Source organism: Candidatus Planktophila vernalis, from assembly GCF_002288185.1.
Taxonomy (GTDB): Bacteria; Actinomycetota; Actinomycetes; order Nanopelagicales; family Nanopelagicaceae; genus Planktophila; species Planktophila vernalis.
Map to the genome: position 1 here is coordinate 1,316,608 of NZ_CP016776.1, position 47,397 is coordinate 1,364,004.

General features: G+C 45.4%; 47 protein-coding genes (1 of these 47 only partly in view). 16 read left to right on the top strand and 31 right to left on the bottom strand.

The annotated features are described in order from the left end of the window. From topA to A7sIIA15_RS06825, 5 genes are all read right to left on the bottom strand, one after another. Positions 1–1,682 carry the 5' portion of a type I DNA topoisomerase gene (gene topA, locus A7sIIA15_RS06805; RefSeq protein WP_095686373.1) on the bottom strand. Its footprint begins 1,087 nt before the window's first position, so 1,682 of the gene's 2,769 nt are visible here — the first part of the coding sequence; its start codon is at positions 1,680–1,682; the stop codon falls past the left edge of the window. Between the two features lie 27 nt (positions 1,683–1,709). Further along, a complete protein-coding gene (locus A7sIIA15_RS06810) occupies positions 1,710–3,992 on the bottom strand; it encodes a sodium-translocating pyrophosphatase (protein ID WP_095686374.1) in 2,283 nt (760 codons plus the stop codon). A gap of 179 nt (positions 3,993–4,171) precedes the next feature. Continuing rightward, entirely contained in the window at positions 4,172–5,095 is a 924-nt protein-coding gene (locus tag A7sIIA15_RS06815; RefSeq protein ID WP_095686375.1) for a carbohydrate ABC transporter permease, read from the bottom strand. Continuing rightward, the gene (locus A7sIIA15_RS06820; RefSeq protein ID WP_095686376.1) at positions 5,092–6,072 is read right to left on the bottom strand and encodes a carbohydrate ABC transporter permease; all 981 of its coding nucleotides are present in this window, start codon (positions 6,070–6,072) and stop codon (positions 5,092–5,094) included. The genes A7sIIA15_RS06815 and A7sIIA15_RS06820 overlap by 4 nt, the downstream gene beginning before the upstream one ends. A gap of 105 nt (positions 6,073–6,177) precedes the next feature. Further along, positions 6,178–7,494: an ABC transporter substrate-binding protein gene (locus tag A7sIIA15_RS06825; protein WP_095686377.1), complete on the bottom strand. Its 1,317-nt coding sequence runs from the start codon at positions 7,492–7,494 to the stop codon at positions 6,178–6,180. A 180-nt stretch (positions 7,495–7,674) separates the two neighbouring features. Here A7sIIA15_RS06825 and A7sIIA15_RS06830 point away from each other — a divergent pair, with 180 nt between their 5' ends. Continuing rightward, on the top strand, positions 7,675–8,313 hold the full coding sequence (locus tag A7sIIA15_RS06830) for a DedA family protein (protein ID WP_095686378.1): 639 nt from the start codon (positions 7,675–7,677) through the stop codon (positions 8,311–8,313). A gap of 3 nt (positions 8,314–8,316) precedes the next feature. Here the strand turns inward: A7sIIA15_RS06830 and pyrE are convergent, their stop codons facing one another. Then, entirely contained in the window at positions 8,317–8,850 is a 534-nt protein-coding gene (gene pyrE / locus A7sIIA15_RS06835) for an orotate phosphoribosyltransferase (RefSeq protein ID WP_018225547.1), read from the bottom strand. A 57-nt stretch (positions 8,851–8,907) separates the two neighbouring features. Here pyrE and A7sIIA15_RS06840 point away from each other — a divergent pair, with 57 nt between their 5' ends. From A7sIIA15_RS06840 to A7sIIA15_RS06850, 3 genes are all read left to right on the top strand, one after another. After that, on the top strand, positions 8,908–9,156 hold the full coding sequence (locus A7sIIA15_RS06840; protein WP_190279138.1) for a hypothetical protein: 249 nt from the start codon (positions 8,908–8,910) through the stop codon (positions 9,154–9,156). A 100-nt stretch (positions 9,157–9,256) separates the two neighbouring features. Continuing rightward, complete coding sequence (locus tag A7sIIA15_RS06845) at positions 9,257–10,555, top strand: DUF1800 domain-containing protein (protein WP_095686380.1); 1,299 nt, start codon at positions 9,257–9,259, stop codon at positions 10,553–10,555. Between the two features lie 8 nt (positions 10,556–10,563). Continuing rightward, entirely contained in the window at positions 10,564–11,802 is a 1,239-nt protein-coding gene (locus A7sIIA15_RS06850) for a DUF1501 domain-containing protein (protein WP_095686381.1), read from the top strand. On the opposite strand, the gene A7sIIA15_RS06855 is transcribed toward A7sIIA15_RS06850, so the two are convergent. From A7sIIA15_RS06855 to dnaK, 4 genes are read right to left on the bottom strand one after another with little or no spacing between them, the layout of a single operon-like run. Beyond that, positions 11,803–12,192, bottom strand: a complete 390-nt coding sequence (locus A7sIIA15_RS06855; RefSeq protein WP_095686382.1) for a heat shock protein transcriptional repressor HspR — start codon at positions 12,190–12,192, stop codon at positions 11,803–11,805. After that, the gene (locus A7sIIA15_RS06860; RefSeq protein WP_095686383.1) at positions 12,189–13,112 is read right to left on the bottom strand and encodes a DnaJ C-terminal domain-containing protein; all 924 of its coding nucleotides are present in this window, start codon (positions 13,110–13,112) and stop codon (positions 12,189–12,191) included. Before A7sIIA15_RS06860 ends, A7sIIA15_RS06855 begins: the two co-directional genes overlap by 4 nt. A gap of 6 nt (positions 13,113–13,118) precedes the next feature. Then, positions 13,119–13,601, bottom strand: coding sequence for a nucleotide exchange factor GrpE (gene grpE / locus A7sIIA15_RS06865; RefSeq protein ID WP_095686384.1), 483 nt, complete (start codon positions 13,599–13,601; stop codon positions 13,119–13,121). Next, positions 13,598–15,421 carry a molecular chaperone DnaK gene (dnaK, locus tag A7sIIA15_RS06870; protein WP_095686385.1) on the bottom strand — a complete coding sequence of 608 codons (1,824 nt, stop codon included), beginning with the start codon at positions 15,419–15,421 and terminating at the stop codon, positions 13,598–13,600. The genes grpE and dnaK overlap by 4 nt, the downstream gene beginning before the upstream one ends. A 159-nt stretch (positions 15,422–15,580) precedes the next feature. On the opposite strand from dnaK, the gene A7sIIA15_RS06875 reads away from it, so the two are divergent. Then, positions 15,581–17,623, top strand: a complete 2,043-nt coding sequence (locus A7sIIA15_RS06875; protein ID WP_095686386.1) for a heterodisulfide reductase-related iron-sulfur binding cluster — start codon at positions 15,581–15,583, stop codon at positions 17,621–17,623. Here the strand turns inward: A7sIIA15_RS06875 and A7sIIA15_RS06880 are convergent. From A7sIIA15_RS06880 to dcd, 3 genes are read right to left on the bottom strand one after another with little or no spacing between them, the layout of a single operon-like run. After that, positions 17,620–18,516 carry a M48 family metalloprotease gene (locus A7sIIA15_RS06880; protein ID WP_095686387.1) on the bottom strand — a complete coding sequence of 299 codons (897 nt, stop codon included), beginning with the start codon at positions 18,514–18,516 and terminating at the stop codon, positions 17,620–17,622. The two genes, A7sIIA15_RS06875 and A7sIIA15_RS06880, sit on opposite strands and share 4 nt — an antisense overlap. Then, positions 18,516–19,067 carry a LemA family protein gene (locus A7sIIA15_RS06885; protein ID WP_095686388.1) on the bottom strand — a complete coding sequence of 184 codons (552 nt, stop codon included), beginning with the start codon at positions 19,065–19,067 and terminating at the stop codon, positions 18,516–18,518. The genes A7sIIA15_RS06880 and A7sIIA15_RS06885 overlap by 1 nt, the downstream gene beginning before the upstream one ends. Positions 19,068–19,110: 43 nt before the next feature. Then, entirely contained in the window at positions 19,111–19,689 is a 579-nt protein-coding gene (gene dcd / locus A7sIIA15_RS06890; RefSeq protein ID WP_095657841.1) for a dCTP deaminase, read from the bottom strand. Positions 19,690–19,782: 93 nt separating this feature from the next. Between dcd and A7sIIA15_RS06895 the strand changes: the two genes are divergently transcribed. After that, complete coding sequence (locus A7sIIA15_RS06895) at positions 19,783–21,609, top strand: acyl-CoA dehydrogenase (protein WP_095686389.1); 1,827 nt, start codon at positions 19,783–19,785, stop codon at positions 21,607–21,609. A 17-nt stretch (positions 21,610–21,626) separates the two neighbouring features. Further along, complete coding sequence (locus A7sIIA15_RS06900) at positions 21,627–22,547, top strand: EamA family transporter (RefSeq protein ID WP_095686390.1); 921 nt, start codon at positions 21,627–21,629, stop codon at positions 22,545–22,547. On the opposite strand, the gene dnaB is transcribed toward A7sIIA15_RS06900, so the two are convergent. Next, the gene (dnaB, locus tag A7sIIA15_RS06905; protein ID WP_095686391.1) at positions 22,548–23,996 is read right to left on the bottom strand and encodes a replicative DNA helicase; all 1,449 of its coding nucleotides are present in this window, start codon (positions 23,994–23,996) and stop codon (positions 22,548–22,550) included. Positions 23,997–24,271: 275 nt separating this feature from the next. After that, on the bottom strand, positions 24,272–26,722 hold the full coding sequence (locus A7sIIA15_RS06910; protein ID WP_095686392.1) for a GcvT family protein: 2,451 nt from the start codon (positions 26,720–26,722) through the stop codon (positions 24,272–24,274). Between the two features lie 22 nt (positions 26,723–26,744). Between A7sIIA15_RS06910 and A7sIIA15_RS06915 the strand changes: the two genes are divergently transcribed. After that, entirely contained in the window at positions 26,745–27,659 is a 915-nt protein-coding gene (locus A7sIIA15_RS06915) for a phosphotransferase (RefSeq protein WP_223298256.1), read from the top strand. A gap of 44 nt (positions 27,660–27,703) precedes the next feature. Here A7sIIA15_RS06915 and rplI read toward each other — a convergent pair whose 3' ends face one another. From rplI to A7sIIA15_RS06950, 7 genes are all read right to left on the bottom strand, one after another. Next, positions 27,704–28,150 (bottom strand): 50S ribosomal protein L9, encoded by a 447-nt coding sequence (gene rplI, locus A7sIIA15_RS06920; RefSeq protein ID WP_018225530.1) that lies wholly within the window; start codon positions 28,148–28,150, stop codon positions 27,704–27,706. A gap of 12 nt (positions 28,151–28,162) precedes the next feature. Next, positions 28,163–28,450 (bottom strand): 30S ribosomal protein S18, encoded by a 288-nt coding sequence (gene rpsR, locus A7sIIA15_RS06925; protein ID WP_017955783.1) that lies wholly within the window; start codon positions 28,448–28,450, stop codon positions 28,163–28,165. A gap of 56 nt (positions 28,451–28,506) precedes the next feature. After that, positions 28,507–29,013 carry a single-stranded DNA-binding protein gene (locus A7sIIA15_RS06930; RefSeq protein ID WP_095686393.1) on the bottom strand — a complete coding sequence of 169 codons (507 nt, stop codon included), beginning with the start codon at positions 29,011–29,013 and terminating at the stop codon, positions 28,507–28,509. A gap of 43 nt (positions 29,014–29,056) precedes the next feature. After that, positions 29,057–29,341, bottom strand: coding sequence for a 30S ribosomal protein S6 (gene rpsF, locus A7sIIA15_RS06935; RefSeq protein ID WP_017955785.1), 285 nt, complete (start codon positions 29,339–29,341; stop codon positions 29,057–29,059). Between the two features lie 101 nt (positions 29,342–29,442). Then, a complete protein-coding gene (locus A7sIIA15_RS06940) occupies positions 29,443–30,636 on the bottom strand; it encodes a mannosyltransferase (RefSeq protein WP_095686394.1) in 1,194 nt (397 codons plus the stop codon). Then, positions 30,636–32,534, bottom strand: coding sequence for a transglycosylase domain-containing protein (locus A7sIIA15_RS06945; protein ID WP_095686395.1), 1,899 nt, complete (start codon positions 32,532–32,534; stop codon positions 30,636–30,638). Before A7sIIA15_RS06945 ends, A7sIIA15_RS06940 begins: the two co-directional genes overlap by 1 nt. 9 nt (positions 32,535–32,543) lie before the next feature. Next, a complete protein-coding gene (locus A7sIIA15_RS06950) occupies positions 32,544–32,957 on the bottom strand; it encodes a DUF5318 family protein (protein WP_095686396.1) in 414 nt (137 codons plus the stop codon). 85 nt (positions 32,958–33,042) lie between these two features. On the opposite strand from A7sIIA15_RS06950, the gene A7sIIA15_RS06955 reads away from it, so the two are divergent. Continuing rightward, positions 33,043–34,272 (top strand): MFS transporter, encoded by a 1,230-nt coding sequence (locus A7sIIA15_RS06955; RefSeq protein WP_095686397.1) that lies wholly within the window; start codon positions 33,043–33,045, stop codon positions 34,270–34,272. Here the strand turns inward: A7sIIA15_RS06955 and A7sIIA15_RS06960 are convergent. Beyond that, positions 34,237–35,676, bottom strand: a complete 1,440-nt coding sequence (locus A7sIIA15_RS06960) for a CCA tRNA nucleotidyltransferase (protein ID WP_095686398.1) — start codon at positions 35,674–35,676, stop codon at positions 34,237–34,239. The genes A7sIIA15_RS06955 and A7sIIA15_RS06960 overlap by 36 nt on opposite strands. 32 nt (positions 35,677–35,708) lie before the next feature. On the opposite strand from A7sIIA15_RS06960, the gene A7sIIA15_RS06965 reads away from it, so the two are divergent. The 7 genes from A7sIIA15_RS06965 to A7sIIA15_RS06995 are packed head-to-tail and all read left to right on the top strand — an operon-like array spanning position 35,709 to position 42,642. Next, on the top strand, positions 35,709–36,278 hold the full coding sequence (locus A7sIIA15_RS06965; RefSeq protein ID WP_095686399.1) for an NUDIX hydrolase: 570 nt from the start codon (positions 35,709–35,711) through the stop codon (positions 36,276–36,278). Then, positions 36,275–37,390: a DUF6049 family protein gene (locus A7sIIA15_RS06970; protein WP_095686400.1), complete on the top strand. Its 1,116-nt coding sequence runs from the start codon at positions 36,275–36,277 to the stop codon at positions 37,388–37,390. The genes A7sIIA15_RS06965 and A7sIIA15_RS06970 overlap by 4 nt, the downstream gene beginning before the upstream one ends. Beyond that, complete coding sequence (murJ, locus tag A7sIIA15_RS06975; RefSeq protein ID WP_095686401.1) at positions 37,380–39,017, top strand: murein biosynthesis integral membrane protein MurJ; 1,638 nt, start codon at positions 37,380–37,382, stop codon at positions 39,015–39,017. Before A7sIIA15_RS06970 ends, murJ begins: the two co-directional genes overlap by 11 nt. Before the next feature lie 32 nt (positions 39,018–39,049). Beyond that, positions 39,050–39,979, top strand: a complete 930-nt coding sequence (trxB, locus tag A7sIIA15_RS06980; RefSeq protein WP_095686402.1) for a thioredoxin-disulfide reductase — start codon at positions 39,050–39,052, stop codon at positions 39,977–39,979. 37 nt (positions 39,980–40,016) lie between these two features. Further along, the gene (gene trxA, locus A7sIIA15_RS06985; protein WP_017955795.1) at positions 40,017–40,340 is read left to right on the top strand and encodes a thioredoxin; all 324 of its coding nucleotides are present in this window, start codon (positions 40,017–40,019) and stop codon (positions 40,338–40,340) included. A gap of 5 nt (positions 40,341–40,345) precedes the next feature. Beyond that, positions 40,346–41,338, top strand: a complete 993-nt coding sequence (locus A7sIIA15_RS06990; protein WP_095686403.1) for an N-acetylmuramoyl-L-alanine amidase — start codon at positions 40,346–40,348, stop codon at positions 41,336–41,338. A 41-nt stretch (positions 41,339–41,379) separates the two neighbouring features. After that, positions 41,380–42,642, top strand: a complete 1,263-nt coding sequence (locus A7sIIA15_RS06995) for an aminotransferase-like domain-containing protein (protein WP_095686404.1) — start codon at positions 41,380–41,382, stop codon at positions 42,640–42,642. Here the strand turns inward: A7sIIA15_RS06995 and A7sIIA15_RS07000 are convergent. From A7sIIA15_RS07000 to rpmH, 8 genes are read right to left on the bottom strand one after another with little or no spacing between them, the layout of a single operon-like run. Beyond that, on the bottom strand, positions 42,639–43,502 hold the full coding sequence (locus A7sIIA15_RS07000; RefSeq protein WP_190279140.1) for a ParB/RepB/Spo0J family partition protein: 864 nt from the start codon (positions 43,500–43,502) through the stop codon (positions 42,639–42,641). The two genes, A7sIIA15_RS06995 and A7sIIA15_RS07000, sit on opposite strands and share 4 nt — an antisense overlap. After that, positions 43,502–44,413: a ParA family protein gene (locus A7sIIA15_RS07005; RefSeq protein WP_095686406.1), complete on the bottom strand. Its 912-nt coding sequence runs from the start codon at positions 44,411–44,413 to the stop codon at positions 43,502–43,504. Before A7sIIA15_RS07005 ends, A7sIIA15_RS07000 begins: the two co-directional genes overlap by 1 nt. A 9-nt stretch (positions 44,414–44,422) precedes the next feature. Further along, a complete protein-coding gene (gene rsmG / locus A7sIIA15_RS07010) occupies positions 44,423–45,001 on the bottom strand; it encodes a 16S rRNA (guanine(527)-N(7))-methyltransferase RsmG (protein WP_018225514.1) in 579 nt (192 codons plus the stop codon). Then, positions 45,002–45,526 carry a Jag family protein gene (locus A7sIIA15_RS07015; RefSeq protein ID WP_095686407.1) on the bottom strand — a complete coding sequence of 175 codons (525 nt, stop codon included), beginning with the start codon at positions 45,524–45,526 and terminating at the stop codon, positions 45,002–45,004. Positions 45,527–45,580: 54 nt separating this feature from the next. Next, positions 45,581–46,480: a membrane protein insertase YidC gene (yidC, locus tag A7sIIA15_RS07020; protein WP_095686408.1), complete on the bottom strand. Its 900-nt coding sequence runs from the start codon at positions 46,478–46,480 to the stop codon at positions 45,581–45,583. Next, the gene (yidD, locus tag A7sIIA15_RS07025) at positions 46,473–46,706 is read right to left on the bottom strand and encodes a membrane protein insertion efficiency factor YidD (protein ID WP_095657827.1); all 234 of its coding nucleotides are present in this window, start codon (positions 46,704–46,706) and stop codon (positions 46,473–46,475) included. The genes yidC and yidD overlap by 8 nt, the downstream gene beginning before the upstream one ends. After that, positions 46,703–47,056, bottom strand: coding sequence for a ribonuclease P protein component (rnpA, locus tag A7sIIA15_RS07030; RefSeq protein WP_095686409.1), 354 nt, complete (start codon positions 47,054–47,056; stop codon positions 46,703–46,705). The genes yidD and rnpA overlap by 4 nt, the downstream gene beginning before the upstream one ends. A 21-nt stretch (positions 47,057–47,077) precedes the next feature. Then, positions 47,078–47,215, bottom strand: a complete 138-nt coding sequence (gene rpmH, locus A7sIIA15_RS07035; protein ID WP_017955805.1) for a 50S ribosomal protein L34 — start codon at positions 47,213–47,215, stop codon at positions 47,078–47,080. Between the last annotated feature and the right edge of the window lie 182 nt (positions 47,216–47,397).

Consider the following 47,397-nt stretch of genomic DNA (forward strand, 5'->3'; position numbering starts at 1 on the left):
TCATAATCAACAAGTTTTGTGAAGTGTGTTTCAAGTAGGCCCGTGACAGAAAAGGCTAAAAACGTTGGAACTAATGCGCGTCCGCGCTTATAGACATAACCGCGATCTTGGATAGTTTGAATAATTGATGCAAAAGTTGAAGGACGACCAATACCTAGCTCTTCTAGCTTTTTAACAAGAGTTGGTTCTGTGTAACGAGCCGGTGGTTTTGTTTCATGGCCCTCACAGGTGTATTCATCTACTTTCACACTTTGGCCAAGTGTCATTGCAGGTAAGCGCTTATCGGCGCTCTCTTCATCTTTGTTCTCATCACTGACTATGTCGTCATAGGCTGCTAGAAAGCCTGGGAAAGTAATAACAGATCCGTTAGCGCGAAAGATTGTTGCTTTGTGATCATTTGTCGTTGCATCAAAATCAACACGCATCTGCATCTTTTTAGCATCAGCCATTTGGGATGCAACCGTGCGCTTCCAGATCAGGTCATAGAGAGCAAATTCATCTCTAGAAAGCTCTGGTGCTAACTCTCCTGGAGTTTTAAATGTCTCACCTGCTGGGCGGATTGCCTCATGTGCCTCTTGTGCATTCTTTGTTTTGCCGGTGTATGCACGTGGTGAATCTGCAACGTGGTCAGCGCCATAGAGCGCTTTAGCTGCCTTGCGCGCAGCATCAATTGCTTGTTGTGAAAGATTAACGCTGTCGGTGCGCATGTAAGTGATGTAGCCGTTTTCATACAGGCGCTGCGCAATACGCATAGTGATCTGTGCGCCCCAGCCCAAACGACTTCCAGCATCTTGTTGCATGGTGGATGTCGTAAAAGGAGGCTTTGGACGCTCAGTACGTGGGCTTTCCTCCATTGATTTAACGGTTAGGGAAGAAGACTTAAGTGATTCAACTAAGCCGCGTGCCCCTGCTTCATCTAATAACAAGATATTTGCAAGAGATTTTTCCTTTACGGCCCCATCTGCGCCAAAGTCAGATGTTGCTGCCACCTTCTTGCCATCTACTTCTAACAAGCGCGCGTTAAAGCCCAGCGCAGTAACTGCAGCTAAGTCCCACCAGGCACTAGAAATAAATGCCATACGCTCACGCTCTTTTTCAACAATCAAACGTGTGGCAACTGATTGCACGCGCCCAGCTGAAATGCGTGGCATAACTTTTTTCCACAGCACTGGTGAGAGTCTGTAACCAAAGAGTCGGTCTAATACTCTGCGTGTTTCTTGAGCATCGATTAAGTGATAATCAAGATCTCTGGTGTTTGAGACTGCTTCTAATATCGCCTCTTTTGTAATCTCATTAAAGACCATGCGCTTAATAGGAATCTTTGGTTGCAAAGTCTCTACTAAGTGCCAGGCGATTGCCTCGCCTTCTCTGTCTTCATCTGTTGCAAGGATTAATTCTTCAGCGTTTTTCATTAACTCTTTTAGCTCTGCCACCTTGGCTTTTTTATCTGGGTTAATGACATAAAGCGGGGCAAAGTCGTTTTCAATATCAACGCCCTCTTTAGCCCAAGCAATCTTCTTGTATTCCTTAGGAATATCAGCTGCGCGCTGGGGCAAGTCACGGATATGGCCGACGGAGGCCTCGACGACATAGTCATCGCCGAGGTATCCGCCAATTTTGCGCGCTTTAGCTGGTGATTCAACAATCACAAGCTTTATAAGCGCAGCCTTTTCTTTAGCCATGTAGTCCTTTGGGGAAAGTGTGTGTGACTAGTTAAGGATTGATGTTGCTTGACGACGGTTACGAATCAACGCAGCAATGATGACAAGGGTTGCACCGATGCCAATTGCTGTGGAGATTGTTTGGCTGCCGCCAAGGGCCAATGAAACGATTGCTGGAGTAATAAGTAGTCCAACAAGGTTCATCACCTTAATCAATGGGTTAATAGCTGGGCCTGCAGTGTCCTTAAATGGATCTCCCACAGTGTCACCAACAATTGTTGCAGCGTGTGCATCAGAGTTCTTTCCACCGTGATGTCCATCTTCAACCATCTTCTTTGCATTATCCCAAGCACCGCCTGAGTTAGAAAGAAATACAGCCATAAGAGTTCCTGTGCCAATAGCACCGGCTAGGTATGCACCAAGAGGTCCAACACCTAAACCAAAACCAACTGCGATTGGTGCCATTACTGCCAGTAATCCTGGTGTGACAAGTTCACGTAGTGAATCGCGAGTACAGATATCAACTACACGACCATAGTCAGGCTTTTCTGTCCCCTTCATGATTCCTGGGTGCTCGATGAACTGCTTGCGCACTTCAACTACAACCGCGCCTGCTGCACGTGATACTGCATTGATTGCAAGACCAGAGAATAAGAACACAACGGCTGCGCCGATGATCAAACCAACCAGGTTACGTGGGTTAGCAACATCGAGGATGCCTTGGTATTGAGTTGCAAGTTCTGCTGCGTTCTTACCAGCATCAACTACTGCCTGCTTGATGGCATCTGTGAAGGCACCAAAGAGAGCAGTTGCAGCAAGAACAGCTGTTGCAATTGCAATTCCCTTAGTGATCGCCTTAGTTGTGTTACCAACAGCATCGAGTGAAGTAAGGATCTTTGCGCCTTCTCCTTCAACGTCCCCTGACATTTCTGCAATGCCTTGAGCGTTATCTGAGATTGGACCAAATGTGTCCATCGCAACGATTACTCCCACAGTTGTGAGAAGTCCTGTGCCAGCAAGTGCGATAGCAAGAAGTGAGAGAACAATGCTTCCACCACCGAGCAAGAAAGCACCAAATACTGCAGCTGCGATAAGCATTGCTGAGTAAACAGCTGATTCAAAACCAACTGAAATACCGGCCAAAAGCACTGTTGCCGCGCCTGTCTCAGATGAAGCTGCAACATCATTAACTGGACGCTTGCCAGTTTCTGTGAAGTAGCCAGTTAATACCTGAATAGCTGCAGCAAGTGAAATACCGATTAATACTGCGCCAATTGCTAGAACGCGTGGGTTTGTATTTCCAGCCTCTGCTACTGCCTCAGGTGATAGACCAGTCATCAGTTTGAAATCAGATGGTAGGTAAGTAAATGTTGCTAGAGCTGTTAGACCTGCAGAGATCAGCGCTGATAAGAAGAATGAGCGGTTAATAGCTGTCATCGCTGACTTATCTGTGCTGCGTAGTTTCGTTAAGAAAATACCAATAACTGCTGTGACTGTTCCGATTGCAGGAACGATCAATGGATAGATAAGGCCTGCATCACCGAAAGCTGCCTTACCAAGAATGAGCGCGGCAACGAGAGTTACAGCGTATGACTCGAATAGGTCTGCAGCCATACCAGCACAGTCACCCACGTTATCGCCGACGTTGTCAGCAATAGTTGCTGCGTTACGTGGGTCATCTTCAGGAATATTCTTTTCAACTTTACCAACTAGGTCAGCACCAACATCTGCTGCCTTTGTAAAGATTCCGCCACCCACGCGCATAAACATCGCGAGCATCGCTGCACCGAAACCAAAGCCTTCAAGTACTGCTGGTGCATCTTGGCGGTAGATAATTACTACAAGTGATGCACCGATGAGTCCAAGACCCACAGTTGTCATACCAACAACGCCGCCTGTGCGGAAAGCAATTTGAACAGCCTTTTCGCCATCCTTATTACGTGCAGCATCTGCAACGCGCACGTTTGCACGAACTGCAAGCCACATACCGTTGTAACCCACGAGAGCAGAAAAGACTGCACCTAGTAAGAAGAAGATTGAACGTCCAACACGGATCTCAGTTGCACCAGGTAGTGCAAAGAGAAGAACAAAGACGATTCCTACGAAGTAGGAAAGGGTGCGGAACTGACGAGAGAGAAATGCCGCTGCGCCTTCTTGAACCGCTTCAGCGATTTCGCGCATCTTGGGAGTTCCATCGCTAGCTGCAAGAATCTGTGCACGTAGTGCATAGGCAATGGCGAGCGCGCCTAGAGAGATTCCTAGAACGATGTAGGCATATGTCAGGTTTGATCCGGTTACTTGGACTAGCGATACGGTGCTTGAAGCACTCATAGGTTCTCCTCCATTGGAGTTACAGGCGCCCTAAAACGAAGGTCAGGCGCGAGACTACGGAAGTGTAGGTCAGAAGACCCTCTTTGGGGCAAATCCATACATATCTATTGCACCACTTTGGGCCTAACTCCCCGGCTCACCGGGTTCAAGGGGTGGTCTTTGGGCAAAAGCCAGATTGGCTATTTAACGCTACCCGCCAGCAGGCCGCGCACGAAGTAGCGCTGTAACGAGAAGAAGACGATGAGTGGAATAGCAATGGTGATGAACGCACCAGCTGATAGCTGTGTGTAACCAGAGCCATACTGACCAACGAGGGATGCCAGCTTGCTGTTAATTGGTGCTACTTCCTCTGTGCCGGAAGCAAATGTGAGTGCAACGAGCAAGTCATTCCACACCCACAAGAACTGGAAAATCGCAATTGCTGCAATGCCAGGAATAGAGAGTGGCAAAACAATCATGCGGAACACCTTGAAGTGGTTTGCGCCATCAACGTGTGCTGCTTCCATCAGATCGCGTGGAAGGGATGCGATGAAGTTGTGGAGTAAGTAGATAGCAAGAGGGAGTGCAAACATTGTGTGAGGCAACCAAATACCTGCAAAGTCACCAGCAAGACCTAGGGCCGGGAAGATTGTGACAGAACCAATGTGAGCGCCGCCTGTGAAAAGAAGAAGGAGTGGAATCAAAGACATCTGTAGTGGAACGATTTGAAGTGCAAAGATAAAGAAGAAAATAAAGTCTGAGCCTCTAAAGCGGATCCAGGCAAGGGCATATGCGGCCATCGTTGCAATAACGATTGGGAAAATCGTGGCTGGCAAAGTAATAACTATGGAGTTAATAAAGTATGGCAAGACACCATTGCTTAGTGACTCTGAGTCACCGCCAAAGAGAACGCCTTTATAACTACTTAGAGTGAAGTTAGGGTTAAAGAGTGAGACCCACCATGGTTCATTGACAATATCTTTATCCTCTTTAAATGAGGTAACAAGTAAGCCAAGAGTTGGAACAGTCCAAATGACTGTTGTTACCCACACAACCACCGTTGCAATCTTGCTGGAGAACAGCTTGCGGCCAGGGTTGTGGTTAGCGATCTTTAGATTACTCATGCGTGAGCACGCTCCATCCGTAGTGAGCGGATGTTATAAACCAAAATTGGTGTCACAAGAAGGAATAAGACAATGGCTAGAGCAGAGCCCTTGCCTGTATCAAATTGAACGAAGACCTGTGAATACATCTCATTTGCAAGCACGTTAGTGCTGAAGTTTCCGCCAGTCATTGTGCGAACAATGTCAAAGACCTTAAGAGCGCCAACAACACCTGTTGCCAGAACCACGATGAAAGTTCCCTTAATCATTGGGAAAGTGATGTTTCTAAACAAGCGCCAGCCATGAGCACCATCTAGAGCTGATGCTTCAACGATATCTGCAGGAACTGCCTTGATAGCTGCAGATAAAATAACCATTCCAAATCCCATTTGGGTCCACACATAAATAATCATCAATAGGAATGTGTTGAGTGGCTTAGAGAGCATCCAGTCACTAGGTGTTGCGCCTAGGAATTTCACGATCGCGCTGAGCAGGCCTATCTGAACATCATCTGGTTCGTTGTATTCATAGACAAATTTAAAGATGATTGAAGCGCCAACAAATGAGATAGCCATCGGCATGAAAAGTAAGGATTTAGGGATTGATTCATGCTTAATGCGATCGAGCATGATTGCTAGCAATAGACCAAGGGCTGCGGTGAAAATAGGGACTACGAGGATCCACAAGATGGTGTTAACCATGATTGTTCTGATGTTGGGATCTTGTGTCATCCAGTAGTAATTCTCAAAACCAATCCACTCATTTGAATCTGGATTCATAAAACTAAAGAGGAACGTGCGAATGGCCGGGATGATTAAGCCGGCAACAAGTAAAACGAGAGCTGGTGCTAAAAAGATAACGAGTGCAATGGGGCGCGCTTTCTTGCCATTAGCGCGGCCGGCGATTGCAAATAAAACTCCCAGCACAATAAAGAAAAAGGCGATTGCAGTAAAGACTGAGGTGAACTTAGGAATAGTTGTTGAGACGAACTCAGACATAATTCTTTTTCACCTTTCTTTAATCGCTTGGGGGAAGTGAATAATAAGTGCGAAGGAGGCCACCCGTAAAGGTGGCCTCCTTCGTTTACTACTTATTGCGCTGTATTAGCTCTTTGGCCAAGAAGCGTCAATTGCCTTTACAACATCAGCGATTGACTTGCCTTCACCGAACCATGCAGTGAACTCACGCCATTCTGATCCTGCACCGACTGCTGCTGGCATTAAGTCAGAAGCATCGAATCCAAATGTTGACTTTGGATTCGCTAGGTATGTAGCTGAAAGCTTGTCTACCTGGTTCTTGTATGCAGCTAGAGGAACACCGCTGTTAGCAGAGATCCAGTTATCTAGCTGTACGCGAGATGTAGCAAATGTTGCTGATGATAGGTAAGCCTGTACAGCAACTACCTCTGCGCGCTTAGCGAAAGCAGCTGTGAACTCGCCTCCACCAACAACAGGAACAGTTACCTTTGAGTTTGTAGCTGGTAGGTAGAACGCAAATGCATCACCTGTTGGTGAGATTGTTGCGCCTGATTCAGCAATGATGTTTCCGTAGAAAGATGCTTGCTGAAGCATCATGCACTTACCATCAGGAATTCCGCGACCTGCATCCTGGAATGAGGTTGTTGCGATTCCCTTAACGTTGCCAACCCACTTTGGATTCTGCATCCAAGCTGCAACCTTTTCCATTGAAGAAACGATGCGTGGATCTGAGAACTTAACTGTGTGGTTAACCCAACCGTTGTATACAGCTGAACCGTGATCGCGTAGAACAATCTGCTCTACCCAGTCAGTTGCTGGCCAACCTGTTGCTCCACCAGAACCTAGACCACCGCAGAATGCTGTCTTTCCATCTGCTGCCATCTTGTCTGCAAGTGCTGTCATTGCAGCCCAAGTTGTTGGAACTGAGTAACCAGCTGCCTTAAATTGCTTTGGTGAGTACCAAACAAGTGACTTCATGTTTGATCCAAATGGAGCTGCATAGAACTTACCCTTAACAGTTCCGTATGCCTTCCATGACTTTGACCAGTACTTGTCAACGTTCTTAACTACTGCTGCTGGAGCTGGAACAACTTTGCCAGTCTCAACAAGCTTTGCAAGAAGACCTGGTTGTGGGATCCACGCTAGATCTGGAGCATTTCCACCCTTAACACGAACAGGTAGGAGAGCTTCGAACTGGTTTGATCCTTCAATCTTGATCTTAATTCCAGTACAAGCTTGGAAATCGCTCATTGCTGTATTAAGTGTTGTTAATTCTGGTTCTAGAATTGATGTAAAGATTGTTACTGTCTTGCCCTTCATCTTTGCGTAGCCTGTGTATGGATCACAGTTAACTGCAGCAGATGCTGAAGTTGTTGTAACCAATGACGCTACGAGAGAAAGAGCAGCTGCGCCAACGAGCGCTACTAAACCTTTTCTTTTCATTTTTGTCCTTAGGGGGTCAACGGTCCGGGCCCACTGTGAAACCCGCATCCCGTGGTGGGCTAATTCTTGTGTCAGGCGTGAATCCAGGCAAGGCAAAGCACATGCAAGCAGGCGTGTAAATACAACAATTTGATAACTAACTCCTCATATGGGGTGAGCGTGTGAGGTAGCCTGCCTTGCATGAACCTTCTCGATGCCAACTCGGTTGTCTCAACGCTGGGCTTGATCGGCGTACTCGGCATCATCTTTATGGAGACCGGCCTTTTGATCGGCCTGGTCTTTCCTGGAGGAGAAGTTGTCTTCTTGGCCGGCATTGCCGCATCTGCTTCAGGGGCCGAAATTTTAGGTGATGCAAAGCTTTCAACGCCGCTTTTGTTTTTACTAGCACCCGTTGCCGCAATTGTTGGCGGCGAAGTCGGTTACTGGTTTGGTAAAACCTATGGAAGAAAGTTCTTTGATCGACCAGAGAGCAGATTCTTTAATCAAAAAATGGTTGCCACCATCGAAAAGTGGTTACTTAAATACGGTCCACGTAAGGCTTTGGTATTTGGGCGCTTTATTCCTTTTGCCAGAACATTGATTAACCCTGTGTGCGGTGTTGTCCAATTAGAGCGAAAAGTATTTTCCACATGGAATGCAATCGGTGCAATTATCTGGACTCAGGTTGCTATGGGTATTGGTTACTTCCTAGGTGATGCTCTCAGTGGATCTGGTAATTATCTAATAGTTGGTGTGACCGGACTGGTTGTTCTGGTTACATTGATACCAATGGTTCCTGAGATATTTCGCGAGTGGCAAACTCGCAAGCATCACAAGTAAGTTCTATAAACCTAAATCTGCTAATTGATAAGCAGCGCGGTATTCATAACCTGCTTGCGTAATTTTTGGTTCTGCTCCGCGTTCAACAATTACTGCAACACCAACAACAATTGCGCCCGCTTCAATCAAAGCCTCAACGGCCGTTAATACAGAACCACCCGTTGTTGAAGTGTCTTCAACTGCAAGAACTCGCTTGCCTTTAACATCAGGGCCTTCAATGCGACGTTGCAGACCATGTGCTTTTTCCGCCTTGCGCACAACAAATGAATCAATCTTTTTGCCCTTACTTGCTGCCACATGCATCATCGCAGTTGCAACTGGGTCTGCTCCAAGTGTTAAACCACCCACTGCTTCATAATCTAAATCTTTTGTCAGCTCCAGCATTACTTCACCAACAAGGGGAGCAGCTTCATGATCTAGGGTCACACGGCGTAAATCCACGTAATAATCAGCTTCTTTGCCTGATGACAAAATAACTTTGCCGTGGACAACAGCCTTTTTAACGATCTGATCTTTGAGGGCATCGCGTGAATTCATACGGGTGAGCCTACTATCTTGGGCTTTGCTCCCAGCGCAGGTATTGTTTGGACCACTATGGCAACTAAGAAAAAGGCAGCAGGGCGCAAGAAGCCTGTTAAAAAAGCTGCTGCCACCAAGCGTGCACTCAATAAAACTATTGCTTCACTTCGCAAAGAAGCTGCAGTCCTAGAGGCATTTGTTGCAACCTTGAGTATCTCTGAAGAAGTGCCGCTTACCCGCAAAAAAGCGGTGAAGAAGCGTGTGGTGAAGAAGGTTGCAAAGAAAAAGGCAGTTAAGAAGAAGGCAGTAAAGAAAAAGAAGTAAAGCTTCGAACTTCATGTGAGTTCCTCTCTTTGGCTTCGAGTTTCATGTGGGTTCTTCTATTTGACTTACTTTGTTCACTTTCTCCGCCTACAGTCCTCTCATGAATATCAAGCGCCTTGAGACCTCGCGGCTATTTCACCGCTTTGGTTTTGGCCCAAGACCTGGTGAATATGCCCAAGCGCTAAAAGATGGTGTTCAAATTACGCGCACTCGTTTAACTACTGTGCCAGCTGCATTAACAACAAGTACTCCTGTTGCACTTCCTGAGATCACTGATTTAGGAAAGCGTCCTAAAGAAAATACTCCTGAGGTCGTTCCTTTTGCACTTGCAATGCGTAATCAGACACAACAAATGGGTTTGTGGTGGTTAGACATGATGGCGTTGAGTGATCATGGACTAACAGAGCGAATGGTCTGGTTTTGGCATGGTCACTGGGCCACATCAATTCAAAAACTTAACTACGCACTTCCTATGTATAAACAAAATCAGCTTTTTCGCACGCATGCACTCGGTAATTTCAATTCAATGACCAAAGCAATGCTCAATGATGGAGCGCTCCAGTTTTGGTTGGATGGTCAAGACAACACAGCTAAAGCGCCTAATGAGAACTTAGGGCGAGAGTTGATGGAGCTCTTTGTCCTTGGTGTGAATAGATATAGCGAAGATGATGTGAAGGCTATTTCACGGGTTTTAACTGGTTATCAAGTCGAGCGCAGTAGTGGTTTAGTCTCAATAAATCCAAGCCGACGAGACACTAAGCCCGTTACTTTATTGGGCACTACCGCATCTTTTACTGGCGATTCACTATCTGATTTCCTTGTTGGGCGAGATGATTGTGCAACTTTCATCGCTGAACGGCTGTGGTATCGATTCATCTCAAGTACTGAAGTTATGCCAGCATCCTTTAAAGCCAAGAACGCTTTTGCCACACGAGACATGGCCGCAACGATTCAAGTGATGGCCACAGATCCTTCTATGAGTAATGAAAAGTTTGCAATGGTTAAATCCCCTGTTGAATGGTTCATATCTGCTTGCCGAGCACTTGAACTAACCCCATCTGCATTAAAAACTCCAGGGCAATTAAATAATCACCTCGATAAGTTAGGACAAGTTCCATTTAACCCACCCAACGTTGGTGGATGGCCAGCAGGTGAGGCCTGGTTATCTTCTGCAACAGCTCAATACCGCTTGGCCTTTGCTGAATGGTTAATTAAACAAAGCAGTTTGTCGGCGTTGCAACAAATTCCAAGAGATGCACGGGTTTTAAAGAGTGCTGATTGGCTCGGTGTTCCTGAATGGAGCGCGCGAACCCAATCTGCTCTTCGAACTGCTTTAGATAATCCGGCACAGTTTGCATTACTTGCATTGTGCAGCCCTGAATACATAGTGAGCGCTTAGGAGTAGCCATGGACACGATATCAAGACGTAAGTTTCTTAAACTCACAACAGGTGCCGTAGCAGTTGGTGCTGCAGCAAACTTTCTTACTCTTGATGAAATTGCTGAAGCTGCAATTAACCGCCCACTTGCTGCGGGAACACCAATTCTCGTTCTTGTGACTCTCTATGGCGGCAATGATGGATTAAACACAGTTATTCCTTATAAGGATCCGGTTTACTTCTCAGCCCGTCCTGAAATTTCATACAAAGCAGAAACAATGTTGCCACTTGATGCTGAACTTGCGCTCAACCCTTCAATGAGTGGGATTAAATCACTATGGGATCAAAAGAAAGTAGCGATAATCCGTGGGGTTGGATATCCAAAACCTGATCGTTCACATTTCTCTTCTATGGCTAAATGGCAAACCGCTTCACCAGAAAAACACATTAATAGTGGCTGGCTTGGGCGCTGGTTAGATTCACAACCAGAAGATCCTATGCTTGCGATCTCATTGGGTTCAGTTCTACCACCCATGCTTGCTGGAAATAGAATCTCTGGATCTGCATTGCCTTTAGGGGGATTAGTAATTCCCAAGGGAACATTTGCTTCCCAATGTATTCAACTCTCAAAACCAGCACGCGCTGATTCAAAGTTAATGGCAGCGGCTGCAACATCTATGCGCAATCTTTTCTCAGTCTCCACTTCAATCCAGCCAGTTTTAAAATCACCAGCACCTGTTGCCGTTGATCTTCCAACCGTAAACGGTGGAAACGCAGGAGGCGATAGCAATCTTTCACAGCAATTAGATGTTGTTGCAAAGCTCATTGCAGCAGGATCACCAACAAAGGTTTGGTCAGTCTCACTCGGTGGCTTTGATACCCACGCTAATGAAGCAAATGCCCAAGCTGCACTACTTGGCGTAGTTTCTTCTGGAATCACTCGTTTTATGAGCCAACTTAAATCAACTACTCGATCAAATGATGTGACCGTTGTGGTTTATAGCGAGTTTGGTCGCCGTGTTAAGGGAAATGCCTCCCAGGGCACAGACCATGGAACCTCTGGTCCAATGTTTGTTATTGGCGAGAAAGTAAATGGCGGCTTTTATGGCGACCAGCCATCATTGACTAAGTTAATTGATGGAGATCTGGCTGTAACAACTGACTTTAGAGATGTTTATGCAACTATTTTAGAATCAGTTCTGAAATCACCTGCAGAGCAAGCCTTAGGTAAGTGGGCTGGGCGAACAAAGTTTATGAAGGCTGTTTAATCACTTATCTTGCTTATAAACAATAACTTCGCTGCGAGAACGTCGTGCAAGGCCTTTAGGTGGATTGGCTTCAACTAATGCATCAACTTCAATTCGCAACTGCGCAACCTCAATTGCCATATTTGCCATAGCTGATTCAAGTTCAATGATGCGCCTAATGCCTGCGTGATTGATTCCTTCGCCCACAAGTTTTTGGACTGCACGCAATAGTGCAATGTCACGCAATGAGTAACGACGGTTGCGACCTTCTGTGCGAGAAGGTGAAACTAAACCTAACTTGTCATATTGGCGCAAAGTCTGTGGATGCAATCCTGAGATCTCTGCAGCTACAGAGATGACATAAACCGCAGCATCATCTGCTGGAACTTCGTTCTTTAATTCATCACTCATTGTTTTGCCTTTGCAGCTAATTCAGCGCGAACATCTTCGCCAGCAGTTTCCACAGCAAATGTTTTTAGCGCCTCTAACGCCTTGCCATCTACGCGTTGTGGCACTTGAACATCCACGGTTACAAGTAGATCTCCAACATGTGAGCCTTTTGTTATTCCACGGCCCTTCACGCGAAGCGTGCGACCGTTAGGAGTACCTGGTGCAATGCGCACAGTTACTTCTTCACCGCTCATCACTGGCACTTTCACATCAGCACCTAGGGCTGCTTCGGTGAAAGTAATGGGCAAAGTGATAGTTAAGTTCTCAGCTTTGCGAGAAAAAATTGGGTGGGGCTTAACGTGTAAGAGGATGAATAAGTCACCTGGGCCAGCTTCTCCCGGTGCTCCTTTGCCTTTCACGCGAATCTTGGCACCATCATTTACTCCGGCAGGAACACGCGCAGTAATGTTTTGTGCTGCGCCTCTATCTGTTCCTAGACGTAAATCTAAATTAGTACCAAAGACTGATTCACGGAAAGTAATTGTTGCCTCGGTTTGTAGATCTTGACCTTTACGTGGACCACGACGGCCACCGCCACCAAAGAGATTTGCAAAAATATCTTGCGGGTTACCTCCGCCAAAGATGTCTGAGAAATCTCCACCCTGAAAGTTTCCTCCACCACCTGGTGCACGAAATCCACCGCGTTCAAATAAGGAACGGGCTTCATCATATTCAGCGCGCTTTTTTGGATCTGAGAGAATTTCATATGCCTCTGATACTGCTTTGAACTTTTCTTCCTTTGCAGAATCTCCGTGATTTGTATCAGGGTGTAGATCTTTTACGAGACCGCGATACTTGCGTTTGATTTCATCGGCAGCAGCCTTCTTATCAACGCCAAGGACTTTATAGAAATCCTTTTCGTAGAGATCTTTGGCTGCCATGTGTAATTACTCTCCTGCTGGATCTGTTACAGAAACACGTGCTGGGCGCAAAATGCGCTCTTTGTATTTATATCCAGGCTGCAAAATCTTTGAAGCAGTCGGTACTGCCACATCTGCAGATGTGTCATGCATGAGAGCTTCATGGATCTGTGGATCAAATACTTCACCGTCGGTGCCGTATTTCTCTAGACCAATGCGAGAAACAATGGTGTTGAGTTGATCGGCAACTGCTTTAAAGCCACCAGTTAGCTCACCATGTGATTCTGCGCGATCGACATCATCAAGCAGCGCCAGAAGTTCAGTTAAAACCGCACCGATAGCCATTTCGTGAGCAAGGGAACGATCACGCTCAACGCGCTTGCGGTAGTTGGCATATTCAGCCTGAAGTCGTTGTAAATCACTAGTTAACGTAGCTACCGGATCAGTTTCCTGATCCGGTGCCACATCTTCAACTACTGATTCTTCGGTAAGCGATGTTTCTTCGCTCACTTGCCTTCCTCAACTACTTCAGCATCTTCAACGCCATCTTCGGCAGGTGCACTTTCACCTTCAGCTGCAGCGCCTGCATATAGTGCAGCACCTAGAGCTTGGCTAACAGTTGCAACCTTTTCAGTTGCTGACTTAATCATTTCGTAATTTGAACCACCGAGAGCAGTCTTTAACTCTTCGAGTGCTGCTTCAGTCTCGCTCTTCTTTTCAAGTGCATCACCTGTAGACAGTTTTTCTTCATTATCTTTGATGAACTTTTCAGTTGAGTAGAGAAGTGAATCTCCAGCGTTGCGAATCTCTGCTTCTTCCTTGCGCTGACGATCTTCTTCAGCGTGTGATTCAGCATCGGCCATCATGCGCTCAATCTCTTCCTTAGAAAGTGCGGAGCCACCAGTAATGGTCATGCTCTGTTCTTTTCCAGTTCCAAGATCCTTTGCAGAAACGTGAACGATTCCGTTTGCGTCGATGTCGAAGGTAACTTCAATTTGTGGGATGCCACGTGGTGCTGGTGGCAAACCTGTGAGTTCAAACATCCCAAGCTTTTTGTTATAAGCAGCCATTTCGCGCTCACCTTGGTATGCCTGAATCTGCACAGCTGGCTGATTATCATCAGCAGTTGTAAATACTTCAGAGCGCTTTGTAGGAATAGTTGTGTTGCGCTCAATCAACTTGGTCATAACGCCACCCTTGGTTTCAATACCAAGTGATAGTGGTGTTACATCCAGTAGGAGAACATCCTTTACTTCACCCTTAAGAACACCAGCTTGAAGTGATGCGCCAACGGCCACAACTTCATCAGGATTTACGCCCTTATTAGGCTCTTTTCCGCCTGTTAGCTCTTTAACAAGTTCCACAACAGCTGGCATACGTGTAGATCCACCAACTAATACAACTGATTCAATCTTGTTGATTGGAATACCAGCATCCTTTAGAACTGCCTGGAAAGGCTTCTTGCAACGCTCTAGTAACGCAGCAGTTAACTGCTGGAACTGAGCACGTGTGATTGTTTCATCAAGGAATAGTGGATTCTTTTCAGCATCAACTGTGATGTATGGCAGGTTAATTGATGCAGATTGTGATGAGGAAAGTTCGATCTTTGCCTTTTCAGCAGCTTCACGAATACGTTGCATCGCCATCTTATCTTTTGTTAAATCAATTCCATTTTGTGAACCAAAAGTAGTTACTAGGTGATCAACGAGAGCTTGATCCCAGTCATCGCCACCGAGGTTGTTATCACCATTGGTTGCTTTAACTTCAACAACACCGTCACCGATTTCAAGAAGTGAAACGTCAAATGTTCCACCACCTAAGTCGAAAACAAGAATTGTCTGTTCTTTATCTGCCTTATCAAGACCGTATGCGAGCGCTGCTGCAGTTGGCTCATTGATAATGCGCAAAACATTAAGACCAGCGATTTCGCCAGCTTCTTTTGTGGCTTGGCGCTGTGCGTCATTGAAGTATGCAGGAACTGTAATAACTGCATCAGTGACAGTTTCACCAAGGTATGACTCTGCATCGCGCTTTAGCTTTTGCAAAACACGTGCTGAAATTTCTTGTGGTGTGTATTTCTTTCCGTCGATATCGACGTTCCAGCTCGTACCCATGTGACGCTTAACCGAACGAATGGTGCGATCAACATTTGTTACTGACTGGCGCTTAGCCACTTCACCAACAAGTACTTCGCCATTTTTAGCGAAGGCGACGATCGACGGGGTCGTGCGGGCGCCTTCAGCGTTGGCGATAACGGTGGGTTCTCCACCTTCCAAGACCGATACGCAAGAATTTGTTGTACCTAGGTCGATTCCAACTGCTCTAGCCATGTAAGTAGTGCTCCTTTTAGTGACGCTCGAGCCTGATTTAGGGTCGAGGAGTGCTTGAAACCTGAGCCCATCCTACACAAAAGGTTGAGTCGATGCGACTCAGGTTTGCTACTCCAGATAACAGGCAACGTTGGTGCTTTATTCCCTACCCTTACCTCCATGAACCTGACCCTTGCTGCGATCTCCTACGGGATAACTATCTTTGCCCTCATCCTTCTAACCGTGCGCGTTCGCACGTTATTAGCGATCTATAAAAAGGGTGCAGCAGATCCCACACGTGGCAACGACAAGGGCACACGTCTTCGCATGGCTTTGCGCGAAATCTTTGGTCACACCAAGATGTTTAATTTCACTGTTGTTGGTTTTGCGCACTGGTTTGTCATGATTGGTTTCTTCTCTTTATTTGGAACTCTCATCACCGCTTACGGTCAACTCATTGATCCCTACTTTGCACTTCCAGTTATTGGTCACTTCTGGGTTTATGAATACTTCACTGAGCTCATTGCGTGGGCAACAGGAATTGGAATTGTTACATTAATTGGAATTCGCCAAGTAACACGTCTTCGCAATAAGCGCTCACGCTTCTATGGCAGTGGAATGGCAAAGGCTTACTACGTTGAGTTCACAATCTTGCTTATTGTTTTCTGTGTTATTGCGCTGCGCGGATTAGAAGGCGCACTCTCTGATGAGACTGCCTGGAACCGCCACTTTGTTACAACCTGGTTTATTGCTGACATGTTTAAGTCATGGACGCTGGCGCAGCTCACCTCAACTATTCAATTAGTTGCAGCAATCAAAATTGTTGGTTCCATGGCTTGGTTCATTGTTATTGCATCAAATCTAACAATGGGTGTTGCTTGGCACCGCTTCTTGGCACCTTTCAATATCTTCTACCGCAGAAACGCAGATGGAAAGTCATCACTTGGTCCACTTCCTGAAATGCTCTCACATGGTGAAGTTGTTAACTTTGAAGATCCAAAAGATGATGACGTCTTTGGTCTTGGTACTCGCGCCGACATAACCTGGAAGGGTTTGTTGGATATGACTTCATGTACTGAGTGCGGTCGCTGTCAGTCACAGTGCCCTGCTTGGCACACTGAAAAACCACTATCACCAAAGCTTTTAATCATGGCTATGCGCGATCATGCCTTTGCTAAGACCGTTGAAACTGAAGCAATGGTGGGCGAAAACGCAGCTATTACTTCAGATATCTTGTGGTCTTGTACATCATGTGGTGCCTGTGTGAATGAGTGTCCCGTAGATATCGAACATATCGATCACATCGTTAACATGCGCCGCTATCAAGTAATGGTGGAATCAGATTTCCCTGCAGAACTCGGTGGGACTTTCCGTAACCTAGAACAATCCGGTAACCCATGGGGTGCTAACAAAAATGATCGTGAAGCATGGATTGCTGAGTGCGATTTCCCAATCAAGGTAGTTGAAGGTGTGCTGCCTGATGAAGTTGAATACTTGTTCTGGGTTGGTTGCGCCGGTGCATATGATGAACGTGCTCGCAAAACCACAAAGGCAGTTGCTGAACTTCTCTATATGGCTGGCGTTGAGTTTGCAGTGCTTGGAAAGAAAGAGACCTGCACAGGAGATCCAGCACGTCGTGCTGGTAATGAGTTCTTGTATCAAATCATGGCAGCTGAAAACATTGAAACTTTTAAAGAGGTATTTGCTGATCGCCCAAAGGGTAAGAAGAAAGTTGTTGTTACCTGCCCACATTGCTTCACAACAATTGGTCGCGATTACGCACAGAGTGGTTTTGAATTAGAGATGGTTCACCACACCCAACTACTTAATCAGTTAATTCGTGAAAAGAAACTACTACCAGTGAAGATGAGCCACACTGCGATGACCTATCACGACCCTTGCTACCTAGGTCGTCATAATGAGATTTATCAACCACCACGTGAAATCCTTGAAGCAACCGGTGCGCAGTTAACTGAAATGCCTCGTAATAAAGAGCGCTCATTCTGTTGCGGTGCTGGTGGTGGACGTATGTGGATGGAAGAGAAAATTGGAACGCGCATTAACTTAAACCGCGTTGATGAAGCGATCGGAACAGGAGCTGAAGAGTTAGCTGTTGCCTGTCCTTTCTGTCGCGTTATGACTACCGATGGAATGAGCGCACGTGAGTCATCCATGGAGGTTCTAGACGTGGCACAAGTTCTCTTGCGCTCAGTGAAAGGCTAGTTCAAAGACTCCATAGCTTTGAGAACTGCAATGCGCTCTGCAATAGGTGGATGAGTTGAAAACATCTTAGAGACAGCTTTTGCATCCAATGGTGATTCAATCCAAATATGTGCAATTGAGTTTGATTTCTGATGCACAACTGTTGAATCTCGTTCTAATACTTCCAACGCACTGCGCAGCCCTGCAGGATTTCTTGTGAAAGCAACCGCAGTTGCATCAGCAAGTGATTCACGCTTGCGTGAAATAGCAGATTTTAAAAGCACTGCAGCAATTGGTGCCAAGATAAGAATAAGAAGTGAGAAAACTAGAAGTAATGGGTTGCCACCACTGCGGTCACGGTCTCTGCCGCCACCAAACCACATCATGCGCATCAACATGTCACTCAAGATTGCAATAGCACCTGCTGTAGTTGCTGCAACTGCTGATACCAAAGTGTCGCGATTAGCAACGTGGGCTAATTCATGAGCAATAACGCCTTGCAGTTGATCACGATCCATGACATCTAAAATGCCTGTTGTGAAAGCTATAAGTGCGTGGTCTTGATTTCGACCAGTTGCAAAGGCGTTTGGCGCACTATCAATAACTATTGCCACCTTTGGCATAGGTAGGCCGCTAGCAATAGTAATCTCTTGAATTAAACCAAATAACTTTGGGTTATCTGATTCTTGAATTAACTTTGCACCAGTCATGGTTAAAACTAATTTGTCTGAACCGTAGTAAGAACCCCACACTGAAACCAAGGCAATACCAACTGCAAGTGGAACAATTGAAGTAGTTGATTGCCCAAAGTAAGTAAGAGCAGCGAGCGCCACAAGCCACACCAGCACGCCCATACCTATGAGCAGGACGATTGTCTTGCGGCGATTAGCCGCTTGTTGGGTTCTAAAGTTCATTAAAACTTAACGCTTGGAGCTTTGCGATCTTGTGGATCTTCAACTTCATAGAATTCGCGCTCAGTAACCTTTGCAAAACCTGCAAAGAAGTTAGTTGGCACGGTCTTCACTGCAGTGTTGAGTTCTCTCACATTGTCGTTATAGAACTGACGAGAGAAGGCAACTTTGTTCTCTGTTGTTGCTAACTCTTCTTGAAGTGAGATGAAGTTAGCTGATGCCTTTAGATCAGGGTAAGCCTCAGCAACTGCAAGTAATCCACGAAGTGCTTGTGTGAGCATTCCATCAGCTGCGGCTGTGTCTGCAACTGTGCTGGCAGTTGTTGCCTTGGCACGTGCTGTAACGACTGCATCAAAAGTAGATTGTTCATGGGCTGCATATCCTTTAACTGTTTCAACAAGGTTAGGGATCAGATCAGCACGGCGCTTTAATTGAACTTCGATTTGTGCCCATGCTTCATCAACTGAGATGTTGAGGCGAATGAGGCGGTTGTATTGAGCAACAAAAAATAGGACGACTAGAGCGATGACACCGAGAACAATGATTATTTCCATACCTAATTAAACCCCCTTTTAGGCAGATTCATTCCTTAAGTTTTTAGTCGATCTTTGATTTATGGAAGTTCAAAAACGAGCGTGAAGCCGTTGGGCCACGCTGACCTTGGTAGCGAGAGCCATACTTCTCACTGCCGTATGGATGCTCGGCAGGGGATGAAAGTTTGATTAAGCACAATTGCCCAATCTTCATTCCTGGAAAGAGTTTGACTGGCAGGTTGGCAACATTGGAAAGCTCTAGAGTGATGTGACCACTAAAGCCTGGATCAATAAAACCTGCGGTGGAGTGAGTTAGAAGACCTAGGCGACCCAGTGAAGATTTACCTTCTAAGCGCCCAGCAATGTCATCGGGCAAAGTAATCACTTCATAGGTGCTGGCTAAAACAAACTCACCTGGGTGCAGGATGAAAGCTTCATCGCCTTCGGCGATTACTTCACGGGTGAGCTCTGATTGCTCTATCGATGGATCAATAACGCTGTATTTATGGTTTTCAAAGACGCGAAAGTATTTATCGAGGCGAACATCGACCGATGAGGGCTGAATCATTGCCTCATGGAATGGTTCGCAGGCGACTCGGCCGGCTTTGATTTCGGCGAGGATGTCGCGATCACTGAGTAGCACGCGCTGACCCTATCTTGGATTAGAGAGCCAACGGGGCATCGAAATACGCTCATTAGGGTTGCATAAGTTACTGGTGGGTAGCATTATTTGCCCATGAGCCATTACATAGCCAACCTGCGAGATATTGAATTCTGCCTCTTTGACCTTCTGGGGCGCGAGAAAGTCATGGGTACATCTTTGTACGCAGATCTTGATCGTGACACTGCAATGGGCATGCTCGAGGAAATGAAGCGCTTATGTGAGAACGATCTTGCAGCATCTTTTGTTGAAGGCGATCGTGTTGGTGCGATTCTTAATAAAGAAACAGGAAATGTCACGCTTCCTGAAAGCTTTAAGAAATCTTATAAGGCATATGTTGATGGTGAGTGGTGGCGCGTTGATGCACCAGTTGAACTAGGTGGAATGAAGATTCCTCCATCAGTGCGCTGGGCAATTGCTGAAATGGTTTTAGGTTCAAATCCTGCAATTCATATCTATGCCTCAGGTTATGCATTTGCTCAAGTTGCATACGTTCTTGGAACAGATGAACAAAAGAAGATTGCAAAGTTGATGGTGGATAAGCACTGGGGTGCAACGATGCAGCTAACTGAACCAGATGCTGGTTCAGATGTTGGTGCAGGTCGCACAAAGGCTGTGGCACAACCTGATGGAACCTGGCACATCACTGGAACAAAGCGCTACATCACTTCAGGGGACGCCGACTTCTATGACAACGTAGTTCACTTTGTCCTTGCTCGTCGTGAAGGCGGGGGACCTGGAACTAAAGGTCTTTCACTATTTTTGATTCCTAAATTTATGTTTGATTTTGAAACAGGTGAGATGGGCAAGCGCAATGGTGTCTATGTCACTGCGCTAGAAGACAAGATGGGCCTTAATGTCTCAGCTACCTGTGAAGTTAACTTAGGTGAGCATGAGCCTGCAGTTGGCTATCTATTAGGTGAAGTGCATGAAGGTATTGCACAGATGTTTAAAGTTATTGAGTTTGCTCGCATGATGGTTGGAACTAAGGCAATTGCAACGCTTTCAACTGGATACCAACAAGCTCTGGCATATGCCAAAGAGCGCGTGCAGGGCGGGGATATGAAGGTAATGAATGACAAGGCTTCACCTCGTGTGACCATCATTAAGCACCCTGATGTGCGCCGCTCGTTAATGGTTCAAAAGTCCTATTCAGAGGGTATGCGCGCACTTGTTCTCTACACAGCCTCAATCCAAGATGAGATTGAGTTAGCTGAAAAGGCAGGAGATAAAGAGCGCTCTGCAGACATGATTGCACTCAATGATTTGTTACTGCCAGTAGTTAAAGGTTACGGATCAGAGAAGTCATGGACACTTCTTGGTACTGAATCACTTCAAACATTTGGTGGTGCTGGATTTACTCGTGACTGGCCCATTGAACAATATGTTCGCGATGCCAAGATCGACACCTTGTATGAGGGCACAACAGCTATTCAAGGCCTTGATTTCTTCTTCCGCAAAATCGTTAAAGATGGCGGACGAGCAATTGGTTTGCTTGGCAAAGAGATTGCAACATTTGCCAAAACCGGTGGTTCTAACGCTGAAGAGAAAACAGCACTTCTCAAGGCACTCGATGACCTCAATGCCATTATTGCTGTGTTGGTTGGTCATGCGATGGAATCACAAACTGATGCAGTCAAGATTTATAAGGTTGGTTTAAACACATCTCGCTGCCTCATGGCCGTGGGTGACATCATCACTTCTTGGCTACTTCTGCGCCAAGCAGATATTGCAGTTGAAAAACTGCCAACTGCAACAAGCAAAGATAAAGATTTCTATACAGGCAAAATCGCTGCAGCGCAGTTCTTTGTTAAGAACTACTTGCCTCATATCACCGCAGATCGCAAGATTGTGGAAGCAACTGATGGCTCCATCATGGAACTACCTGAGAGTGCCTTTTAAACCGCTATCCTTGCTAGATGTTCACGCGCTATAAAGGAGAAATCCTCACCTTACTAGGCGCTATCGCTTTCTCCTTTAATGGAGTTATTGCCAAGTTAGTTCTAACTTCTGGGCTTTCATCCATGCGCTTAACGCAGGTGCGCTGCGGCGGAGCTTTTATCTTTCTTGGAATTTTTATGTTTATTCGCTACCGCGAAAAATTAAAAGCTAAAAGGCAAGAGCTTCCTTGGCTTTTTGCATACGGAATCATTGGTTTTCTACTCGTCCAGACCCTGTATTTCGTGGCTATCCAGCGTCTTAACGTCTCTGTGGCCTTAATCCTTGAGTTCACAGCCCCAATCTGGATTGTGTTGTGGCTGCGCTTTGTTAAGCACAAGGTTGTTCCACCGCTGATGTGGATTGCGATCTTCTTAGCATTTGGTGGTCTTGTTCTGATTGCCCAGGTTTGGAAAGGTCAAACCTTAGATCCTATTGGTGTTAGCACAGCGCTTTTATGTGGAATTGTTTTAGCTGGCTTTTTCTTACTCGGTGAAAAACTCACAGCCACGCGCGATGTTGAATCACTCATGGTTTATGGACTTGGCTTTGCATCTCTTGCATTAGCAGTTGCAATGCCGCTGTGGTCATATCCCGTAGATATCTTTACCAAATCAATGAATCTGCAGGGTCGCTTTGAAGCATTTGATCTACCTGGTTGGGTATTAATCGCTTGGGTAATAATTATGGGAACAATTGTTCCTTACATGCTCATTCTTAAAGGTTTGAAATTACTCTCTGCTTCCACAAGTAGTGTTATGGGAATGGCAGAGCCGGTATTAGCTGGTGTCTTTGCTTGGATCTGGTTATCTGAAACCTGGAACTTCATTCAATTAGTTGGTGGAGTAACAGTAATAATCGGAATTATCTTGGCCGATAAGGCCCGTTCAGCTGCGCATTAATTAAGCGCCGAAGGAAGTATCTTCCGTAGTTCCAGCTTCGCGTTGTTGTGTCCAGTCTTGTCCACCACCAGGGTTTTGTGGCATGTCATAGAAGCGTGCATAGTGAAGTTGTGCTGAAACTGTGATTGTTCTGGTTGGTCCGTTACGGTGCTTAGCAACAATTAAATCTGCTTCACCTGTTCGGTTTTGCTGGTCATACATATCATCGCGGTGTAGCAAGATAACTACGTCAGCATCTTGTTCGATAGAACCTGATTCACGAAGATCAGAGAGCATCGGCTTCTTATCTGAGCGTTGTTCAGGTGAACGGTTGAGCTGTGAGATGGCAATAACAGGGATGTTGAGCTCTTTAGCCATTAACTTCAAGTGACGAGAGAACTCAGATACTTCTTGTTGGCGGTTCTCAACCTTTTTACCTGATGACATCAACTGCAAGTAGTCGATAACAATGAGCTTTAAGTTATGGCGCTGCTTAAGGCGTCGTGCTTTAGCACGGATCTCCATCATTGAAAGATTTGGTGAATCATCGATAAACAAGGGAGCTTCAGAGATCTCACCCATTCGACGTGCAAGACGTGACCATTCATCATCGGAGAGTGTGCCGGCACGAATGTTATTTAAACCAACGCGTGCTTCGGCTGAGAGCATACGCATGGTGATTTCTGATTTAGACATTTCAAGAGAGAAGATGACAGAGGTTTGTCCTTCATGAATGGAGGTGTGACGGGCAATATCTAGACCTAGCGTTGATTTACCCATTGCAGGACGTGCAGCCAAGATAATCATGTTACCTGGATGGAATCCATGAGTAAGAGCATCAAGATCTTTAAATCCGCTCTTCACACCTTCAATACCAATACCTTTTGAGATTGCTTCAATCTCATCGAGAGCTTGTGGAAGAAGAGTTGAGAGTTGAACGTAATCCTCTGATGCACGGCGCTCTGTTACTGCATAGACCTCAGCCTGTGCTTGATCCACCATGTCATCGACTTCACCTTCTGAGGTGTAACCGAGTTGAACAATCTTTGTTCCAGCTTCAACCAAGCGGCGCATGATTGCATGTTCGCGAACAATCTTTGCGTAGTAACCAGCGTTAGCTGCTGTTGGAACTGAAGAGATAAGAGTGTGAAGATAAGGAGCACCACCAGCACGTGCAATGTCACCACGCTTAGTTAACTCAGATGAGACTGTTACAGCATCTACTGGTTCACCGCGGCCATACAAATCAATAATTGCATCGTAAATTAACTCATGTGCCGGACGATAGAAATCGCGATCGCGAATAATTTCAATAACATCTGCGATTGCATCTTTAGATAAGAGCATTCCACCTAAAACAGATTGTTCTGCAATGAGATCTTGTGGTGGTGTGCGCTCAAAATCTGCACCAATAGAGGAGATGTTTGTATCGCGCGGTGCGCGATTACTAGGAAGTTCTGCGATGCTCACGCGTATAACCTCCCATTAGCCACTGACAAGTGAATTCCTTGTAGGCGTAACTTAGGTGCCAGCACCTCTTATAGGCGAGAAATCATGCGGGGTGATGGGGATAAAGCTGTGGGTAAGTGGGTGGATAAGCGTGTTTTCCTGTGTACAAAGCGGTGGATGAATTGTGGGTAAGTGGTGAGAGGTAACCCCTAATCTGAAAAAGTGCAGGTCAGAGGCGCATCTTTTTACAGTGCGTTGTGCATAAAAGTATTTTTGTAAATCTTAAATCGTGAGATTTAACAACGAATACGCTCGTTAGCTGGATCAAAGAGTGGCTCTGCACATATAACACCCGTGCGCCAATTACCAAAGAACTCAACGTCCACACTTGTTCCAACGCCTGTGTGCTCGATTGGTAGGTAGGCATAAGCAATAGCTTTTTTGATTGTGTAGCCCTGGCCACCAGATTTAATACGCCCAACAATCTTTGATCCAATGCGAATTGGTTCTGATCCAAATGGCACACATGTCATGTCATCAAATGTGATTGCAACTAATTTACGTGAAAGATTACTTTGCGCAGCAATAGCTGCTTCCTTGCCATGGAATTTCTCTTTCTTAAGTGAGACTGCAAAGCCAAGCCCTGCCTCATAAGGATTAGTTTCCGTGTTTATCTCACCTGCCCAAGCGCGATAACCCTTTTCAAGTCTTAGGGATTCGATTGCGCGGTAGCCACAGGCTTTTATTCCCTGTGCTTTACCTGCCGCCATAATCTTTTCCCACAGCTCTAATCCTTGTTCGGTTGGAACATAGAGTTCCCAACCCAGCTCACCAACATAGGTAAGTCTTGTTGCGCGCACTTTAATATCACCCACAGTAATTTCCTGTGAACTCATAAATGGAAAAGCTGCGTGAGAGAGATCTGTGCTGGTTAACGATTGCAAAATCGCTCTGGACTTTGGTCCCATGATTCCAAAGCAAGCAAGTTCCTTTGTAATATTTGTAATCTCAACACCATCAAAGGAATGTTCGCGGCGCATCTTTTCTAACCAACCAAAGTCATGAACCGAAAAGGCAGTTCCTGTGACGATCATGAATTCATTCTCTGCTGTCTGTGTGACGGTGTAGTCAGATTCAATGCCAGCTTTTGAGTTAAGAGCCTGTGTGTATGTTGTTTTGCCAACACCTTTGACAACATTATTTGCACATACATAGTTGAGGAATTCTCCTGCTCGAGCCCCACTTATGCGGGCTTTAGCAAAGCTAGATTCATCAAATAAACCAGCGTTATTACGGGTTGCATAGTGCTCTACTTGCACCGCACTTGACCAGTGATTTCCTAGCCAATCCTTTGGGCGCAGTGCATCGTTGCCAATATTGGTTGCATAGAAATTGACGCGCTCCCATGATGATTTCTCACCGAATACTGCGCCATTTGCTTTGTGCCACTCATAGACAGGGGACATAAATTTAGGTCTAGCTGATTTGCGTTCTTCACTTGGGTAGTGGATGTCGTAGTACTGCTCATAGTTTTCTGTGATGCGCTGCAAAGTGAAATCAGGGGATTCATAAGATGCGCCAAAGCGTTTGATATCCATATGCCATAGATCCATCGTTGGCTCACCTGCAACAACCCACTCTGCAACTACTTTGCCAATTCCACCTGCTCCTGCAATACCGTGGGCACAAAAGCCTGCAGCGACAAAGAAACCACCAACGGAAGTTTCACCTAAGCAGAACTCATTATCTGGTGTGAAGCCCTCTGGGCCATTGATAAAGCTTTTAATTCCAACTTCTGCCATCTTAGGAACACGCTTTTGTGATGCTTCAGCGATATCTGTGAAACGATCCCAATCTTCTGCCAACAATGAGTTATTAAAGTTTGCAGGAATGTCATCAATGTTGTTGTAGTCAGCAGACCAAGCCTTTGATGTGCGCTCATATCCACCCATCAGAAGTCCTGATACTTCTTGGCGGAAGTAAATCAAATTGTCTGGATCACGAAGTGAAGGCAAAAATGGGGCATCTTGTGGCATAAAGTTTTCTGTAATTAAGTATTGGTGACTCATTGGAACAATTGGCACGCGAACATTGACCATGCGTGCTATTTGCGGTGCATACATTCCACCGCAGTTAACAACTATTTCGCATTCAATCTCACCTTTATCGGTGACAACACTGCTGACTCTTCCATTCGTTGTTTTAATCTCAAGGACTCTGGTGTGTGTGAAGATTTGAACGCCTTGTCGTCTCGCACCGGCCGCCAGCGCCATTGCCAGCTGTGAAGGGTCGACTTGGCCATCTGAGGCCATATAACAGGCGCCAACAACACCTTCTAGGTCAATGAGAGGAAAGAGATCTTGAGCCTCTTTAGGAGAGATCTCTTTTAATTCTAAACCAAAAGTTTTAGCCCAACCGATTTGTCTGCGGATCTCTTGCATGCGCTCAGGAGTCGATGCCAACTTAATACTGCCGCACTCACGCCAACTTGGGGGCGTCTCAGTTTGTTGCAGTTTTCTATAGAGATCAACGGAGTGCATATTCATCAGCGTCAGCGTTGGATCTGCGCGCAGTTGACCCACAAGGCCTGCGCTATGGAATGTGGAGCCACTGGTGAGTTCGTTTCTATCCAGCAAAATGACATCTTTTTCGCCAAGCTCGGCTAAATGATAGGCAACCGAAGTTCCGCCCACGCCACCACCAATAATGATGATTTTTGCTCGGGTTGGAACTACTGACACGGCCACATATGAAATGTATCCTGAATGCGTGTCTGACGATAGTGTCCTTGAGCAAGAGTTCGGTGAACGTTTCAATAAAATCGCCCTGCTCAAAGCCCGCACATCTATTAAAGAACTATCCGGGGGATTAACCAATAGAAACTTTCTTATAGAAACTCCTGCCGATAAATATGTGGCCCGAGTCTCTAGTAACTCCTCGAACTTTCTAGCAATCGATAGAGGCTCTGAATTTATAAACACCACAATTGCCGGCAAAGGCGGCGTGGGAGCCGAAGTGTTGGATTACATTCCCGGTGAAGGTTTACTTCTTATTTCCTACATCAGCGGCAAAACCTTTGGGGCAGATGATGTTGCCGCGAACTTGCCCCGCATTGCTACAAGTTTGCGCAACCTGCACGCACTTGAGCCTTTTGATCATGAGTTCAATATGTTTAATACACAGAGTAATTATTTTAAGATAGTAAAAGATCAGGGCTTTAGAGTTCCAGATGGTTATGTGGATTTTGAACCTATGGTTGCGCAAATCAAAAAAGCTTTTGAAGTTCTCTTTGAAGGATTGGTGCCCTGTAATAATGATTTATTGCCAGGCAATTTCATTGATGATGGAAAGAAAATCTGGCTTATTGACTATGAATACTCAGGAAATAACGATGCCTGCTTCGAGATTGGCAACGTTTGGGCAGAGGCATTTCAACCTATTGAGGCGCTAGAAGAGTTAGTCACCGCCTACTACGGCGCACATCGCCCCGACAAAGTTGCACGTGCTTGGCTATGGGCCTTGATGGCAAAGTATGGATGGACTCTCTGGGCATCAATTCAAGATTCAGTAAGTGAGATTGAATTTGATTTCTGGGAGTGGGGAATGTCTAAATACGATTTAGCTAGAAGTGAATTTACAAGTGAGTACTTCAAGAAAGCTTTGGTAGCTGTTACAACGAAATAAAAAAGCCCGCCGCATAAGCGACGGGCCTTCTTACTAAGTACTTTTTATTCTGGGACTACAGAAACTGTAATCTTTGCAACGATATTGTGGCCAAGTGCGACCTTCACATCGTGGTTTCCAGTCTTCTTGATATGTCCGGCGGTCTTAATAGAGTGGCGATCGATATCTAGACCAACGGCTGCCTTGATTGCACCAGCAACATCTTTATCTGTTACTGAACCAAACAGAGCGCCCTTTGCGCCAACCTTTGCCTTAGCAACAACAGTTGCTGACTCAAGCTTGGCCTTGATCTCTTTAGCGTGGTCGATATCGCGTACTTCACGAGCTGAACGCGCACGGCGAATGCTCTGAATCTGCTTTTCTCCACCAAGTGACCATGCAATTGCATTTCCGCGTGGCAACAAGAAGTTGCGTGCGAAGCCATCTTTAACAGTTACAACATCTCCTGCAGAACCAACGCCTGCAACTTCACGAGTAAGGATGAGTTTCATAGTCAGTTCCCCTTATCGCGCTGTTGATGTGTAAGGAAGTAGTGCTACTTCACGGCTGTTCTTTACCGCAGTTGCGATTGAACGCTGGTGCTGTGTGCAGGCACCTGTAACGCGGCGAGCGCGGATTTTGCCGCGATCTGAGATGTACTTACGAAGGGTCGCAATATCTTTGTAATCGATATAGGTGACCTTCTGCTGGCAGAAGCTGCATGGCTTCTTCTTAAATTTCTTATTCAGGGCAGCGGCTTTTGCGCCCTTATTCTTCGGTTCACGAAGAGTCTTGTTATTTCTTGCTCCCATTGTGGTGCTCCTTTTCGGGCCCTAGTTATGAACTAGGAATGGATGGATAGGTTGGTTTAGAACGGTGGCTCGTCGGTTGTTGAGGATGCTCCCCAACCTCCGCCGCTTGGCGTAGATGAAGCTGCTGCCCAAGGATCTTCGTTAAATGAATCAGCTGCAGCAGGTGCAGAGAATCCGCCACTTGTTCCGCCAGCGCGTTGGGTCTTAGTGACCTTTGCAGTTGCGTTACGTAGTGATGGTCCGACTTCATCAACTTCTACCTCAAAGACAGTGCGCTTTTCGCCTTCTTTAGTTTCATAAGAACGTTGCTTCAAGCGACCAGAGAGAATGACGCGCATTCCTTTTGTCAGTGACTCTGCAACATTTTCAGCTGCTTGACGCCAGATCTGACACTGAAGGAAAAGGCTCTCGCCATCTTTCCATTCATTAGTTTGCTTATCTAAATAGCGTGGGGTTGAAGCTACACGAAACTTTGCAACCGCTGCACCCGAGGGGGTAAAGCGAAGCTCTGGATCATCGACAAGGTTGCCGATCATTGTGATTGTTGTATCTCCTGCTGCCATAACTATTTCCTCATCTCTACTCGTGGAGTCCGTGCTTAATTAATTATTCTGGGCGAATTACTTTGGTGCGCAGAATTGCTTCATTCAAATTGAGTTGGCGATCCAACTCTTTGATTGCAGCTGGTTCGCAGTTCATATCAATGACTGCATAAATACCTTCGCCTTTTTTCGCAATTTCAAAAGACATTCGACGGCGGCCCCACAAGTCGAGCTTGTTGACGGTTCCACCGCTGTCTTTGATGATCTTGAGATATGTTTCTAGGCTTGGTGTGACTGTGCGTTCTTCAAGTTCTGGATCAAGAATGACCATAAGTTCATAGTGACGCATGCGTTAACCCGACCTCCTCTGGACTAAGACGGCCACGGCATTTCCGTGACAGGAGGGTTAATACTTTCCTCAATCAAACCACCAGGGCCTGATCAAGGAGGTTAAGGGTAAGGCTTAGAGGCCTCAAAGAGTAAATCGAACAGGGATCCCTGTGTATTTCGGGCTGCCAGAGCCCGCTTTATGAGGACCCAGGCCAGGTAGATGGTGGCAGCGATGCGGATCAGTGTGATGGTGGCATAGCCGCCCTGCTGCAGACCAAAAGCTGCGCCAGTGAAAAGAGCTAAGTGTTGCCAGATTGCAACGTGATACAGCGTCTCTGCAATCTGCCAGATCCAAAAAGCATGCAGATCCTTTTTATTAGTAAGTGCAATAACTGCCAGCGGTGTTAACCACAATACATACTGCGGTGAATAGACCTTGCTAGCAATCATCACGATTGCTAAAACGATAAAGGCAACAGATGCCAGAGTGGGTGTGTTCTTTACTTCAAAGAGGAATATTACAAAAGCAGTTAATCCTATGAGTAACAATAAGATTGATAAGTAGTTCAGATTAGCAAGGCCGAGTCCTAAATGATTAAAAGCTAACCATAGTGAACCCCAGTCAGCTTCTCGATCTAAGTTAAGTTTATAGAAGCGCCACCAACCAGTTGGAGTGGTTAGAGCAAAGGGAAGATTAATTGCCAACCAAAGTGCAAACGTGGTTGCAGCATATTTAAAGATCTCTCTGATTTGATTTGAGCGCCAGAGAATAAAGAGAATAGGTAATAACAAAAAGATTGGTAAGAACTTAGTAGAAATTGAAACTGCTAAAGCAATTGAGCTATACAAATAAGCTTTTCGATCAAACCAATAAATTGCCAGCATCATGGTGGCAATTGCCCAAAGATCCCAGTTGATATAGAGGGAGGCAATCATTGCTGGTGCAAGGGGAAGTAAGTAAGTGAACTCAGGTTTTATTCGATAAACGATAAACACAAGCCCAATAAAGAGCAGCGCTAATAGAAATGCATTGAAGTTAAAGTAAGAGATAGGTGAGTGGGCAACAAAAGAAGTTGCATACATAACTAATCCAGTCAGAACTGGATATTCAACTGAGTTGGTATCACTTGCATAGGGCCACTTGTTATCAGCCATTCCTCGCTCACCAAAAAGAGAAGGAAGATCGCTATAACAAGCGTGGATGTATTGACCTGGGGTGGCCCAGTTAGTGTCCTGACAGGGTGAAAACTTAACAAAAGAGAGCAGTGCGGCAAAAATAGCTAGTGCAAGTAATGCCCGCGTGCGCATTGCCATTACGGTTTAGGTTTTTGCTTTCCGCCAGAAGTCATCACAACTGGATCAAGTCCACCGATATTTGAAGGTGCTGGGAAATCCATGACTGGTTCGCCCTTAAGTGCACCCTTCATAAACGCTGTCCAAATTCTGGCTGGGAAAGTTCCACCTGTTACAGAGGTCAATCCACCAATTCCATTAAGTGATTCGGATGCACTATCGCGAAAGAGTGCAACGGAGGCGGCTAACTGCGGTGTGTAAGCACTAAACCAAGCAGAAGCGTTGGACTGAGATGTTCCAGTCTTACCTGCAGCTGGGCGACCTAATGCAAGTGCTGCTGAACCTGTTCCACCGGTAATTGTTCCTTTGAGTGCGTAGGTTAAATCAGCCATTACTTCTTTGCTAAATACTTCCTGTGTCTCTTGCTTTCCTTCATACAAAACGCCCTTGTTAGAACCAATAACTTGGGAAACTAAATAAGGCTTTGACTTAATTCCTTGAGCAGCAAAAGTTGCATATGCATTTGCAACATCAATAACGCGCGGACTTGCAACACCTAGAACAACAGAAGGTGTTGGAATCATTGCAACTGATTCTGGAATACCGGCGCGCCGTGCAACATCAACAACTGCAGCTGGTCCCACTTTAATTCCTAGTGGAACAAAGATGGTGTTGATGGAGTGCTTAGTTGCATACATCAGATCAACTTGGCCCCAACCTTCATCGCCGTAGTTAGAAACAATGTATGGCTTTCCTAAATCATCAAATGTTTGTGGTGAATCACCGTTCCACATTGAGGTTAAAGGAATGCCTTGTTCAAGTCCTGCAATGATTGTAAAAGGTTTAAAAGTTGAACCAGCCAGTGCAATAGATTGTGTTGCATCACTGAGTTGGCGCTGTAAGTAATCCCGGCCACCGTAAAGTGCCACGATTTCACCGGTTCCAGGCCTAATTGCCACTAAACCAATCCGTAAGTTCTCTGGCGCATTAGAAGGATAAAATTTGTTAACTGCATCGACGGCAGATTGTTGCGCTCTTTGATCTAGCGTTGTTTTAATAACAAGGCCACCAACAAGAAGTTGATCTTGGCTAAAACCTAATTTAGCTAACTCTTTAGTAACTGCTTCAATGATGTGACCCTTAGGTCCACTTAACTGTCCTGATGTTGAGCGTGGTGCAATAGTTGGGAACTTCATCTTTGCTGCCGCATCTTTATCTAGCCAGCCAGCTTCAATCATTCCCTCTTTGACGTATTCAAATCGTGCTTGCACACGTTCTAGGTTTCCTTCTTTAAATGCTGGGTCATATAAACCAGGAGAGCGCAAAATAGATGCGATGACTGCAGCTTGTGAATTTGTTAGTTGATCAACGTTACGGTTGAAATACTGCTGGGATGCTGTCATAACACCGTATGAACCACGACCAAAGTAAATAGTATTTAAGTAACTTTCAAAGATTTGATCTTTAGAGAGTTGGTTCTCTAACTTAATAGCGATGACTAACTCTTTAATTTTTCTTTGAATCGTTCGACTTGGTGTTAAAAAGGCGGTCTTTGCATATTGCTGCGTGATGGTTGATCCACCTTGCAGTGAACCACCTCTTAAGTTGTTAACAACTGCGCGCAAGATTCCAGTGACAGAGAAAGCGCGGTTGGAATAAAAACCACGATCTTCTGCGGCCAGAACTGCGTGGCGCACATTGAGTGGAATCTTTGCCAGCGGAACAATCTGTCGGTTCTGGGTTCCAACGCGACCGATTTCTTCACCGTTGGAATATTGAATAATCGTTGACTGTGAATTTACATATGCATTTGCATCAGGAATATCTACAGTGAAGTAAGCCAGAGCGAAAAGAACAGATCCTGCAATGAAGCCAAAGCCGCCTAGAAAGACAGCTGATCTGATCAGGAACTTACGCATTACTTAAGGCTACCTTGTGGCGTAATCCTCGTCCTCCAAGGTGCGTACCTTGCGGGGTGCCTTGCGTTCATGGCCATCACCCAAAATGAATGAGGCGCACAGGTGATTCCAAGAACAACCTCTACACACCTCAACGAGATAGACGCGAAACTCTCCAAACTCGCTCTCCATCTCAGTTAACTCTTTTTCATTCTTAATGCGACCTGAGTATTGACCCAACTGTTCACCGAACGCATATCGAAGTTCAACTAGTTCATTCTTCTTACATACCGGGCAGTTACGGCTCACTTTCTCGCCATGCCACTTAGCTGCACGCATTAAGTAGGGGTCAGCGTCGCACGCATCAACAACACCACGAAAGAGGGCCATCAAAGTGGCACGCTTGTCGAGTGAATAATCGATGAACGAACGTTGAGATCTCATGGGGGTTAAGAATAAACCTAATTAAGCCAGTACGCTCTTCATTATGAGTTTCCTTGGTTTACTCAGACACCCTAGGTTCTCCCGCTTGCTTGCAATCCGCTGGACTGGGCAAGCAACCGATGGCATCTTTCAAAGCGCTTTGGCTTCTTTTGTTCTTTTCTCTCCTGAGCGCCAAGCAAATGCTTTAAATGCAGCCCTTGGTTTTGCAGTTGTCTTATTGCCGTATTCAATCGTTGGGCCATTTGTTGGAACCATCTTGGATCGTGTTTCACGCCAACGTGCATTATTTTTCGCAAACCTTGCTCGAAGTGCCAACTTATTACTCGTTGCCCTCTTTGTTTTTAGTGGAACAACGGGAGTTGCCTTAACTGCTGTTGTTCTCATTGCCTTTGGTATCAACCGCTTAATCCTTGCAGCACTCTCTGCGGGATTACCGTTGCTTATTGATTCAAAATCTCTCATCACTGCAAATGCAACTGCTGTTACCGGTGGATCTGTTTTAGTTGTGGTTGGCGGCGGTATTGGTGTGGGAGTACGAGCAATTACTGATTCATTAGCCATTGCCAATCATGCTGATGCGCTCTTAATTCTCATTGCTAGCGGTGGTTATTTCACCGCAGCGCTTTTAAGTGGCCGGCTAAACAAATATGAAATTGGCCCATTAGAACATGAAAAGAAGAAAGCAAGCTTCATGCAAGGCATTACAGAGATGCGCGAAGGTTTCCAATTCCTGCGCATTCACTCTGATGCTGCCCGTGGAATCTTGGCAACAGCCGTGCACCGCGGTGGATTAACTGCGCTAACTCTTACAGCACTATTGCTTGAGCGAAATTCTTTTAATGATCCTAATTTTCCTGAGCAAGGCCTGAAAGGATTTGGTTTCGCACTTTCATTTGCTGGAATAGGCGTATTTCTTGGCGCATTTCTAGCACCCTACGGTGTCAGAAGAGTTGGTCGCCATCGTTGGATTCGTTTAGCCATTCTTACAAGTGCTGCGTGTCCGTTAATTTTGGCCGCTACACAAACTCAAATTACATTAATTCTCACAGCGTTTTTAGTTTCTTTCTTTGGTCAAAATCTAAAAGTTACCAATGACGCACTCGTTCAATCCAAAATTGATGATTACTACCGTGGTCGTGTGTTTGCCGTCTATGACGTGGTTGTAAATGGTGCAATTGTCTCTGGTGGATTAATTGCAGCGTTGTTGCTTCCAACATCTGGTTTAGGTGCAACTGTTCCGCTGTGTGTGAGTGCGGCTTACCTATTAGTGGGAGTGCGCTTACTTCGCGGATCGGTCTTTCCACCAGTTAAGTAGTGCTTCGGTAGCTTTTTCTTCACCGATTTGTCCTTGTTCAAGACGTAACTCCATAAGAAAATCCATAGCTGCGCCGACATCTCGTGAAGGTTTTAACTTCAATAACTGCATAACCTGTTCACCATCTAGATCTGGGCGAATCTTTGAGAGCTCTTCTTGCTCCATAAGAACTTCAATACGTGCTTCAAGTGAGTCATAAACACTTGCAAGACGCGCAGCCTTTGTTTTATTGCGAGTGGTGCAATCAGCACGGGTAAGTACATGTAGATGAGTCAGTAAATCACCGGCATCTCGGACATATCTGCGAACGGCAGAATCAGTCCATTCTCCATCTCCGTAGCCATGAAAGCGCAGGTGCAATGTAGTTAAAAGCTCAACAGCTTCAACTGTGTCACCATCAAAGCGAAGTTCAGATAAACGCTTTTTAGCAAGGCGAGCACCCACTACTTCATGGTGATGAAATGAAACCCCGCCGCCTTCTATGAAGGCACGCGTCTTTGGTTTTCCAATATCATGGAGAAGTGCGGCAAGGCGAATAACAAGGTTAGGACCACCTAGACGATCCTCATGTTCAATTGCTTGTTCAAGCACTGTAATTGAATGCTCATACACATCTTTATGGTGGTGATGCTCATCAACTTCAAGGCGCAGCTTAGGAATCTCTGGCAGGACTAAATCGGCAAGGCCAGTATCTACTAATAATGTAATGCCTTTGCGCGGATTATTAGACATGAGAATCTTTGTGAACTCATCGCGCACGCGCTCAGCTGAAATAATTGAAATGCGATGTGCTAACTCTTTAATTGAAGCTAGAACAGCAGGTTCGATTTCAAAATCTAATTGAGAAGCAAAACGCGCAGCACGCATCATGCGAAGTGGATCATCATTAAATGAATCATTAGGTAGGCCTGGTGTGCGCAGAGTTTTTTCTGCTAAATCTTTTAAACCATTAAATGGATCAATGAACTCAGGCTTATCAGTAGTTAACTCCAACGCCATTGAATTAACAGTGAAATCACGACGTGATAAATCACCGTTGATATCTTTGCCATATTCAACTGATGGTTTGCGTGAATCAACATCGTAATGTTCTGTTCGATACGTAGTTACTTCAACGGTTGTTTCACCACGTTTGCCTGCAACAGTTCCAAATGCAATGCCGGTATCCCAAACATTTTCTGCCCATTCATTTAAAATCTTTTTTGTTTCTTGTGGCAAAGCATTTGTTGTGAAATCTAAATCATTACCGAGTCTGCCTAAGAGCGCATCGCGCACAGGTCCGCCAACCAATGCCAAAGTAAAGCCCTTGGCTTTAAAGGATTGCGCTAGTGAACTAGCCAGCGGGGCTCGTTCAATAAGTGAGCGAATGGCTAACTCGCCCGCGGCTCCTAATGCGTTACTCACAATAAGTAAGGTTAGAGCAGTACCCTTGCTCCATGATCCCGGCACCTGGTGCGGGCAGCGAAGGTACGAAAAAGAAGCGGAAGCGGAAGCGCCCCGCTAACCGCGGCCCCCAAACACAGAGTTCTTCCAACCCTGAAAAAACTCCTCACCCAAAAAACAAACGTCCTTATGCCAAGCGCGTGGATGAAGTCAGCGCTGGCGGATTAGTTATCGATTCCTCTGGCACACAAGGCTTATTAATTGGTCGAATCGATCATAAGGATTCAACTGGAAAACGTATTTTGTGGTCATTGCCAAAAGGTCACATAGAAGAAGGTGAAACTCCGGAACAAGCTGCAATCCGTGAGGTAGCAGAAGAAACTGGAATTACATCTTCTATTACTAAATCTTTAGGTGTGATTGATTTTTGGTTTATGGCTGGCGGCAAGCGCATTCACAAAACTGTGCATCACTTTATGTTTACTGAGGTGAGCGGAGAGCTAACTCCGCAAGTCAGTGAAGTAGATGAAGTCTCTTGGTTCCCATTGGCTGAAATCGTGGATCGCTTGGCCTATCCAGATGAAAAGAAGCTCATCGCAAGAAGTGGTGAGTTGAGCGCATGAGAAAACTTATAGGTTCACTACTTACCGCATTCTTCTTACTTGCACCGCTTTCACCTGTCCAAGCAGATTCGACAGTAGTTCGAATCGTTAGCCCGGCGCATCAAACCTTTACTGGTGAATTTAGAAATGATGATTTGGCACAAGAGTTAACACCATCAGGAAGATTAGGCCAATTGGTATATGTCTCGGCTTCACGTTCTAAAATTTGGGTTATCGATCCAGCTCTAATCGATGAAGTTGTTGCGATGACTGGTCAATACAAGTTAGCAACTGATGCCGAGCCTCTTGGTTCCAAAATTGCTGTTGATTGGCTAACTCAGTTACAGAAAGTATCTAGAGCAAATGAAGTTGTTGCACTTGCATATGGAAATCCTGATGTTGCTCTTGCTACTTCTTTAGCACCAAGTGAATTAAAGATGTATTACACATTTGGAAAATCACAGTTGCAGGTTGCGTTGGGACGTATTGTGCGCAGTGAGCCAGATGGTGGCTGGAGCACAGGTAAATCAAAGCTCACCCCGGTGTTAAAAAAGAACTACAGCGATAGCCGTAAGGCCCTGACGCGCTTATCGCGCGCTGTTGAAGATCCAGAATTGATGTTGATGCGAGCCCAATTAAGTCGTCTTTTATCGCCATCGTTAGATAAAGATTCACGTGACTATTTCTCATACAGCGCAAAGGTTGCTGTTGATGCCCAAGTTCGAAAGTTACGTATCAATCCAGGTAAATATCAAGTGACAACTGAATCAGCAAAACTGCCAGTAACAGTAATTAATGAGTTTGCAGTTGATGTCATGGTCAATATTGAAATGACGCCAATGAATACAAGAGTGGTTGTTGAGAACTTTGCTGGTGTCGTTGTGCCGGCTAACTCCAAAAAGCAGTTAGAGCTCACCCTGGGTGTCATCGCACCAGGGGAGACTACAATTTTTGCCCAAATCACCGATGCTACGAGTGTGGATGTCGTGCCGGCATCTATTCTTCAGATTAATTCAACAGTTATTGATAAACGTGTGACATGGTTTACCACGGGAGCAGCCATCCTGCTCCTACTTGCAGCTGTTGCTCAAAGTGTTCGCCGAGTGAGAAAGGGGCGCAAAGATGAAATCTAATGAACTCTTCCGCGCCTCAGGAATCATGGCACTTGGCACAATCATCTCTCGCATTACAGGATTTATTCGCGGCATCTTAATTGTTGCTGTTCTTGGTACAGCGTTGCTTGCAGATACTTACAACGTTGCTAACACCATGCCTAATATTTTGTATAACTTACTTGTTGGCGGTGCGTTAACTGCAATCTTCATCCCACAACTAGTGCGCTCATTTGATCATGAAGATGGCGGAGATGGTTTTGCTTCACGCTTAATTACAACAATTTCAATTATTTTATTTGTTCTAGTTGCTGTTGGAATGTATTTTGCGCCTGCTCTAGTTCGTCTTTATGCACCAGAGTTCTTCACAACAGGCTTTGAAACCGAAAAAGAGATTGCAATTGCATTTACTCGCTATTGCTTGCCTCAGATCTTCTTCCTAGGCCTATTCACGATGCTGGGACAAGTAGCAAATGCCCGTGGTTCCTTTGCCCCACTCATGTGGGCACCAATAGCCAATAACATCGTTGGAATAGTCTTATTTGGCGCCTTCCTTATCTTTGCACCCTCAGTAAGCATCGCCAACATTTCAAATATCCAAGTGCAGATCTTGGGATGGGGAACTACGTTGAGTGTGGTTGTCCAGGCGATGGTTTTGGTTCCAGTGATTAAGAGACTCGGAATAAAGCTGCGCCCACAGTGGGGCGTAAAGGGACTTGGTAAATCATTTGGTCTAGCTGGCTGGACTTTGATTTATGTTTTGATCTCACAGCTTGGCTATTTAGTAACAGTTAACGTTGCTACAAGTGCTGCTGTGCGAAGTGCACAAGAGGGAATAGAGCGTGGTGTTGGATACACGCCTTATACATTTGCTTACTACGTCATGTTGTTGCCGTATTCAATCGTGACAATCTCGATCATCACAGCCATCTTGCCTCACATTTCGCGACTTGCCTTAGAGAAGAAAGCTGAAGAAGTACGTGAGCAATTAGTTAGAGCAATTCGACTTGTTGGTGTTATTACGATTCCAAGTGCAGTTGCATTCTTACTATTCGGCCCACTTATTACTTCAGTTCTCTTTATTGGAATTCCATTAGAAGACTCTAGATATATCGGTTATGTCTTATCTGCATTGAGTTTTGGTCTAGTTGCATTTTCTATTAATTTGATTCTTATTCGTGGCTTTAATGCCTTTGAAGATACTCGCACACAAGTAATTTCAATATTGATTATTAACATTATTGCTGTTGGACTTTCATACCTTTCACTTGCCACACTTCGCAACCAGTGGGTGACAATAGGTTTAGGTGCAGCGTTCTCAATCTCATATTTGCTTGGTTTGTTAGTTACTTTGTCGCTACTCAAAAAACACACGGGGAAGATTTCTTTGAAAGATTTCGGTGGCCAACACCTTCGTCTCTTTGGTGCCTCCTTTGGTGTGATGTTGCCTCTCTTCGCGCTAACGCAATATCTAGATTGGGTTGGCGTTGAAATGAGCCAAATAGCTAGAATAGGAGAGTTAGCAGTTGTTATGGCTGCGGCTTTTATTGGTTATTTGATTGCAGGTAAAGCCGCTGGTGTTGAAGAAATCACAATGATTAGACATCTAAAGAACTCTGTTTTGCGACGTCCTGGCGCAGCGGAATAAAGAAGATAAGTTACGGGTTATAGGGAGCAGATATGAGTGAAGTTAGAGATGTTGTAATTGTTGGATCAGGCCCAGCTGGATACACAGCTGCCATTTACGCATCTCGCGCACAGTTAAACCCAATAATTTATGAGGGTTCAGTAACTGCAGGCGGTGCACTCATGAACACAACTGAAGTTGAAAACTTTCCTGGATTTATTGATGGTGTGATGGGTCCAGATTTAATGGACAGCATGCGAAAGCAAGCAAAGCGCTTTGGCACAGAGTTGATCACTGATGACATTGTTGAAATGGATTTATCGGGTGAGATCAAGATTTTGAAAGATGGTTCAGGCAATACCGTTAAAGCAAAGTCAGTAATTCTTGCAACAGGTAGTGCATATCGCGAAATTGGTTTAGTAAATGAAAAGCGTTTATCTGGTCACGGTGTTTCTTGGTGTGCTACGTGTGATGGTTTCTTCTTCCGCGGACAAACTATTGCAGTTGTTGGCGGAGGAGACTCAGCAGTTGAAGAAGCAACATTCTTAACTCGTTTTGCTGAGAAAGTTATTTTGATTCACCGTCGAGATTCATTGCGCGCATCAAAGATCATGGCAGAGCGTGCCGCTAATAATCCTAAAATTGAATTCCTGTGGAACTCTGAAGTTATTGATGTTCTTGGTGCTGACAAAGTTTCTGGTCTAAAGATTAAAAACACAGTTGATGGATCTGAATCAACATTAGATGTCACTGGTTTATTTGTTGCTATTGGACATATTCCACGCAGTGAGTTAATTATTGGCCAAATCGATCTAGATTCAGAAGGCTATGTAAAGGTGGAAGATCGATCCACTAGAACAAATATCAAGGGCGTCTTTGCATGCGGTGACTTGGTCGACCACACCTATCGCCAGGCAATCACAGCAGCTGGTTCTGGCTGCGCCGCAGCGCTAGATGCTGAAAGATTTCTCTCAGGACACTAAAGTTCTCAACCTAAACACACACATCAAGGAGTAATAAATGGCCACGAGCAAAGTAACTACAGCAACATTTGATGCTGAGGTTTTAAAGAGCAGCACGCCTGTATTGGTGGATTTCTGGGCGGAATGGTGTGGCCCATGCCGTGCTGTGGGACCAATTCTTGAAGAGATTTCAGATGAATATGGTTCAAAGCTAAAGATCGTAAAGCTCAACACTGATGAAGAGTCAGCAATTGCGATTAAGTATGGAATTTCATCGATTCCAACTATGAACGTCTTTGTTAACGGCGAAATTGTGAAGACAATTGTTGGAGCTAAGCCAAAGCCTGCAATGTTGAAGGAACTTGAAAGCTTTCTCGCCTAAATAAAATGCCAGAGCTTTCTGAATCCGAGATTCGATCTTTTCAACAAGCCCGTGGCTTAAGCGTCACGGGTCTTGTTGATGAGGTCACTGCTCGCGCACTTGAAGAAGCGCAGTGGAAACTGGGAGATAGATCGCTCAATCTGCAAGAGCCACCATTAATGCGTGGTGATGATGTTGCTGCATTGCAATCGAGATTGACTGAAATGGGTTTTGATTGCGGGCGAGTGGATGGAATTTATGGTCCCCGCACCGAATTAGCTGTTAAAGATTTTCAGAAATCTGTTGGTGCAACCGCTGATGGTAAATGTGGTCCTGCAACAATCATTGCTCTTATTCGTTTAACCAAAATTGTTTCTGGTGGTGCGCCATCTATTTTGCGTGAGAGTGCAAATCAAAAGAACCGCGGACCAGCACTTGCTAATAAAACAATAGTTTTAAACCCAGATGGTGATGATCCACTTGTTTATGATGTTGCAGTTCGTACAGAAGGTCGTTTGCTTGCACTCGGTGCTTCTGTTTTCTTAACTCGTGGTGCAACTAATAATCCCAGTGAAAAAGAACGTATAGCTTTCACAAATAACAGCAACGCTGATTTGATGATTTCACTTCATGAAGATAGTTATAAGAATGAAAACGCGCATGGTGCTGCAACTTACTTTTATGGCAGTGAAGCACATGGCGTGCACTCAATTGTTGGAGAACGATTTGCTTCACTAGTTCAGCGCGAGATATGTGCTCGCACAGATTTTGCTAACTGCCGCACACATGCCATGACATGGGATTTATTGCGCTTAACTAAAGCACCAGCAGTTCGTATTGATTTGGGTTATAAAACTAATCCTGGCGATATTGGCCGTATGTCCCGACCAGATTTTCGTGATGTGATTGCAGAAGCCCTTGTTATTGCAATTCAGCGCCTCTATTTAGCTGCTGAAGATGATGCAAAAACAGGAACTCTGCGTATTTCTGATCTGCGCAAAGCCGGTATCCGTCGCTAATAAGTGCTCGGCTACGTGCCGGCATATGGGAGACTTAAGCCATGTCTGAAGTAACGCCACGTTTTGCAACCGGAGCGCCTCAAAATCTAGAGGAGCGCTTTGCTGGGCGTGCTGCGCATATGCAACCAAGTGAGATTCGCTCACTCTTTGCTGTTGCATCTAGACCTGAAATTGTTTCTCTTGCTGGTGGAATGCCAAATCTTTCAGCACTTCCAATGGGAATGATGGCTGATGTTGTTCAAAAACTTATTTTAAATAACGGCCAAGAGGCTTTGCAGTATGGAAGCGGACAAGGACATCCAAAACTTCGCGAACAAATCTGTGAAGTGATGGCGCTAGAAGGAATTCGCGCTAATCCTGATGATGTTTTAGTAACAACGGGTTCCCAGCAAGCTTTAGATTTAATTTCACGTATCTTTATTGATCCAGGCGATGTTGTTCTAGCTGAAGCACCTTCATACGTTGGAGCACTTGGTACTTTCCATCAATATGAAGCCAAGGTTGTTCACGTTGAAACCGATGATTTGGGATTAGTTCCAGATGGTTTACGTGCTGCGATTAAGAGCGTTAGAGCATCAGGGCGTCGAATTAAGTTCCTCTACACAATCCCGAACTATCAAAACCCTTCAGGAGTTCTACTGCCTGCAGATCGCCGTACTGAAATCTTAAATATCTGCCGCACAGAAGGCATCTTTGTTGTGGAAGATAACCCTTATGGCCTGCTTGGCTTTGATAAGCCTTCGCCAAACGCTATGCGCGCTGAGGATTCAGAGAATGTTATTTATTTAGGCTCTTTTTCAAAGACGATTGCTCCCGGAATGCGCGTGGGTTGGGCGCTGGTGCCACCATCTCTTAAAGAGAAGTTAATTATTGCCAGTGAATCCTCAATCTTGTGTCCTTCAAATTTTTCACAGTTAACAATCTCTAGTTACTTAGCAGATCAACCATGGCGCGATCAGATCGCATCATTTTGCGATCTTTATAAGGTGCGTCGCGATGCAATGCTTGAATCATTAGATGAGCACTTTCCTGTAACAGCTAAATGGACAAAGCCTGGCGGTGGTTTTTACGTCTGGGTTACTTTGCCTGAAGAAATCGATACTAAAGCGCTCATGCCAAAGGCGATTGTTGCCAAGGTTGCCTATGTTCCCGGTACAGCGTTCTACGCAGATGGTTTTGGTTCTTGGTCAATGCGTTTGTCATATTGCTACCCAACACCAGAGCGCATCCGTGAAGGCGTGAAAGCTTTGGGTGGAGTAATTAAGACTGAGATGGCTCGCCGCGGCGGAAACCAACTTAATTAATTATTAATTGCCTTAGCAATTCGCTTTAAATCCTCAGCTCCAGCAAATTCAATAACAATTGTTCCCTTTTTCATGCTGCCTTGAATGGAAACTCGTGTGTCTAGTGAATCTCCCATGGTGTCAGCAATTTCTTGAAGTTCAGGGCTTGCAGACTTTGTTGCCTTTAACTTCTTTGCACCTTTTCGCTTAGGAGCCCCAGTTGAAATGATTTCCTCAGTTGCACGCACGCTCAAACCTTCAGCGACAATTCGCGCCGCTAGTTTTTCAATCTCACTTGAATCACTAAGACCCAAAAGTGCGCGAGCATGTCCAGCGCTAAGTGCACCGGTAATAAGTTTTTGTTGAACTACAGTTGGCAAGTTCATTAAACGAATGGTGTTTGAAATTAACGGGCGTGATCGTCCGAGCTTTGCGGCAAGCTCATCATGTGTGCAGTTAAAGTCTGTAAGAAGTTGTGAATAGGCCGCTGCTTCTTCAAGTGAGTTAAGTTGGCTGCGATGGATGTTTTCGATCAACGCCTCGCGCAAAAGTTCATTATCTGGAGTTTGGCGAATAATTACCGGAATTGTTTTTAATCCAGCAGCTTTAGCTGCGCGGAATCTGCGCTCTCCCATAATAAGTTCATAAGAACCATCTTGTTTCTGTCGAACAACAGGTGGTTGCAAGATGCCGATCTCTTTAATAGATGCGGTTAATTCATTGAGTGCATCAACATCAAAGTGTTGACGTGGTTGACGTGGGTTAGGAGATATCAGATTGACATCAATTTCATTTTGAGTTGCAACTTCTTGCCCAGCAACAGTTAATGATGTTGGAATCAATGCATCTAGGTTTGTTCCGAGTCCTCCACGACGTGCCATTATGCAATCTCACCTTCGCGCTTGTAATTAATTGAAACAACATTTGAATCAAAAGGTTTGCCGCGCTCTGCTAATTCACGGGCAATTGACATATAGGCAATGGCACCTGGTGAAGATGCGTCATATGTCATAACTGTTTGATTAAATCCTGGTGCCTCTGAAACTCTCACAGCACGTGGAATAGGAATATCAATTAATTCATTTGGATAGTGTTTGCGAATCTCATCTGCAACATCATTAGCAAGTCTCGTTCTGCCATCAAACATTGTTAAAACAAATGTTGAAAGTTTAAGTGATGAGTTCAAACGCTTCTTAACTAATTCATATGTCTTTAATAGTTGTGATAAACCTTCAAGTGCGTAGTATTCACATTGAATAGGAATTAACATTTCTTTTGCAGCTGTTAGCGCGTTAATTGTTAACAGACCAAGTGATGGTGGACAATCAATAAAAATATAATCAAGTGGCTCTCCTGCTGCAATGCGTTGTGTTGCTAACTCATCAATGGCATCTTTTAATCGCATCTCACGTGCAACCATTGGAACTAATTCAATCTCTGCTTGTGCAAGTGAAGTATTTGATGAAACACATTCAAGTGAAGGAAAACCTTTAACTTTTTGTATTGCTTGCGACATTGTTAAATCGCCCATGAGAACTTCATAAATTCCGGCGTTTTCTAGGTGCTCTACCCCCAGGGCAGTTGAGGCATTTCCTTGAGGATCTAGATCAATAACTGCCACCCGAAGGCCGCCCATGGAAAGGGCTGCAGCTAGGTTGACTGTGGTGGTGGTTTTGCCGACCCCACCCTTTTGATTAGCTACCGTGATGATTCGAAGGGAGGCTGGTTTTGCCATCGCCTCCTTGAGTCGGCGAACGCCAATAACCTTCTTTGTTTCACGTGAATCAGTCACGTGGGCTAGTTAAGCACCTTTGCGCACTTCTACTATGCGTCCAAGCTCAATGCCGTCAAGATTTACCTCGTGGAGCATGGCTTTTGGCACAGATTTCATCTCTTCTTCGGCAGATTTACCCTTAATGGCCATCAGTGAGCCGTTGGTCTTTAAAAGGTGCCAGCTCATTTTCTTCAACTTCTCTAACGGGGCCACTGCCCTAGCTGTTACATAGTGGGCAGTTGTGCGCACATCCTGGGCCTGGCCACGGATAACCTCAATATCAAGGCCTGCCACTGCCTCTTTAAGGAACTCAACTCTGCGCTCAAGGGGCTCAATGAGAGTGACTTTGAGATCTGGACGGGCCAGAGCGATAACGATTCCAGGCAGACCTGCCCCTGAACCGATATCAAAGACTATGGAGCCCTCTTTGAGCAGGGAGGTTACGGGCAGGCAGTTAAAGATGTGGCGATCCCAGATCTTGTCAGCTTCCCGGGGGCCGATTAATCCACGCTCAATTCCAGCGCTTTCAAGGAAAGCGGCATAGGCGTGAACCCGATCGATATCAGGGAAATATCGCTCGATCAGGGTTTCACGTGAAACCTGCATTTACGCTGGATAGATAACGACGTAGCGGTTTGGGTCTTCCCCATCAGATTCGCTACTTAGGCCTAGCTCTTGGATTGTGTCGTGGATGATTTTGCGCTCAAAGGCGTTCATTGGAGCTAGTTTGATTGAAGCGCCAGTGGTCTTTGCCTCTTCGGCCATCTCGTTGGCAAGCTTTGTTAACTCCTTGCGGCGGTTAGCGCGAAAGTTATCGATATCAAGCATCAGGCGTGAGCGATCTCCCGTAGCGGTCTGAACCGCTAGACGGGTGAGCTCTTGAATAGCATCTAGGACTTCACCTTCACGGCCAACCAAGTGGTTGAGCTTTCCACCAACGATGGCCAGTGAGGCACGGTCGTTTTCAACGTCAATATCGATGTCGCCATCTAGATCTGCGATGTCGAGTAGGGCCTCTAGGTAGTCAGCGGCGATATCGCCCTCTTCTTCAAGCTTTGCTACACCTTTTACAGGCTTTGTCTCTGCTACTTCTTCTACCTTTTCAACAACTTCTGCTTTTGCCTTTGCCATGTCGCTCTCCCAGTCGGGTTTGTAGTGAATTAATACTATTTGTACTGATTTGTCCTATTTCTTCTTCTTCTTTTTCTTAGGTTGGTTTCGTTGCCCTTTAACTTCTTCAGTTGGTGGGGCCACATCTGTTTCAGGTTCTACTACCCCGCCTTTATGGTTGCGCTTTTTTTGCAGCTCTTCATAGGCAGGTGATCCTGGTGTTGGGTTTCGCTTAATGACATAGAACTGTTGTCCCCATGTCCAAAGGTTTGTTGTTGACCAATAAATTAAAACTCCGACTGGAAAGTTAACACCTGTGATTGCAAAAATTACTGGGAACGCATACAACATAATCTTTTGCTGTTGCAACATCATGTTGTTGCTTGAATCCATCTTTGGCATGCCCTTCATCATTAACTGACGTTGGGTTGTGAAAGTTGTGAGTGACATAAATGCAATCAAAAAAACCGTAACGATCTTTACGGTTGTTATATCTGAACCTAAAAATGTTTGAGAAATTGGTGCGCCGAAGAACTCAGCTTGGGCTGCACTGACAACATCTTCTTGTGACAACACACCATGTTTAACTGGTGGGTTCTTACCAATACCGTTGAGAACAGTGAAGAGTGCAAAGAAGATTGGTGCTTGGGCAAGGATTGGAAAACATGAAGCTAATGGGTTTGTTTTGTGCTCTTTATAGAGCTTCATCATCTCTTCTGATTGCTTTTGGCGATCATCTTTATACTTCTTTTGAATCTCCTTCATATGTGGTTGAAGGGCGGTTAATGCACGCTGGCTTTTAATCTGCTTAACAAAAAGTGGGATCAAGATAATACGGATGATGATTACAAGACCGATGATTGCAAGTGACCATGACACACCGCTCTCTGAACCAAACAAAGGTGTGAGTAAATCGTGGATGTTGACGATAACCCAAGAAACAGCGATATATAAGGGTTTTAAGATGCTATCCATTAACACTTACCTTCTCTTTCGAAACTACGTAGTCAACTCCGCCATGTGACCATGGGTTACACCGCACTAAACGCCAAGCGCTCATTGCAATTCCTTTTAAGCCATATGTTTCAATTGCGGTGACCGCATAGCTTGAACATGATGGGTAGTACTTGCACCGTGGTGCTAGTGATGGTGAAATCCATTTTTGATAAAACTTGATAGGTGCAGTGATAAGAGTTCTCATTTTGTGGCCGCGTGATCTTTGGCTTTGCGAACCAGGTTAGCCACAACGGTTGCAATCTCTGATTTGCAATCAGCCTCAGCTGAGTTGTTAAGTCCACGGATCACCAAAAGGGATCCGGTTGGAAGAGATGCGTAGTTATCAAAAATACAGTGGCGGATTTTTCGAGCTAGGCGGTGGCGAGCAACTGAGCTACCAACGGCTTTGCTAATAATTAATCCGGCGCGGGCAGGTTCATCAAGTTCACCTAGATATAAGTAGCCGACAAAGTTGGTGGATGAGTATCGGATCCCACTCTTTGTTGCGCGGGCAAAATCCCCGCTCTCGGTTAAACGTGCGCTTTTGGCAAGCACAGGAGTTTTCCTTAAAAGTCTTTAAGCAGAAAGACGCGCGCGGCCTTTTGCACGGCGAGCTGCAAGAACAGCGCGACCTGCACGTGTGGCCATACGGGCACGGAAACCATGCTTCTTGGCACGACGACGGGTATTAGGTTGGAAGGTGCGCTTTGTCATGTCAAACTCCTAAATAATTAAAATCTACTGCGGGCCAGAAATACGGGGGAAGCAAGGAGGTAACGGTAGAGGTCTGGGGATAAGCCGGTCAAACTCAGATCTAGGCTCACCCCCTTCGCCTCATACTGTGGATAACCAGTTGCTTTTTTTCCCAATCCGCTCTACTTTTACGCCCTCCTCCA

What these genes read in the sequence shown, in the direction of transcription:
- A7sIIA15_RS06810 (WP_095686374.1), bottom strand. Translation starts at nt 3,992, where the DNA reads ATGAGTGCTTCAAGCACCGTATCGCTAGTCCAAGTAACCGGATCAAAC.
- A7sIIA15_RS06815 (WP_095686375.1), bottom strand. Translation starts at nt 5,095, where the DNA reads ATGAGTAATCTAAAGATCGCTAACCACAACCCTGGCCGCAAGCTGTTC.
- A7sIIA15_RS06820 (WP_095686376.1), bottom strand. Translation starts at nt 6,072, where the DNA reads ATGTCTGAGTTCGTCTCAACAACTATTCCTAAGTTCACCTCAGTCTTT.
- A7sIIA15_RS06825 (WP_095686377.1), bottom strand. Translation starts at nt 7,494, where the DNA reads ATGAAAAGAAAAGGTTTAGTAGCGCTCGTTGGCGCAGCTGCTCTTTCT.
- A7sIIA15_RS06830 (WP_095686378.1), top strand. Translation starts at nt 7,675, where the DNA reads ATGAACCTTCTCGATGCCAACTCGGTTGTCTCAACGCTGGGCTTGATC.
- pyrE (WP_018225547.1), bottom strand. Translation starts at nt 8,850, where the DNA reads ATGAATTCACGCGATGCCCTCAAAGATCAGATCGTTAAAAAGGCTGTT.
- A7sIIA15_RS06840 (WP_190279138.1), top strand. Translation starts at nt 8,908, where the DNA reads ATGGCAACTAAGAAAAAGGCAGCAGGGCGCAAGAAGCCTGTTAAAAAA.
- A7sIIA15_RS06845 (WP_095686380.1), top strand. Translation starts at nt 9,257, where the DNA reads ATGAATATCAAGCGCCTTGAGACCTCGCGGCTATTTCACCGCTTTGGT.
- A7sIIA15_RS06850 (WP_095686381.1), top strand. Translation starts at nt 10,564, where the DNA reads ATGGACACGATATCAAGACGTAAGTTTCTTAAACTCACAACAGGTGCC.
- A7sIIA15_RS06855 (WP_095686382.1), bottom strand. Translation starts at nt 12,192, where the DNA reads ATGAGTGATGAATTAAAGAACGAAGTTCCAGCAGATGATGCTGCGGTT.
- A7sIIA15_RS06860 (WP_095686383.1), bottom strand. Translation starts at nt 13,112, where the DNA reads ATGGCAGCCAAAGATCTCTACGAAAAGGATTTCTATAAAGTCCTTGGC.
- dnaK (WP_095686385.1), bottom strand. Translation starts at nt 15,421, where the DNA reads ATGGCTAGAGCAGTTGGAATCGACCTAGGTACAACAAATTCTTGCGTA.
- A7sIIA15_RS06875 (WP_095686386.1), top strand. Translation starts at nt 15,581, where the DNA reads ATGAACCTGACCCTTGCTGCGATCTCCTACGGGATAACTATCTTTGCC.
- A7sIIA15_RS06880 (WP_095686387.1), bottom strand. Translation starts at nt 18,516, where the DNA reads ATGAACTTTAGAACCCAACAAGCGGCTAATCGCCGCAAGACAATCGTC.
- A7sIIA15_RS06885 (WP_095686388.1), bottom strand. Translation starts at nt 19,067, where the DNA reads ATGGAAATAATCATTGTTCTCGGTGTCATCGCTCTAGTCGTCCTATTT.
- A7sIIA15_RS06895 (WP_095686389.1), top strand. Translation starts at nt 19,783, where the DNA reads ATGAGCCATTACATAGCCAACCTGCGAGATATTGAATTCTGCCTCTTT.
- A7sIIA15_RS06900 (WP_095686390.1), top strand. Translation starts at nt 21,627, where the DNA reads ATGTTCACGCGCTATAAAGGAGAAATCCTCACCTTACTAGGCGCTATC.
- rplI (WP_018225530.1), bottom strand. Translation starts at nt 28,150, where the DNA reads ATGAAACTCATCCTTACTCGTGAAGTTGCAGGCGTTGGTTCTGCAGGA.
- rpsR (WP_017955783.1), bottom strand. Translation starts at nt 28,450, where the DNA reads ATGGGAGCAAGAAATAACAAGACTCTTCGTGAACCGAAGAATAAGGGC.
- A7sIIA15_RS06930 (WP_095686393.1), bottom strand. Translation starts at nt 29,013, where the DNA reads ATGGCAGCAGGAGATACAACAATCACAATGATCGGCAACCTTGTCGAT.
- rpsF (WP_017955785.1), bottom strand. Translation starts at nt 29,341, where the DNA reads ATGCGTCACTATGAACTTATGGTCATTCTTGATCCAGAACTTGAAGAA.
- A7sIIA15_RS06940 (WP_095686394.1), bottom strand. Translation starts at nt 30,636, where the DNA reads ATGGCAATGCGCACGCGGGCATTACTTGCACTAGCTATTTTTGCCGCA.
- A7sIIA15_RS06945 (WP_095686395.1), bottom strand. Translation starts at nt 32,534, where the DNA reads ATGCGTAAGTTCCTGATCAGATCAGCTGTCTTTCTAGGCGGCTTTGGC.
- A7sIIA15_RS06950 (WP_095686396.1), bottom strand. Translation starts at nt 32,957, where the DNA reads ATGAGATCTCAACGTTCGTTCATCGATTATTCACTCGACAAGCGTGCC.
- A7sIIA15_RS06965 (WP_095686399.1), top strand. Translation starts at nt 35,709, where the DNA reads ATGATCCCGGCACCTGGTGCGGGCAGCGAAGGTACGAAAAAGAAGCGG.
- A7sIIA15_RS06970 (WP_095686400.1), top strand. Translation starts at nt 36,275, where the DNA reads ATGAGAAAACTTATAGGTTCACTACTTACCGCATTCTTCTTACTTGCA.
- murJ (WP_095686401.1), top strand. Translation starts at nt 37,380, where the DNA reads ATGAAATCTAATGAACTCTTCCGCGCCTCAGGAATCATGGCACTTGGC.
- trxB (WP_095686402.1), top strand. Translation starts at nt 39,050, where the DNA reads ATGAGTGAAGTTAGAGATGTTGTAATTGTTGGATCAGGCCCAGCTGGA.
- trxA (WP_017955795.1), top strand. Translation starts at nt 40,017, where the DNA reads ATGGCCACGAGCAAAGTAACTACAGCAACATTTGATGCTGAGGTTTTA.
- A7sIIA15_RS06990 (WP_095686403.1), top strand. Translation starts at nt 40,346, where the DNA reads ATGCCAGAGCTTTCTGAATCCGAGATTCGATCTTTTCAACAAGCCCGT.
- A7sIIA15_RS06995 (WP_095686404.1), top strand. Translation starts at nt 41,380, where the DNA reads ATGTCTGAAGTAACGCCACGTTTTGCAACCGGAGCGCCTCAAAATCTA.
- A7sIIA15_RS07000 (WP_190279140.1), bottom strand. Translation starts at nt 43,502, where the DNA reads ATGGCACGTCGTGGAGGACTCGGAACAAACCTAGATGCATTGATTCCA.
- rsmG (WP_018225514.1), bottom strand. Translation starts at nt 45,001, where the DNA reads ATGCAGGTTTCACGTGAAACCCTGATCGAGCGATATTTCCCTGATATC.
- A7sIIA15_RS07015 (WP_095686407.1), bottom strand. Translation starts at nt 45,526, where the DNA reads ATGGCAAAGGCAAAAGCAGAAGTTGTTGAAAAGGTAGAAGAAGTAGCA.
- yidC (WP_095686408.1), bottom strand. Translation starts at nt 46,480, where the DNA reads ATGGATAGCATCTTAAAACCCTTATATATCGCTGTTTCTTGGGTTATC.
- yidD (WP_095657827.1), bottom strand. Translation starts at nt 46,706, where the DNA reads ATGAGAACTCTTATCACTGCACCTATCAAGTTTTATCAAAAATGGATT.
- rpmH (WP_017955805.1), bottom strand. Translation starts at nt 47,215, where the DNA reads ATGACAAAGCGCACCTTCCAACCTAATACCCGTCGTCGTGCCAAGAAG.